This window comes from Hominimerdicola alba 8 (assembly GCF_000178155.2).
Taxonomy (GTDB): Bacteria; Bacillota; Clostridia; order Oscillospirales; family Ruminococcaceae; genus Hominimerdicola; species Hominimerdicola alba_C.
The window spans coordinates 1-43,414 of sequence record NZ_ADKM02000118.1 but is presented as its reverse complement, the minus strand read 5'-3'; the positions used below and the strand labels follow the sequence as shown (position 1 = coordinate 43,414).

Genomic DNA, 43,414 nt, shown 5'->3' with positions numbered 1-43,414 from the left:
TTTTTCTGCAAGCGATGGGTCTTTTGCGGCGAGAAGTCCGTAGAATGACGGCTTTGCCTTGAAACTCAGCGAGAAGAACAGCGGCATCTCATTCTGTTTCCAGCTGACCGCATCGGTCAGTCCCCATACAGTGAAACTGCCAAAGGGTATCCCCTCGTCTTTAAGTGCGATTATCTGCTCCATAAAACGGCGGGAGTATTCGCCCTGTTTCTCTTCCCAGTCATCTGTCGCGTCCTTGCTTATGTCAAGTTCGGTTATGGATATCTCCACACCCAGTTCCTTATTGTAGCGGCGGACTGCTTCTGCGTATGTCATGGGGTCGCACCATGTACCGATGTGTGACTGCATTCCCACACCGTCGATGTTGCCTGCCTCAGCCACAGGTTTCAGAAAGTCGATTATGACCATCTGCTTTGTGAAGTTGAATGCGTTGTAGTCGTTGTAGTACAGCTTCACACCCTCAGGCTGATATTTGCGCGCAAACTCGAATGCCTTTTCGATGTAGTCATCACCGATGGTCTGCAGCCACAGACAGTCGCGCTTCTCGCTCTTACCGTCAGCGGCGGCTTCATTCACCACGTCCCATGCGTAGAAAAGTCCGGGATACTCGGTGTCAGCCCACTCAAATACCGCCTTGATATAGTTTTCCATACGTTTTAGCATAAGTTCGCGGTCGGCAAGTTCACCGTTTACATCGTAATCCTTGTAGAACAGCCATTCAGGTGTCTGCGAATACCATACCAGCGTATGACCGCGCATCTTGATGTCATGTGCTTTGGCAAATTCAAGCTGGTCGATGCACTTGTCGAACTTGACAGCAGGTGCTTCGCGGTACTTTTCAATATCCGACAGCGTGGTGTCCTTGTCCAGCAAAGCATCGGGCTTCATCTCGTTCTCACAGGTCATGCTGTTGAATTGTTCGGTGATGAGATTTATGTAGTCGGGGTCATATATCTGATAATCCGCCACAGCCGAGCCGATGGGGAAATCATCGGCATATACATCTTTCAGACGCGGCAGATCAGCGGTCTTTGACGGGAAAACAAATTCCTCTTTTGAAGCCGTTTCAGCTTTGCTTGCGGCACTTTCGGTCTTATCATCGGTCTTTGAAGAGCCGCAGCCTGTCAGCAAAAGCGCGGCACTGAGTATAAAAGCGAGTGTTTTTTTCATACTGTCACCTCACGTAAAGTTCGTCATATGGGGCATGTCCCCTTGCATATATAGTATATCACAGAACCCTTTTCATTGCAACAGATATTTGTCAGTTCGCAATAAACGGTCTTTTGAACAAATAAATTGTACTGCTTGCAAAATATTGTAATGACAAATATTTCGTCCATAAAATCACGGTAATACCGCAGATATCCACTTTTCGATAAGCAGAAGCGATATAACTTAAGTACGGACAGCTGTGCTGAAAATAAGAGTATAATTTATAAAATATGGTTATTTGTTTATACAATAAAAAAGTTGTCTGCTGATTATTGCGAATTAAAAATGCGAATATCCTGATATTGTATGTATAGCTGTCGGTCGATAATTGCGGCGATTTTCCAAATATTGCGCTTTTATATACGAGTTTGCCCGATTTTTGCGGATGACTGCTCGTTTATTGTTGATGTTCAAATCATCGCAATTATTATTTATAGTTAAGCAAAAAATGAATAGAAAAATTAAGTTTGCGGTTGTATAATAATATCAGAAAATACAACATGGATATGTAAAGCATGCAGGCTGACCACAATATGTTCGTACTGCTTTATGAACAGGTATGTACACTTAGCCTTGTGCTTGAAAGGACGGGTAAATTATGAAGCTGTTTGTTGATACCGCGAATGTCGATGACATCAGAGAAGCAGAATCGCTGGGCGTTATATGCGGCGTTACCACCAACCCCTCGCTGATCGCCAAAGAAGGCAGAGTATTCGAGGAGGTAGTAAAGGAGATAACCGAGATCGTTGACGGCCCTATCTCTGCTGAGGTCATCTCACTGGAAGCTGACAAGATGGTCGAAGAGGCTATCCCGCTTTCAAAGATACACAAGAATATAGTTATCAAGCTGCCGATGTGCGCTGAGGGTCTTAAAGCCTGTAAGAGGCTGACCGAAATGGGCATCAAGACCAATGTTACACTGATATTCTCAGCTGCACAGGCTATACTGGCTGCCAACGCAGGCGCGACTTATGTTTCGCCTTTCCTGGGCAGACTGGACGATATAGGCATGACAGGCATGGATCTGATCGAGGAGATCGCAGATATCTTCTCCGTTCAGGGCATCAAGACCCAGATCATCGCCGCATCTATCAGAAATCCGATACACGTTGTTGATGCTGCAAGGGCAGGCTGCGATATCGCAACTGTTCCGATGGGCGTTATCAGACAGATGATAAAGCACCCGCTGACCGACAACGGCATCGAGCGCTTCCTAAAAGATTGGGAGAGCGTACCTAACAAGTAAGATCTCAGAGAGTATCAAATACTCCGAATTTCCACCTTATTTTCCAATCGGGATCTCCGAAACACCCTGACAAGACGGCAGTATACCCCTCTGCTGTCTTGTCTGCGGGACCCCATCGGAAATCGCGGGGCAGTCCCTGAAATGCCCCGCTTTAGAATGCTATCCATTCTCCTTTTATTTCATATTATATATTCCTTCTGACAGACAGCTGAGAGTTATTTCAGCTGTTTGTTTCTTTATACGGACTTTTTGGGGATTTTGGTACAATAAAAGGGACTGCATTGAAATAATATCAAAATCGCTATTGTAATTCGTACATATTTATGTTATAATCAAGACATAGTTGAACAGCGCTTCACGAATAGGTCGAGCGTTCGGTATTTTATTCAGGAGGAAGGACAAATGGAACAAAATTACATAAAACCACCCGTTGAGGTCAGGTATGCAGACCAGCTTGCAGCGCTGGAAGCATCTGACACAGGCAAAAAGCCCGAAAACTGGCGGCTGTCACCGAAAGCAGTGCGCACTTTCATACTGGGCGGTGAAGCGGGCGGCGTTAAGATACCCCGCAAATTCTACGGCAACGATGCACTGGTAGAACGCTGCATAATCACGCTGGCAGGCAGCAGAGGTCTTATGCTGGTGGGCGAACCGGGTACTGCCAAGACCATGCTTTCGGAACTTCTCAGTGCGGCGTGCTGCGGTGTCAGCACAAATACCGTACAGGGTACTGCCGGCACCACCGAAGATATGATAAAGTACAGCTGGAACTACGCGCTGCTGCTGTCAAAAGGTCCATGCAGAGAAGCGCTGGTGCCGTCACCTCTGCTGGTCGGCATGGAAAATGGCATCTTCGCCAGATTTGAAGAGATAACCCGTACCCCCGCCGAGATACAGGACAGCCTTATCTCGGTCATGAGTGACCAGATACTCAATATCCCCGAACTGGGTGATGAAGGTCTTGTGCTGGCTAAGCCCGGCTTCAATATAATCGGTACTGCCAACACCCGCGACAAGGGCGTAAATGAGATGTCGGGCGCGCTGAAAAGGCGTTTCAACTTTGAAACTGTCATGCCCATCGCAGATGTCCGCCTTGAAAAGGAAATAATAATCCGCGAAGCTGAGGATATGGCTAAGGCGGGTCATATCGACTGCCCCATAGATACCGATGTGGCAGAACTGCTGGCAGTCACCTACCATGAACTGCGTGAGGGCAGGACTGCTGAGGGCACTGTGGTCGAAAAGCCTGCCGCTGTAATGAGTACTGCTGAAGCTGTTTCGGTCTATTACCAGACCATCAGCCACAGCTGGTATTTCGGTGACGGCAAGACTGATATGGGTCTGCTGACCGAAAATCTGCTGGGTGCGGTCTGCAAGGAGAACAAGGACGATCTCGAAAAGCTGAAAGCCTATTTCAGGACAGCTGTTACAGCAAAAGCTAAAAAGGTTGGTGGCGCATGGAAGGCATATTCGGAAACGGCAGGCTTGCTGAGATAGCAGGCGCGGCGGGGGAACTGCTGAGATATGACCCCGATGGAAAGCTGCTGCTTTTCCCCGTGCGTCATCACAGCCCCGTCTGCGCATTTCAGCTGAGAAGGGCGATAGAGGAGTTTTCGCCTACTGTCATACTGATAGAGGGTCCTGAAAATGCCAACGACCTGATACCTGTGCTGACCGATGAACTTACCCGACTCCCTGCGGCGATATACTATTTCTATAAAGACAAGAAAAAGCTGGTCAGCCCCGATGCTGAGGACTACAAGTGCTACTATCCTTTTCTGGAGTCTTCGCCTGAATACAACGCACTGGCTGAGGGCAAAGCGCGGGGGATACCTGCGCGTTTCATCGACCTGCCTTACTGCGAGATACTCATAAACACCGTCAGCAGTAAAGGTCTGCGCACAGATGCCGAAAAACACAGCTATACCGATGACACAAGGTTGGCGCGGTCGCAGTTTTACAAGCGGCTGTGCGAAAAGACAGGCATACGCAGTTTTGATGAGTTCTGGGAGAAGTACTTCGAGATAGAGGGACTTAAGCTGTCGGCTGAGGACTTCTGCAAGATGATGCACACCTACTGCGTGCTGACCAGAAATGACGAAAGCAAGACAGAATTGGAGGCAGACGGCACTCTCGCAAGAGAACGGCACATGGCTTACCGCATTCAGGAAGCGCTTGACAGCGGCGAAAAGGTGCTTGCAGTGACGGGCGGTCTGCACAGTCTTGGACTGGCGCAGGTGCTTAAAGCGGGCAAAATAAAGCCTTTCAAACTGCACAAGATGACCGCTGACATTCAGGGCGCTTTCCCGACAGCATATTCCTATCAGGCGGCAGACGCGCTTCACGGCTACGCATCGGGCATGAACTGTCCCGCGTTTTACGACGGCATAACCGCGCGGCTGAAAAATGGCGATGACGAGGCAGAAGTCTACAACAACGCCACCCTTGAACTGCTGATAGCAACAGCAAAGGAAAGTTCAAAGCGTGACATTCCCGTGTCGATAGCAGATGTGACTTCTGCCAAAAGCGTTATGACAGGTCTTGCGGCGCTCAGGAATGTGAGCCAGTGCGGTCTGGCAGAACTTTCCGACGGCATAACTTCGGCGTTCATAAAGGGCGAAAAGACCATGTCAAGCGCCATGCCGCTGACGATAATGCGCACCCTCGCCACAGGTGACGGTGTGGGGCATATCGGTGACAAGAGCCATGTCCCACCGCTGGTGGCAGACTTTGAAAAGATATGCGAACAGTACAAATTAAAGTACACCAGCGTTATCCCGCAGGATATCGACCTGCCGCTGTTCACAGGCGAAAAGGGTATCGCTGTCAGCCGTTTTTTCCACAGGCTGAACTACCTGCATACAGGCTTTGCCAAGCTGGTGAAAGGTCCCGACCTGCATCACGGGCGCGACAGGAGCAGGGTACACGAACAGTGGAATTACCGCAGGACTCCGCAGGTCGACGCATCTCTTATCGACCACACCACAGACGGCTTCACCATTGAGGAAGCCTGCGCAAATGTGGCGGCAAGGTCTTTCGCTGAGAGCGGCAGGTGCGATGATGCGGCGCAGACTGCCATAAGCTGTTTTGAGATGGGCATACCGCTGACCGAGAGCCAGACTGCCGAACTGGACAGCATAGTGGCAAATGACGGCGACTTTTTCTCGATAGGTGAGGGTCTGCGGTGCTTCGGCAGACTGTACGACCTGCGCAAACTGTACAATTTCGAGGACGAAAGTTCTCTCGCATACATGAACAGCTGTATGGGCAAGCTGATATCTGCCCTGCCTATGATGACAAATTCGCCCGATGATGTCGCTGACGATGTGGTGGATATAATGCGGCTGATGTTCAGTCTGACAGGCGGCGTGCTGGCTGACTGGCGCGACACCCTTGAAGATGCACTGCTGACAATGTCAGTAACAGACGAGAAACACCCCGCTGTTTACGGTGCGGTGATGGGTCTGCTTTATGCCATAGAAGCTGACCGCAGGGGCGATGCCGAAAATGCCATGCGCGGCTATCTCAGCGGTTCAGCAGAGGTGCGCAAAAAGGGCGCTGACTATCTGCGCGGGCTTTTCAGGACGGCGGGCGACATCGTGCTTGCTGATGATTCTTTCCTGAAAATGACCGACGAACTTATGACAGGCTTTGAAACTGCTGATTTCATGGAGATACTGCCCTCGATGAGGCTGGCGTTCTCCTACTTCACACCGTCCGAGATACATGATATCGCAAGGGCGGCGGCAGACATACACGGCGGCAAGGCTGATGACCTGCTTTCGGGCGATGTCATAGATGAGGGGCTTTACGGCTTCGGAAAAATGCTGGACAGCCTTATCACGGCACAGCTGAGCGGAGGTGAGCAGAAATGACGGAAGCAGAAGAAAAAGCGCTTTCGATGAACAGGTGGCGGCTGGTGCTGGGCAGTCAGTCGGACAGAGAACTGGATTTTTCGGGCGATGAGCGCGAATTGCAGAGTTTCATGGACATGGAAGAACTGCTCGACTACCTTTACAGCAGGGCAGACGGCGACGATGTAAGACAGGGAAGCGGCGAGAGCGCACAGCGGACGGCAGGTCAGGGCAAGTCAAAGCTGACAGCCGCCAAGTGGATAAACAAGGTGCGCGAACTTTTCCCGAAACAAACAGCAGAGGTGCTCGAAAAGCACGCGCTTGACGAGTTCGGTCTTACAGAACTGCTGACCGACAAGAAAGTCCTCGAAAAGATGACCCCGAACATGGATCTGCTGAAGACCATCTTACAGCTAAGGCACCTGATGCGCGGCGAGGTGGTGGAAACCGCCAAGAAGATAGCCGCGCAGGTGGCAGATGAACTGCGTCAGAAGCTGGAGAACAGCGTGCGCCGTTCGATACTGGGGCGCATAGACCGCAATTCTTCAAGCCCCGTACATTCGGCGCGAAACTTAGATATTAAAAAGACCATACGCCGAAACCTGAAAAACTACGACAGCGAAAGCGGTCAGCTGATGCTGAAAGAGATATACTTCTCCAACCGCGTCAAGCGTTTCAGCAACAAGCGGGTGATAATCGCCATCGACGAAAGCGGCTCGATGGCAGGTTCGGTGATATACAGCGCTGTGATGGCGCAGATAATCTCGAAACTGCCTTTTGCTGAGGTGAAACTGGTGATATTCGACACAGCGGTGGTAGACCTGAGCGAACATGCGGAAGACCCCGCTGAGGTGCTTATGAGCGTACAGTTGGGCGGCGGTACCTACATCGACAAGGCGATGACCTACTGCGAACAGCTTATATCCACCCCTTCGCAGACGGTCGTCATATGCGTTACAGACCTGTTCGAGGGCGGAAATGTTGACCGACTGCTGAATGTCAGCAATAATATCATCACAAGCGGCGCGAAACTCAGCTACCTGACAGCGCTGGACGAAAATGCGAATGCGGCGTTCAACCGTCCGCTGGGGCAAAAGCTGGCAGATATGGGCGCTTTTGTCGGTGCGATGACCCCCGACCAGCTGGGCGGCTACATCGGCAGAGTGTTCGGATAGGGGGCGGCGTATGACTGAAAAAGTACAGAAATTAAGACAGCTGATAGCCGCCGCCGATGAAGATGCGCTGATAGGTCTTGCAAATAAAGGCACTTACAAACGCGCCTGCAAGGACGCAGAGGGTCTGACAGCCGAGTTTGAAGAGGGCGATGACTGCATTACCCTCAACTTCGGCGGCGAAACGGTGACACTTAGATCACCTCTTGAAAACAGCACATGCAGCTGTCCGTCAAGGGCGGTGTGCAGGCACATAATAGGTGCGCTGGTGCTTATGAAAGGCGTTATACCCGCAGATGAAGCACCTGCCCCCGCAGAAAAGCCCGCCCCCGAAGAAAAAACTGAGAAGCCCCGACCCGCCGAAACTCCCGCAGTAAAACAGGTGCAGGCAGAACCTAACGCGCCGCAGGTGAAGTACCTCTCCGATAAGGACGAAGCGCGTGTGCATGACTGCGCATCTCTTTGCAGGGGTCTGCTGGGCGAGATACTGACAGACGGTCTGGTGCGCATGCCCGATGACATGCCCGCCCGCATCGAAGCGGCGGCGGTGCGCTGTCACGGTCTTAAAGCGGCAGATGCCGAGCGCGTCATGCGCAAGGTGGGCGGTCTGCTTACGGCACACCTGCAAAGGCGTGCATCGTTCAGTGACCACGAATTTGCAAGAAAACTCTGTGAAGCTGACACCTTGCTGGCGGCTCTTGAAAAAGGTCGGCTGACAGAAGAAGCGCTGGGCGAATTTCGGCGCAGTTACGAACCTCTGGCGGGTGAACTGAGCCTTCTGCCGATAGGTGCGCGTGATGTTTCGGGCAGTGAGTACAAGGGTGAGATATATTATTTCCTTGACGAGAACAGGACATCGGGCGGGGATTTCCTGACAATATCGGATATGCGCCCGACTTATTACGAGGACAGCACCCGTTCACGCCGAGTGCCGCCGCTGTCCCCGTGGGACTTAGGTGCAACGTTAAGTTCGGTGATGAAGAGCAAACTTGTGCTGGTGGGCGCGAAAGTCAGCGGTGAAAAGCTGTCATCATCGGCAGAAACAAAGGTCGCAAGCCAGACTAAAGCAAGCCTTAACTGCCCTGCGGTGCATAAGCTGATAATTGACGATTTCAGGCAGATAGCCGCAGAACTTGACGAAGCGGGCGAGTATGAAACTGACAGAATGTTTTTCATACACCCGACAAAGTGCTGTTACCACCGCTTTGACAAGTACAGCCAGAATTTCATAATGGAGATAGAGGACTGGCGGGGCTGCCGCATAAAGGTAAAGGCAAAGTTCCGCGCAGAAACCAGATCGTTCATCGAACTGCTTGAAAAGATAGCGCGGCGCATGGTCGGGAATACAGATGCAAATTACACCATTCTCGGCACTGCGAGCGTGCAGAACGGCGAACTGACGATCTTCCCCATAGAGATCTACGATTTTATCGACTATTTTGATGACAAGCAGTATTTCCTTCCCGAAAAGTATGACGGTACTGAGGCTTTCGGTGACTATGCAGAGCGTCTGCTGAGTCTGTTCACTCGGCTGAGGAATACGCTGGCATTCATCGTACACTGCGGACTGAGGTCTGAGATACGCGACGAAGACAAGCTGACAAAGCGTGCCGAAAACTGCGGCATGGCACATCTTGCCGAACTGACCTCTGCACTGCTTGACGGCGCATCTGCCTACAGGCACAGTCTGTTGGGCGATGCGGGAAGTATCCTGCAAAAGATGTCAGCGCTGTACGAATATATCGAACTGGGCGAAAAACGCTTGCAGACCATCAGTGCGCTGGCAAAGATGCAGCCCGAAAAGCTGACGGAAGAGCAGTCACCATTCTGATAACGGTACAAATTTGAGGACAACATATCAAACGGCATACAGCCGACATTGAAAGGAGTAATTGAAATGATATTTGCAAACCACGCGGAAGGGGAGTCAAAACTGGCAAAACTGCTGGTGAAACAGGGACTTCCCGAAGAGAATGTTAAGGTATTTGAGGCTTTTATGGACATGGAAAAGCCTGCCGACTACACACTGCTTGACAAAATGGAAGCAGTTTCGGTATCTGTCATAGATCTCAATGTGATGAGCAAGTTCCACCAGGCGGCAAAAGTCGAGATAGTCAAGCAGAAAAACGAAGAACTGACAAACAGATTTCTCTGCTTTTTGTGGGCGGCATTCAGGACGCGCAGTGTTGACTTTATGGACAGCTTCCTGACAAAATGGGAAGCCGACTTCTGCGCGGAACTTTTCGTGAAAGCGCTGACCGCATGGAAAGGTGCTGAACAGGCAAAACTCTGCGGAAAGGCTGTGCGCATTGTCTGCGGCGAGAGCAAGACATGGGAGAGCAAAATCATAAATGAAATCACCGATGCCGAAAACGCCGCCGACATAGCCGATATAGTATATGAGAACAACGCTTGGGTGAGCATGATACTCTATGCGCGGGTTCTGGAATTCTCGGAGAAAGAGAGTGATGTGGTAAAGCATATTATCAAGGTTCTCGATGCCTATTATCCCAAAGGCGCATCATCTTCTTCGAGGTATGATGATAAAGTCACATATCATGTGGCACTTGGCGAAGCGGCACGCTTTGACAAAAATATGCTGGCAAAGTTCAACGAACTGGCGGCAAACCACACAAAGGAAATAGCTGAAACGGCAGTGCGCCGCGAATGCTACAAGGTGCTTGATATGATAGACAAGTCGGACAAGCTGTGCGACAAGGAATATATAGGTTTTCTTGCGGCAAACGGCAGGTACAATAATGCTGATATCCCATCGCATCTGGCATATATCGCGAAAAACCGCACCGCGCTCTTCACCGACACACTGAAAGGTCTGACAGATGTTGCGGCAGTCAGGGTCATGGCTGAAACACTGCAAAAACTGGGTCTGACCTGTCCCGATATCAACACTGCGGTCAGCGAAAAAATTGAAGAATTTTTAAGAGAGTGCCTGCCGCAGGATGCTGACAAGGTCATCGAATATCTTAACGGCAATATCGACACCGCCGAGATACTGGAAGTCCTTAAAAATGCACAGTGGAACACATGCAACAGAACGGATATAGACTACTACGGAAATCTTGGTATAGATGACTATTTCAGCAGATACTACACAGTGCTGATACAGGCTGATGTCGGCTATTCAAAGAACTGGTTCATCAAGGACGTGACGGGCTTTGATCTGGTCAAGCGTGAGGACAAGTGCTTTGATATGCTGTTCAGGGCAGGTCTGCCTGTAAATACTGCGGTGGAATGCGTGGCTGATTGTATCGAAAAACTCTATTCCGATAAAGAATCAACGATAAAAAGAGCGGCTGATGCGCTGGCAGAACATGCCGAAGAACTGGAAAAACTGGAAACGGCAGACCTTTCCGCAATCGCCAGACAGATGGCGGTAATGGCGTTCGACCACGACCCCAAGCGCTATAAAGAGAAGATAATGGCGATGGTGGAAGACAGCAGTAAGGCGGTCAAGACCGAACTGATATCTCTGCTGGGTCATCAGACAGGCTGGCACGATGAGATCGCAGAACTGCTGACCCGAAAGAAATCCGCCGCCCGTGAGATGGCTGTTTCCGTAATAGAAAAGCAGGGCGCTGAGATGTACAAAGATGCGCTGAATGCTGCGCTTGAAAAAGAGAAGTCCGCCAAGATAAAGGACAGGATAGCACTGCTGATAGGCGCGGCAGTTTCACAGAAGCCTGAGGAGGAAAGTTCGGGCGCACCTGTTGACATAGTTGCCGAACTGACAAAAGGCGGCAAGGCTAAGAAAGTCGCGTGGTGCTTTGAGGGCGCACACAAAGAGGTAACTAATGCAGACGGTACGGAAGCGCCCAAGAATTATCTCGAAGCACTGCTGATGTGCTATGCGGCTATGACGAATTTTGGTGTCAGCCCCACAGCGAACAGTCTGGCTGAAAAGCTGGACAAGCGCAGTCTTGAAGGATTTGCCGCAGAGGTGTTCGGCAAGTGGCTGGATAACGGCGCACAGGCAAAGACCAAGTGGGTGCTTTATTTTGCGGCTATACACGGCGGCAACGCTATGGTAGATGACTTTATGCACTACATCAAGTACTGGGGCGAAAATTCGAGAGGTGCCATAGCTTCCGAAGCTGTAAGAGCGATGGCACTCAGCGGCAGTACCACAGCGCTTATGAATGTTGACGGCATGTCGCGCAAGTTCAAGAATAAGATGGTGCGCGGCGCGGCGGCAGAAGCCCTGAGAAATGCGGCAGAAGAACTGGGTCTGACCACCGAAGAACTTGCAGATAAGATAGTCCCCGACCTCGGATTTGACGAGAACATGTGCAGGGAGTTCGATTTCGGACCGCGTCAGTTCAAGGTGTATCTGGCGGCAGGCAACGAATTGCAGATATTCAGCGGCGACAAACAGGTTAAGAACCTGCCGAAGCCCGGCGTAAATGATGATGCCGAAAAAGCTGCGGCAGCATCGGCAGACTTCAAGGAGATGAAGAAGCAGTTGAAGACTGTTGCCGCCAACCAGAAAGCGCGTCTTGAAAGCGTGCTGATGAATGACAGAAAGTGGTCGCAGGAGGGCTGGAACGCCCTGTTCGTGAAAAATGCGGTGATGCACAGTTTTGCCATCGGGCTGATATGGGGTCTGTATGACGAGAACGGCAGGCTGACAGAAACTTTCCGATACACCGAAGAGGGCAGTTTCAACAGTATCGAGGACGATGAGATCGAACTTGCGCCAAACGGCAGTATCGGTCTTGTACACCCGCTGGAACTGACCGAAGAACAGATATCTCAGTGGAAAGAACAGCTTGAAGATTACGAGATAGTCCAGCCCTTCCCGCAGCTTGAAAGAAAGGTCTACAGAATGACCGATGAAGAGAGAAAGTCGCATGCGATAATGCGCTTTGACGGTATCGAACTGAACAGCCTTTCGCTGATAGGCAAGATGACAAAAGCGGGCTGGTACAAGGGTCAGGCTGAGGACGCAGGCTTCTTCTACTATTTCTGGCGCGAAGATGTCAGCAGCCGCGCAAAGCAGTCTGACGGCAGTTATCTGGCTGAGGGCGTGCTGGCTGATCTGGAATTTTCAGGTGCAAGTATAGTCAACTACGACTTTGAGGGCGAAGATGTCACCATAAACAAGCTGGAACTCTATAAGCCGGGTGCAGACCTTTACCGCGCACAGCCCGTGGCGGTGGGCGAGGTAAGCGACAGGTATTTCAGCGAACTGATAATGCAGCTGACTTCTGTTTTGGGCAAGCCCGAAGAAGAATAATTCTTGAATATCGTGCGCAGCCGTGAGTGACTGCGCACTTTTTTATTGTGTGGTCATCACGCTGACACGTCATAAAAAACGGTGGTTTTACATAACTTAAGGTGGTCGGCGTATTTATTTTCCCCCCTTGCCGCAGGCGGTCATGCAGCACTTAAAGACAGGTCAGCATGTGGAAAATGGCGTTTGCTAATTAACAATGCGTTCATGATATGCGCTGTGCAAATTCATAAATAAGTTATATAATAATATGGTGTGTACGACCACACATATATGGATATTATTGTCAATGGTAGAAAAAGGGAGTGAACTATGCTTAGCTTAAAGGAGATAACCAAAAACTATGTGGTGGGTGACACCACTGTCAAGGCGCTCAAAGGTGTCAGCATCGATTTCCGCGAGAACGAGTTCGTGTCCATTCTGGGACAGTCGGGCTGCGGTAAGACCACACTGCTGAACATAATCGGCGGACTTGACCGCTACACAGACGGCGACCTGAACATCAACGGCAAATCCACAAAGGATTTCAAGGACGCTGACTGGGACAGCTACAGAAATCATTCGATAGGCTTTGTTTTCCAAAGCTATAACCTGATACCTCACCAGACGGTGCTTGCAAATGTCGAACTGGCGCTGACACTTTCGGGCGTTCCGAAAGCTGAGAGAAGAAAACGCGCCATAGATGCGCTGACACAGGTGGGTCTGGGTGACCAGCTCAGCAAAAAGCCGAACCAGATGTCGGGCGGACAGATGCAGCGTGTAGCCATAGCGCGTGCGCTGGTCAATGACCCCGATATACTGCTGGCTGATGAGCCTACAGGTGCGCTTGATACCGAAACTAGCGTGCAGATAATGGAGATACTGAAAAACATCTCCAAAGACAAACTGATAATCATGGTAACGCACAACCCCGAACTGGCAGAAAAGTATTCTTCAAGAATAATCAGACTGCTGGACGGTAAGGTGACTGACGACTCCGACCCATACAATGCCAACGCGGTAAATGAAGAGAAGTCGGCGGCAGAGAAGAAGAAAGAGCGCAAGAAGCTGAAAACTTCCATGAACTTCCTGACTGCGCTGAGCCTCAGCCGAAACAACCTGATGACCAAAAAGGCGCGCACACTGCTCACCTCCTTCGCGGGTTCGATAGGTATTATCGGCATCGCGCTGATACTTTCGATATCCAACGGCGTGCAGGTATATATCGACCAGGTGCAGTCTGATACCCTCTCAACTTACCCGCTTACCATCGAACAGACCACTGCCAGTGTCGGTGAGATAATGAGCATGATGGCGGAGGACAGAGAGGCTTCCCGCGATCACGATATGGATAAGGTCTACTCGCAGAACCAGATGGCGCGTATGATAAACACGCTGATGCAGGAAACCAAAGTCAACAATCTTGAGAAGTTCAAGACTTTCCTTGATGAGAACAAGGAGATAAAGACACTCACCAGCGATATCAAGTACGGCTACGCCACCACCCTCAACGTGTTCAAGGCTGATACCTCTGAGGGCGCATATCAGGTAAACCCCTCGCAGGTGTTGATGGATATGGGCTACCTCAGCGAAACACAGATGATGGGCATGTCTATGGGCGGCGCAAAGGGAAGTCCGATGCGCGGCATGGATGTGTGGAATGAAATGATAGACAACGATGACCTGATCAAGTCGCAGTATGACATCATCGCAGGACGCATGCCCGAAAAGTACAGCGAAACAGTGCTGATAGTCGATAAGTACAATGAGATAAACGACTATATCCTCTACTCGCTGGGTATCCTGGATTCTTCTGAGATAAACGGCATCGTGAGAAAAGCCATCACAGGCGAAGAGGTCAAACTCAATAACGAACAGCACAGCTACACCTACGATGAACTGCTCGACCTGAAATTCAAGGTCGTTCCCACCACAGATTTCTACCGCAAGAAAGACGGCGTGTGGGAGGATATGAAGGACGACTACGATTACATGGTCGATGTTGTCGATAAGGGTCTGGAAGTCAGCGTTGTTGGTATCTTAAGACCCAATGACGATGCGGCGGCAACTTCCATCAACGGCGGCATCGCCTACAAGCACGAACTTATGGAGTACCTTGTAAATGAGGTCAAGGACAGTGAGATAGTCAAGGAACAGCAGGAAAATCCCGATATCGATGTGTTCAGCGGTCTTAAGTTCAAGGGCGAAAATGACGAAGAGAACGAACAGCCGAAAGACACGGAAACTGAAGAACCTCAGAAAGAGGAAGAACCTACTGCTGAGGAAACTGTCACACAGTCTGCACCCGCTGCGGGTATGCCCGAACTTTCCGATGAACAGCTTGCAGCACTGATGGCGGGCGAAAAGCCTGAGGGCATGAGCGATGAAGAATTTACGGCGATGATGGCACAGATGTCCGCTGAGGCACCTGCTGCGGAAATGCCCGAACTTTCTGACGAACAGCTGGCGGCACTTATGGCAGGTCAGCTGCCTGAGGGCATGACTGAGGAGGAAGCTGCGGCTTACATGGCTCAGGGCGGCAATAAAGAACAGATGCAGGAACTCACCGACATGGGCATGAATGCTATGGGCGGTCTTGACATGGGTTCGCTTATGAGCGGAAGCGGTGATTTCATGGGCGGTCTGACTGATGCACAGAAGGAGTTCCTCGCAAGCCTGTCTGACGAACAGCTGGCTATGATGCAGGGCATGATAACCGAGACTACTCAGCAGAACCTCGACCAGCTGGCGAACAGCGGCAAGTTCTCAAACACCACATATGACGCTAACATGGTGGTGCTCGGCTATGCAACACTTGAAAACCCCAGCAGCATAAATATCTATCCGAAAGATTTTGCCTCGAAAGAACGCATCATCGAACTGATAGACGAGTACAACGATAATGCCGAAGAAGCTGACGAGATAGAGTACACCGATATAGTGGGCGTTATGATGTCTTCCGTGACCTCGATAATAAACGCCATAAGCTATGTGCTGATAGCATTTGTTGCTATCTCGCTGGTGGTATCTTCGATAATGATAGGCATAATCACATATATCTCGGTACTGGAGAGAACAAAGGAGATCGGTATACTCCGTTCTATCGGTGCTTCAAAGAGAGATATCTCCCGCGTATTCAATGCGGAAACTGTCATCGTGGGCGCGGTGGCAGGCATACTGGGCGTAGGACTCAGCTATCTGCTGACGATACCGATAAATGCGATAATCGCACACCTGACGACAGTGCCCATGCGTGCGGCTATACCTTACGCGGCGGCAGGCATACTGGTGCTGATAAGCATTCTGCTGACACTGGTGGCAGGCTTGTTCCCGTCAAGGATAGCGGCAAAGAAAGACCCTGTTATCGCACTGAGAACAGAATAAAGGCGGCTTCGGCTGCTGATATCTTCCCCCTTTTGCATGCAAAAGGGGGAATTTTTTATAATTATGAATTATATTAATAAAATGTGAAAAACAAAGTTCTATATTGAAAAGGTTTGTGCATGTCTACAATTTCCGCATTCTGATGAAGTTTAAAATGCTCAAATTGTTGAAATGAATTTAAATTTATGATATAATGTTGACGGATATTTATATCCGTTGGGTTAAAAGTATTTTATAAAGGAGAGATGATCTATGATCAAGAAAAGGATCGCGGCAGGGCTTGCAGCACTTCTGATGACTTTTGGTGCGGCACCTGTTCCCGAAATAGCACAGGTATTGCCTTTTGCAAATCCCATAGTAGTTCAGGCAGCAAGTTTCAAGGCGGTGTCAGCCGATAAAATGATGGCGGCAAGTGTCGATACAGCGAAGATGACCATTACGTTCACCCCGACCATGCTGTTCTTTGATGATGTGAAGCTGTCTAAGGAGATACATTTCGATATCACAGGCTACAAGAGCGAGATGTTCTCAAAACTTCAGGCTGAGATGGATAAAAGCCAGAAAGAAGAAGACCACGTAGAACTTAACGAGTGTAAGATAGTTCTCGCAAAGCCGTCTGACGGCAGTTTAAGTTCGTTAGTTAACCTTTCACAGGTATATTTTGAGGACGGCTTTATAAACGAGGTAGGTGCAAGCCTGTTCTCAGGCTGTAAGAACCTCCAGTACGCAGTGTTCGGTGACAGCATAACCAGCATCGGCAACAGCGCATTTTCAAGCTGCGCAAACTTCGTCGGCAGCAACCGTGACAATACATTACAGCTGAACAATGTCACTGCCATCGGCAGCGGTTCATTTTCAAGCTGCCCGTTCATCGAGCATATAAACTTCAACGGTGTTATAAAGACCATCGGCACATCTGCATTTGCAAACTGCAAAGCGCTGAAAGAACTTGATTTCCCGAAAACGCTGGATATTATCGATGCAAACGCCTTCACGGGCTGCGCTCAGCTGGCAAGGGTAGATTTTGCTGACGGCACTTATGTGGATAATATCGGTGCAAACGCATTTGCTTCGGATGTTATGCTGAAAACTGTTGACTTCGGCAGCGGTACTATCGTCAGAAGCATTTATTCAAGCGCTTTCTCAAAGGATACCATGCTTCAGGAACTTATAGTTGACGGCGATGAAGAACACAATACTCTGCCTAACGGACTGGAGTATATGGGTCCAAGTGTGTTCAGCGGCGACACTGCATTGCAGAGTTTCATCGTGCCTGACAGCCTGCCTGCACTGCCAAACCAGACTTTCAGCGGTTGTACTGCCCTTAAGACAGTATGGTTCGGCAACGAGCTTGGTACAAATTCTCAGTGCGAACTGATAGGTGCCGGCGCATTTACAGGCTGTACTGTGCTAAACTCCATAATTCTGCCCGATTCTGTTACCAGTATAGGCGGCAGCGCTTTCCAGAACTGCAAGTCGCTGGAGAAACTGGTGGTATCTGACAGTCTGAATTATATTGACGGCAGCACTTCTTTCAATGACAAAGATGAAGAATATAAATATGAACATCCGATAGACAGTTCTACTCCTGACCCCGATGATACTTCCAACGGCGGAACATTTTCGGGCTGCCCGCTGATAGCGATATATCCCAGAGCAGATATGGCTAATGCCGAGAATGACTGGCTCAGCTATAAGGACAAGGTAAAGCTGCCCGAAACTGTGGTGACAGTCCCCTCGCAGTGCTTTATGAACGACACAGGTCTGACAGAGATATATCTGGCAGATGTTATCTCGGTGGGACAGAGTGCGATGCAGGGCTGTACCTCGCTTAAATTCATAAACTTCCCCACAAGGGTCATTTATATGAACAAGAGCGTGCTTCAGGGCTGTACTTCTCTTAAGGATATAAAGGTGTCACCGAAGCTGGGCGCTATCATGGATAACGCATGCAGCGGCTGTACATCGCTGGAAACACTGACACCCGATGACGGTACATCGGTATACGACTATACTTTGCAGTTCCCCGCGACATGCGGCGGCGTTCAGTCGAATGCTTTCAACGGCTGCAAGAGTTTCAGGTACATAAATATCCTCACTGACAATAAGGGCTATACCAACTTCGGTGTTATAGGTGAGGCTGCGTTCAAGGGCTGTGAGTCGATAATAGGTTCAAACTACAACAATGTGGCGAACGATACAGTTTCGCTGCCCGACCAGCTGGTGGTCGTACAGAAGAGTGCTTTCGAGAACTGCCTGAACATGGGTCACATAGTTCTGAACGGTGATGTTTCTACCATTGCCGATAGCGCATTTGCAGGCTGTGCCGCACTGGAGAGCATTCAGGTCAGCGACAGCGTGCGTCAGGTGGGCGCATCTGCATTCAAGAACTGCACGAGCCTTACAGAAATGCCCCGTACTGTTGACGGCATGCCCGCGCTGAGCAATCTTTCGGTAATAAACGTATCAACGTTTGAGAACTGCGCAGCGCTGAAAGAAGCCTATATCCCCGCAAATATCACTATGATAGAAAGCAGCGCATTCAAGGGCTGCTCACTGATGGAGAGCGTGCAGTGGGAGGAAGGTTCAAAGCTGGAACAGATAGGCGACAGCGCATTCAGCGGCTGCATAAAGCTGATGCGTTTCTCCTCTGACTATGACGGCAACAAGACCAATTTCCCGAATTCGCTGATAACAATAAAGAAGAACGCTTTCGAGAAGTGTGCTCTGGAGGATATCACCATAGTAAGACCTGCGAAGTCGGGCAGTTCAAACATAATCGAGGGAAGTGCTTTCTCGAACAATACTTCGCTGGTAAGGGCTGACCTTTCGGGTTCTAACATGCCCAGCATCGCACAAAATCTGTTCAGCGGCTGCACCGGTCTGGAAACTGTGCTTATACCCGATGACACCATTACTGTCATAGATGCAAATGCTTTCAACAACTGCTACAGGCTGCATACTTTCGGTACTGTCAGCGACCCTGAGGGCGTTTATGTGATACCCGAAAAGGTAGTTACCATCGGCAGCGGAGCATTCACTAACAACTACTGCATGCAGCGTATCAGCTTCCCATCGACTGCAAGCGTGATACAGCTGAACATGTTCAACTTAACCGTTAAGGAAGAAGACATAGTAAATAACGGCTATACGCCCATAGAGTACATCGAAGTTGCTGATGCGAACTCGAATTACTCTTCAAAGGACGGTGTGCTTTACAACAAGGACGGCAGTGTGCTGTACGTTTACCCGCTGATGAAGCAGGACGAGATATTCACCATACCGGATGATGTAAAGACCATCAACACCAACGCGATGATGTCGGCTTATTATCTGAAAGGCGTTGAACTGAACAAGGATCTCGCTGAGATAAAGGATAAGGCGCTCTATAATTGCAGACTGCTGGAATTTGTTGACTTCGGCAAGAACTATAATGTGAAGATAGGTTCTTCCGCTTTCACTGCGACAAAGACCGCAACCAAAAAAGTACTGCTGTACGGTGCTTCACCCTGCACTGCAAAGAACTATGCTAATGCCAACAGCAGTGCAGTGATATTCGTTGATGCGGCGGCTGAACTGAATATTCTTGACAAGAACGGCAGAGATTTCGATGTTAGAAGAGTTTCCACAGGTGATAATACCTATCAGCTGAAAATATCACAGACCAATGCACAGGGCAATGCGGCTGACGATAAGCTGAACTGGTCATCTGACAACACTGATGTGGCAGAAGTTGACGAACTTGGCAAGGTGACAGTCAAGAAGGCAGGAAATGTCAATATCACAGTGACCAACGGCAGGGGAACTGTCAGCGACACCGTAACACTGAGCGTATTTGAACAGCTGAAGGTCGAACTTGACCCGGAAGAATTTTACTATGACGGCGAGGCTAAGATACCTGATGTAATAGTCAGCAGCGGCAGCACTGTTCTTACTGAGGGCAAGGACTACACAGTGACAGTAAAGGACAATGTAAAGGTCGGCAACGGCAAGGTAACAGTTGTCGGTTCTGAAAACTACCCTGAAACTGTCGAAACTGTCTTCAAGATCAACAGGGCTGACATAAACAACTGTGATGTCGTGCTTTCGCCTGAGAGTTTCAGCTATGACGGCACAGATAAAGAACCTGAGGTAAAGGTGTACAATAACGGCGTACTGCTGAGAGAGAACACCGACTACACTGTAAAGTTCGAGAATAACGTAAATGCAGGTGTTGCAAGTGTTGTCATCGCGGGCAAGAACAGCTATGGCAATACCAAGACTGTTGATTTCGAGATAGAAAAGACACCTGTCAGCGCACTGGAGGTAACTCTCAATCCTGACAGCTTCAACTATGACGGTAACGCTAAGGAACCTGCTGTGGCAGTGACCAACAACGGCAAACGCCTGACAGAGGGTACTGACTACAGAATGACCGTGACTGACAACATCAACGCGGGCAAGGGCATAGTGACCATCGAAGGTTTGGGCGGCTATGAGGGCTCGCGCGAGATAAAGTTCGATATCTCGAAGACAGATATCTCGAAATTCAGCGCAAGCGTACAGTATTCGCAGGTGGTATATGACGGCACCGAGAAGACACCTACCGTAAAGGTAAGGAGCGCGGGCGGTTACCTGACACAGGATAAGGACTACACCCTGACATTCAACAACAACCTGAACTGCGGTACAGCTGAGGTCATCATTGACGGTATAGGCGGCTATGAGGGTCAGATAATCAAGACTTTCAAGATAAACAAGGCTGAGATCTCAAGTGCAAAGATAACCGTTGACAGCGGCAGGTATGTGTATGACGGTACAGCTTTTGAACCTAAGGTGACTGTAGCAGGCGTAAAGAGCAGTGACTACACTGTAAACTACTACAGGAACGTTGATGCAGGCACAGCTATCATTGAGATAGTTGGCGAGAACAACTTCGGCGGAAAGGTATCAAAGACTTTTGAGATACAGCCTGCCGATATCACCAAGCACACTGTTGAACTTTCGCAGAACAGCTTTGAGTATGACGGCACTGCCAAGACCCCGACTGTTACCATAAAGGGTCTGACAGAGGGCAAGGACTTCAATGTTAACTACAAGAACAATGTTCAGAGAGGTACTGCGACCATTGAGATAGAGGGTATCAAAAACTATACAGGCAGTATGACAGCAGAGTTCGACATAACCGAGCGCACTATGGACGGCTGTGTGCTGACACTTGATGCAGACGATGCTGAGTACACAGGCAGAGAGATAAAGCCTGCGGTCACTGTCATGGACGGCGACACAAAACTTGTTGAGGGCACAGATTACAAGGTGACCTACACAGGCAACATTGAACCGGGAACTGCTAAGGTGACCGTTGAGGGTATCGGCAGGTATAGCGGCACGCTGACCAAAGAGTTCACAATAAAGGCTGATGACTCATCAAAGCCCGATGATACTTCGTCTAAGCCTGATGATACTTCGTCTAAGCCCGATGATTCTTCATCAAAGCCTGATGATTCTTCGTCTAAGCCTGATGATACTTCATCAAAGCCCGATGATCCTTCCGATACCGATGATTCTTCGGAGGGAGATACACCTGACCAGCCGAAGGATATGGTCAAAGGTGATGTCAACGGAGATGGCGTTGTTAACGTTACCGATATCTCAAAGGTTGCGGCACATGTAAAGGGTGTCAAGAAACTGTCTGAAGAAATGCAGAAGTTGGCAGATGTCAACGGAGATGGCGTTGTTAACGTTACCGATATCTCAAAGATAGCGGCGCATGTAAAGGGCGTAAAAAAGCTGAAATGATGTAAATATACGGACAGATAAGTTCTGATACCGAAAAAGCCCGAAGTGCTTTGAAAGATAACGATATAAAAGTTTTGCCCCTGAGTGCTTTGATACACTCAGGGGCATTGTATTTTATTGATATTAAATCAGGTCGGAAGTTATATCGACAGTGTAGTGCATTATCTTCCGAGTCACACAGGCTGTCGTCAGCTTCAAGACTGAGTTCAGGGATATTTTTTATTAGAAAGTCATCTGCATCTGCCTCGATGCCGAGTTCTTTTTCGATATATGACTATCCCTTTAGCATACCAGCTGAAAATGCTGTAAACAAAAGGATAATTGAGCACCATACGCCAACCACCTTAAGTTCTGTAAAACCGCCGTTTTTGTGGTGTGTCAGCGGGATAATCACGTTTTGATATTCAATATACTGCATACGCAGGCGAAAAAGTGTAATTTTATCATTCTTTTTCCTCCGTGTACTGCGTTCAGATCATTTGATATTCTATTTCGGTGACATGCAGGGTGTTGTCCTCAACGCGGAAACGGACTTCCAGCCCCGCAAAACCGAAACCATATATGCGGGACGGGTCGTGCTGATAAGCGGGGCGGGGGTCCTGTGCAAGCAGTGCTTTGAGGGCGGCGTGCTTATCAGTCGGGACTTTTGCCAGCAGTTCGGCAGGAAAGTCAACTTTAAGGGAGTAGCCTGCTTTTTCAGCCGCAAAGCCGCCTGTTGCATCGGGCTTGCAGTCAGCCAGCGGGAGGTAAGGTTTTATATCAAAGATCGGAGTGCCGTCCATCAGATCGGCACCGCCGACACGCAGAACAGTGCCGTTATCGGGGGTCTTTTCAACGCCCAGAAGTTTAACGCAGGAAAGCCCGATGGGATTGGGGCGGAACGGCGACCGCGTGGCAAAAACGCCCATGCGCTTATTGCCGCCCAGTCTTGGGGGACGGACTGTGGGTGACCATGTGGTGCGCTTTGCCTCTGAAAATTCCCATATCAGCCAGAGGTGAGAAAAGCCCTCGATGCCGCGCAGTGCTTCGGGGTCGCGGTAGGCAGGCTCAAAGACTATCAGCCCTTCCAGTTCTTCCACCAGACCGCTTTGGCGCGGCAGACCGAATTTTGTGGGAAGATCGGTATGTATCTTTGCAATCATCTTCATATATTGACCTCCGTGAGTAAACTAAATTTTGTTATGGGATAAGAATATTTAAATGCGCTGTGATGATTTCTTCCGCCTGCGCAGGCGTGGTAAAAAACACTTTTGAGTGTTATTGTGATATGAAGCGCCGTTCATGTCAGATGTCGGAACGGTCGGGAAGTGCCCGTACAGGGTCTTGCGCTTTTAAACTTCGTCATTACACCGCGTTTCGGCGTCTGCCCCTCTTATGCGCTGTGGCGTGGGCAGAGGCGGTGGGGTGCGAGAGTTCTTCGTCTAACATGTCGGGTGCGTTTTCAAGCTGCTGCGGGGAATACAGGAGTGTTCCTGCCGATAGTCGTACCGTAGTTCCGATAGGGGCGGCGAACAGCGTTCATACTCTCCTGCTAACAGCGAAAAACAGTCAAAAGTTGTACGTTTTTGTACAACTTTTAATAAAATATGTCTTAAATAAATCAAAAATCATATTGCTGCACAAGCCGATGTTTGCATTTTTGTTCTTTCTGCACATGAAATGGAAGTGGGATCATGAATTGCGGCTGTAAAGCTGACAGATCACATCGAGCGGCTTTTATACTGCGGGTGAAAGATGGTGTAAACACGTTTTTTCTTTGATATACAGGCGTTTTTGGGGGAGAACGTAATAAATTACGTGGTTATACGGCTGACACAACATAAAAACAGCGGTTTTACGAAAACTAAATTGGTTGGCGTATATCTTTTTTTACCGTATTTTCAGCCGTTGTGCTAAAGGGATGGTCATAAAATTATAACACATCGGCAGATCACAAAATCATTTTTATGCACAAGCCGATGTCTGCATTTTTGTTCTTTCTGCACATGAAGTGGAAGTGGGATCATGAATTGCGACTGTAAAGTTAACAGATCACATCGAGCGGCTTTTAAACTGCGGGCGAAAGATGGTGTCAACACGTTTTTTTCTTTGATATACAGGCGTTTTTGGGGGAGAACGTAATAAATTACGTGGTTATCCGCTGACACACCGTAAAAACAGCGGTTTTACGAAAACTAAATTGGTTGGCGTATATCTTTTTTACCGTATTTTCAGCCGTTGTGCTAAAGGGATAGTCATAAAATTATAGCACATCGGCAAATTCCAAAAATCATTTTTATGCACAAGCCGATGTCTGCATTTTTGTTCTTTCTGCACATGAAATGGAAGTGGGTTCATGAATTGCGGCTGTAAAGTTAACAGATTACATCGAGCGGCTTTTATACTGCGGGCGAAAGATGGTGTAAACACGTTTTTTCTTTGATATACAGGCGTTTTTGGGGGAGAAAGACAGTCTCGACCATTGTTGATTTACGCTGAAAGGCTGTTTAGTACAGTGTACAAGCGTAATGACCATAGTAGATTATAACACATAACATCTCAAAAGTAAAGCGGGGAGAATTAAGAATTCCCAATTTTGATGTGTATTGCTGATGATACAAAATGGCTGTTCTTGTGTATTGTTCCCCCGCCTTCGGCGGGGGAACAATACACAACCAAATTGGGATATTAAGAAAAAAGTGATGAAAGCGGGGGCGGCGTGTGGTATAATAGGCAGAAAGAAAGGTGATGTGAGGTATGGAAACTATCAACGGCGAATGGATAATGCGCGGGTTGAGATGGGACGACCCGAAGAGGATATGCTCCTGTGGTGAACTGACCGCATTGATAAAGGAGATCGGTTTTCTGCCGCTGTTTTCGGGGGAAGTGGAGGGCTTTTCGGCTGAGGAGCATGTTTCTCCGAAATACTGGTGGTCGGGCAGTCGTGAACATGACCCGTGGAAATGGCGTGAGATGATCGCGGGGGAACATGAAGTGGCTTACGGCAAATTTTTCGGGGGAAGAGCGGGATTCATCAGTGCGGAATGGCTTCCGTATTTTGCCAATTACAGGCGCGGCGGCTACGACTTTGATGCGCGGTATGAAGATGGTCTGGCAAATCACCGTGAAAAGCTGATAATGGACAGGCTGGTTGACCGCGATGAGGACGGCGAAGCTGTCTTTGATAACAAGGATATACTTTCCACCGAGCTGAAAAAGCTGTGCGGCTTCGGCAAGGGCGGCGAGAAGAATTTTCCCGGCATAACTGCGGGGCTGATGATGCAGACTTATCTTGTCACGGCAGAGTTTCGCAGACGCAGAAACAAGAAAGGCGGCGAGTACGGCATGGCGGTGTCGGTACTGACTCCGCCCGAAGCGATATGGGGATATGAGCATGTGACTTCGGCTTACGGTGAAAGCCCCGAAACTTCGTGGGAGAGGATATTTGAGCGGGTGCGCAGTTTGTTCCCGCAGGCGGGTGACAGTGAGATCATATCGGTGATAGGGAAGAAACCGTGAACTGATGGACGCGGGGAAAAGTCTGCCGAAAGCAGTTGTAAACGGACGAAAAGGCACTTCCGCAAAATTTCATGCAGTTATCACAATGTAAGTGAAATGTAATTATTTCGGCGTTTTGTAACCGCGAAAAATCGGGGAAAACAGGGTGTTCAGAAAATATTAACTTGACAAACGGCGGCATTTTCGGTATAATTAGTTAAAAGGGTTACAGCAAGGTTACAGTGCCCTTTTGCAATAAACGATGACATCTAGGATACAGATAATAGGCAGGCGGCTTGGAGCATGTCGTTAACGCCTGCGGAAAGGAAGTTCCGAAAATGATACATGGAAAATCGACCGTCAAGAGGGCTGCGGCTCTGTGCCTGACACTGGCGCTGACCGTAGGCATACTGGGCGGCATGGGCGGCGCAGATGCAGCGTTCAGCGGTGCGGCTGACCGTCAGCCCGATACATATGAGAGCGAACTGGAAAGCCTTAAGGCACAGCAGAAAGCGCTCGACAAGAAGATAGAAGAGGCTCAGGCTGAGATAGACAAGCAGAAAGACGATATTGAAGCACAGAAAGCTAAATATACGGCAGTAAAGGCTAAGATAGACAACGTTGAAGACCAGCTGATGAAAAATGAGGACGCGATGGTCGAGCTGGACAGCCGTCTGCGTGAGGCGAGGGCTGAACTTGAAGTCAAGAATGAGGAGATAGAGCAGCTGCGCGATGAGTTCATGGGCAGACTTAAGTCTATGTATCTGGCTGGCGGCACAACTTCTTATGAGAATGTGCTGATAAATTCGGCAGATTTTTATGATGTGCTGATGCGTCTTGAACTGGTCAAGCGTGTGGCTGAACATGATAATGATGCTCTGGACGAGTTGATGGAGAAAAAACGTGCCATCGAAGCTGTTCAGGCGGAGATAGAGGAAAGTGCGGCAAAGCTGAAAGAGCAGACTTCGCAGTATTCGGCAATGAGGGACGAACTTAATGCTGAGAAGCAGGAACTCGCCAAAATAATCGAGGACGCTGACGGCAAGCTGGATACGCTGGCGCTGGACAAGGCGGCGCTGGAACTGAGGGCTTCACAGCTGGAGGAACAGCAGAAGACCACTACTACTTCACGGACAACAGCGGAAGACGGGAAAGCGCCCGAAAGCGGTTCGGAAGAGAAGAAGAACGTCACTGAGAGGGCTAAGACCACCACAGCAGTTTCGGAGGTTCCTGCAAAGACTGAGTCGGGCAAGAAGACGACCACCACAACTGAAAAGCCTGCGGAAACAAGAAAGACTGCTACGACCACCGAACAGGTCACTGAACCTGTTACCGAAACGACCACTGAGAGGGTCACGGAAACTGAGGCACCTATAGTGACTGAGCCGCCTGTTACCGAAACAGAGCCGCCTGTCAGCATGACAGAACCTTATGTTGAACCTGAGCCTGAGCCTACACCTGTTGATGATTCGCGGCAGGCTAAGATAGACATTGTCATGGATTATGCAAGGAGCAACGTGGGCGGTGCTTACGTATGGGCAGGTTCAAGTTTCAGGGCTACCGACTGTTCAGGTCTGGTAATGCTGAGTTATGCGCAGATAGGCATAAATTTGCCGCATCTGGCATCTTCACAGGCAGGTTACGGCACTGCTGTAAGCTATGATGAATTGCAGGAGGGCGATCTGGTATTTTTCGGGTCGGGGTATGATATCTATCATGTTGCTATCTACAACGGCAACGGAAGGATAGTTCATGCTGCGAACAGCAATGACGGCATCATCTTCTCGGATCTGGCAAGTTTTGCGCAGTACAATCCGATATACTGCATGAGAAGGATAATATAGTACAAAAAACGGCTCTTTGAGAGAGGATATAAAAGTTCTGCCCCCGAGTGTTTACGGCACTTGGGGGCTGTTTTGTTTTTTGGGGAGAATGCGGGGAAGGAGTATGGTGGTATGAATTTCTCGGATATACTGCATGAGAAGGATAATATAGTACAAAAAAACGGCTCTTTTTGAGAAGATATAAAAGTTTAGCCCCTGAGTGTTTACGGCACTTGGGGGCTGTTTTGTTTTTGGGGGAGATTGCGGGGAAGGAGTATGGTGGTATGAATTTCTCGGATATACTGCATGAGAAGGATAATATAGTACAAAAAAACGGCTCCTTTAGAGAAGATATAAAAGTTTAGCCCCTGAGTGTTTACGGCACTTGGGGGCTGTTTTGTTTTTTGGGGAGATTGCGGGGAAGGAGTATGGTGGTATGAATTTCTCGGATATACTGCATGAAAAGGATAATATAGTACAAAAAAACGGCTCTTTTAGAGAATATATAAAAGTTTAGCCCCTGAGTGTTTACGGCACTTGGGGGCTATTTGGGTATGAGCTGATATAGGGCATACAGTGCTGCACCTGAAAGGAGCGGGAGAAACTGACAGAGCAAAGTATCTTTCATGCGGAACTTACAGATAAATTTGAAAATAAGATTTGGAATAAGCAAAAATAAAACACACATAGTAAATATAAATAAGCCAAATCCGCAGCTGCGTTCGGGATCCTCTTTATCAAAAATAAGCGCCAGGCTCAGTGTTAAGAAGGAAACTGAGAAAGCACCCTCGATAATATCGAATAAAATGACCGATCTGCGCATAACTTCTTTTGATACAAACTTATCAGTTTTCATATTGACTCCTTTGGTGGAAGATAGTGTCGTGTTACTGATAATTATAGCACAGTATATCTTTGCTGTCAATTTAAAATATGACTATCCCTTTAGCACACCATCCAAAAATACCTTTATAACAAGGAAATACTGAGTTGATGTTATCTTTCCCCCGCCGCAGGCGGGGGAAAGATAAACGCCAACTATATTCAGTTCCCAATATAACATCGTTTATTTTGGTGTGTCAGCGGGATAACCATAATTTAAAAAGCCATAGTACTTTCTGAACTGTATCGGAAATACTATGGCTTATGTATCAGCACTGCTTTTTGATTTATGACTATCCCTTTAGTACACCAACTAAAAATGCGGTAAACAAAAGGATAATTGAGCGCCATACGCCAAGAACCTTAAGTTCTGTATAGCCGCTGTTTTTGTGGTGTGTCAGCGGGATAACCACATTTTGATTTATTGCAGAGTGGTGGTTTTCAGCTTGCAGCCTTTGAAATAGTGGGAGAGAATCTCGCGGTAGCTGCTGCCTGTTTCTGCCATTGAGTTTGCACCGTACTGGCTGAGTCCCACAAGATGACCGAAGCCGCGAGAGGTGAATGTGAACTTGCTGTCGGACATCTCAAAGGTGAAGCAGGGTGATGCTATGCCCAGAGCGGCAGTGAATTGTCGGACATTAGTTTTGCTGCCGCAGAGGGTGACTTCGGTGACATAGCCGCGCTCGTTGGCGGCGGTTTCCAGCCAGCTTTCGGGCTGACCTGTGAGGGTAATGCCGAGCTGTTCGCTGACGGTGCTGCGAAGTTCATCGGCGGAGAGGGTCAGCTTAGTTTCGATGCCGTCAAGTTCGGCATCGGTGGCGCTTTCGACCGCTTGCAGGTAAGGGATATCAACGCCCCATGCGGTAAAGGCGCTCTCGGTGCTGCCCGATGATGCCGAGTGGTAAGCCGCTGTTACGGGTTCGTCCTTGTAGGTGAGTATCTCCGGGGCGGCGCGGACTGCTTTTTCAACGCGGGTGCGGGCTGTGTCATAGCTGTCACTGTAGAAGTCTTCTGCCTGCTGTGGGGTGTAAAAACTCTGGTAGATACGGTCGTCGTCGCTTATCAGCGCACCGTGAAGTGACGGCGTGGGGGAGTCAAGTTCGTCGGCATAGCGGCGCATTATGTAGGTGCGGGCGAGGACTGCCTGTGCTTTCAGTGCTTCTTCGTCGAAGTCTGCGGGGATCTGGGCAAGGACTGCACCTGTCACGTAGTCTGCCAGCGGGTATTCTTCGACTTTGCCTTCTGCCGTAAGGTAAACGCCAACGGTGAAGTCGGCGGGCGCGGCGCGGGCTTTTTTTACAAAGGCAAGGCAGGGTATCAGTGCAAGACACACTGCCAGCACTACCGCACACTGAATGTTTTCTTTCATAGTACAAGCCCCCTTTGATATAATTATATGCACATGTTCGGTGCATTATACCTGTGAAATAATCGTTAAAAACGCCGAAAAGGTAGTGACAAACGGGGCGGAGTGTGTTATAATATAAAATATGAATATCCCTTTAGCACACCAGCTGAAAATGCTGTAAACAAAAGGATAATTGAGCGCCCCATATCTTTCCCCCGCCTGTGGCGGGGGAAAGATATACGCCAACCACCTTAAGTTCGTAAAAACGCCGTTTTTGTGGTGTGTCAGCGGGATAACCACAATATAAAATATATAGGCAGAAATTGCTTTTAAAAAATGTTACGGATATCCCGATAACATATCGCTGATGGGGCGGGGGATAGCAGTAAAAACAATCGGAGGTGAACCGATGTCGTCAAAAAAAGATAAGGAATTTGTGCGCAATGTCGCGAGAGAGCGCACATATCAGAACCAGAACGAGGAGTATGAAGAAGCATACTTCAAGTGGAGAAGTGATGAGAGCAATCAGTATTCGTTCAACTATGTACATGATTCACGCGAACATTCGTACATGGCGGGGCGCGGCTACATAAAGCGCGGTGCTGACACAGCAGAATCCGCAACACTGCACAACTGTCTGAGGCTGTTGGGGGCTGTAATGCTGGTCATGCTGATGTTTGATGTGATAAATTTTCTGATGGCTGTGTACTTTGACCTTGATGTGCCTGCAAATGTGATATACTTTTCTGAGCGCAGCACGCTGGGAGATATGCCGTTTTCGGTCTGCGTGCTGTTCATGGGCGTGAGTGTGGTAAAGTATATCACGGCGATAGTTGTTTACCACATGCGGACTAAACTGCCGCTGAAAGTGGCTCTGCCAAAGGGCAACGCCACTGCAACGGGTTCTTTCAAGTTCAATGCAGTTATCATAATGCTTATGATAATCGTCGTCGGGCGGCTGTCGAACACGCTGCTTTCTCACATTCTGGGGGTCGTCAAGGTAGACAGCATATACATCTACATGTTCAACAGCCGTGATGCAAAGGCGGTACTGCTGTCGCTGGTGTACAACTGCATTTTGCTGCCTGTGCTGTGTGAGATATTCTTTCGCGGACTGGTCTTGCAGAGTTTCAGGCAGTTTGGTGATTCCTTTGCGGTGGTGGTGGCTGCGGTGGCATGCGGGCTGAGTTTTTACGACCTTTCTTATATGGGCTATGCGATGCTCTGCTCGGTGGTCATCGGCATGTTCACGGTGCGTTCCGGTTCGATAGTAACTGCGATACTGATGCACTCGGTTTCAACTACGGTGAACTATCTGCTGGTATTTGTGGGCATAATTAGTTCTGCAACGGGGCGGATACTGACGATAGCTGTGTATATGGTCATATGCGCGGGTGCGCTGGTGGTTTATTCAAGGCTGAACAGCAGAAAGGGCTGGAGTTTCAATATTGAGCGCAACGAATCGGAACTGCCTTTTGCCAAAAAGGTTGAGTTGATGCTGTCATCGAACACGGTGGCGATGTGGTTCGTATGCGCGGTCGTAATGACTATAGTTTCCATGAGGTTCCTGACATGACGCGGGACGAGATGTACATGCGCAAGGCGCTTGAACTGGCGGCACTTGCCGCTGAGGAGGACGAAGTCCCTGTGGGGGCGGTGGTGGTCAAAAAAAGTACGGGCGAGATAGTCGGCAGGGGGTTCAACCGCCGCGAATACGGTCGTTCGCCGCTGACCCACGCGGAGATAGTCGCCATTGAGCAGGCGAGCAGGAAGCTGGGCGGCTGGCGGCTGATAGACTGCGAACTTTTTGTGACCTTAGAGCCATGTCCCATGTGTGCGGGGGCGGTGATAAACTCGCGGGTCGAGAGGGTGGTCTTTGGTGCATATGACAAGAAGGCGGGTTCCTGCGGGTCGGTGGTAGACCTGTTTGGTCTGCCGTACAATCACAAGCCCGAATGTGTGGGCGGCGTACTTGAAGAGGAATGTGCGGCGGCGCTGTCGGTTTTTTTCAGGGGGCTGAGAGTGAGGAAGAAGAATGGATAAAGTGCTTTTATGCGTTTACGGTGCAGTGAACCTTGCGGTATTCATAATGTACGGCATCGACAAGGGCAAGGCGAAGGGCGGCAGGTGGCGCATATCCGAAAGGACGCTTGTGCTGTCGGCGGTATTGGGCATAGTCGGCGGGCTGATGGGTATGGTGGTATTTCATCACAAGACCCGAAAGCCAAAGTTTTCGGTGGGGCTGCCTATTATCTTTTTTGCTGAGGCTGCGGCATTTGTTTATTTGAAATTCTTCTTATAGCAAAAAGAAACTCCGTGAGAATGACTCACGGAGTTTTGTTATATTTCGTTTCTGTTTTCAAGCGCTTTGTACAGCGTTATCTCATCGGCATATTCCAGCTGACCGCCTATCGGCAGACCAAAGGCGAGCCTTGTGACCTTAACGCCCAGCGGTTTGAGCAGCTTTGAGATGTAATAAGCTGTAGCATCACCGTCAACTGTGGGGTTTGTCGCCATGATTATCTCATCGATGCCGCCTGCATTTATACGTGCAAGCAGTTCCTTTATCTTCAAATCATCGGGCGAAATGCCGTTAAGCGGTGATATAAGACCATGCAGCACATGGTAAACTCCCTTATATTCATTGGTGCGCTCGATGGCGGTGATATCCTGCGGGCTTTGCACCACGCACACAAGGCTGTGGTCGCGCCTGTTGTCATCACATATCGGACAGACGTGTCTGTCGGTATAATTCTGACAATATTTGCACAAGTGTACAGTCTTATGGACATTCATCACAGCATCAGCGAGAGCCTTTGCTTCATCGGCGTTCATCTCCATCACATGATAGGCGATGCGCTGAGCCGATTTCATGCCTATACCGGGAAGTTTCGCGAACTGCTCGGTAAGCAGCACCAGCGGGAGAGGGTTGCTTTCAGCCATAGATCAGAACAGACCGGGGAAGGAAACGCCGCCTGTCAGCTTCTGCATCTCAGCATCGCTGACCTCATCAAGATTATCAACAGCAGCGTTGAATGCAGCCTTGATAAGATCCTGCAGATCCTCGATCTCTTCGGGGTTAACTATCTCGGGAGCCAGCTTCAGGTCGAGAACGTTTCTCTTGCCGTTGATGGTAACTTCAACGACACCGCCGCCTGCTGTACCATTGAACTCTCTCTGCTCCAGATCAGCCTGAAGTGCAGTGATCTGGTCCTGCATCTTCTGAGCCTGCTTGAGCATCTGATTCATATTGTTTGAGGGACCTTTGCCCATACCGTTAGGAACTCTTGCTTTCATTTTAATAACTCCTTAATTTTTATTTTTTATATCGACTTCTATATCAAGTTCTTTTGCTTTTGCCAACAGCTTGTTGATAGGATTTTCCGTATCTTCAGGCGAAACATTCTTGGCAGATTTAGCCTTGATATTGAAGCTCTGTCCGTAATTTTCACGCAGAACATCAGCTATCAGCGCCGAAACGTTCAGCTTTTTGAACTGCTGGAAGAAAAAGTCATTATCGACTATGATGAACACTGTACTGCCGCACATGAAAGCCTTTGACTTTTTCAGAAAACCGCTTATCGCAGGATTTCTGCGGCTTATCTCAGTCACAAGCCCTTCCCAGTTCTGTATAGGTGTGATCTGCGAGGGATCCATCTTCTTGAAATCGGGGTCGGGTTCCGGCTTGGGCGGTGGAGCATCTGCGGGTCTGTCAGCCTGCACAGTGACGCCATTTCTGACAGCATCTTCAAGTCTTGCAAGCCGCTTGACCAATTCCTGATCGGGCATACCGCCTGACTGTTTCGGGACAGCCTGTACAGCGTTTGTGCCGTAGCTGCCTGTACACAGTCTAATGATGCACATTTCAAGTTCTATCCTTTTTGAGGTGCTTCTTGCGAACCTCTCAGAACTTTCCTGCAAAAGGGAGATGCAGCCCAGTATCTCTTCCAGCGACATCTTTTTTGCTATGCCCTCTATCCTCACCATTTCTTCGGGAAGGCATGTGATAAGGTCTTTGCCGTTGTCGATCGTGGCTGCCAGCATGACGTTGCGCATCTGTTCCAGCAATTCGCCCGCAAGCACTTTAAGGTCTTTGGACATGGCGTGAAGTTCGCTTATTTTTTTCAGTGCTTCGACCGCATTTTTATCTGCGATGCTTTCGAGTATATCGAACAGGTAATCGCGCCCTGCGATGCCTGAGGCGTTTGACACAGTATCCAGTGTAATATCATCTGAGAAAGCCACGCACTGGTCGAGCAATGACAGGGCATCACGCATGCCGCCGTCAGACAGCCTTGCGATAAGCTCAGCAGCGTCCTCATGCAGTGTGAAACCCTCCTGCCCTGCGATATAGCTGAGCCTTGCCACGATATCTTCTGTTTTTATACGGTTGAAGTCAAAGTGCTGGCACCTTGAAACGATAGTCGCGGGGACTTTCTGTATCTCGGTGGTCGCAAGAATGAATTTTACATGCGGCGGGGGTTCTTCCATAGTTTTCAGCAGAGCGTTGAATGCGCCTACCGAAAGCATATGCACCTCGTCGATGATATATATTTTATATTTGCACATCTCAGGCGTGAACATCACGCCTTCGCGCAGTTCTCTGATATCGTTGACACTGGCGTTTGAAGCCGCGTCTATCTCGATGATATCGCCCAGCGAGCCGTTGTCAGCCGCTTTGCATATCTCACATTCACAGCACGGCATACCGTCTTTGCCGTGTTCACAGTTGACTGCTTTGGCGAATATCCTGGCACATGTGGTCTTACCTGTGCCGCGCGAACCTGTGAATAGATAGGCGTGAGCAGTTTTACCTCCGATTATCTGGTTTTTCAGCGTGGTGGTGATGTGAGGCTGAGATACGACGTCGTCAAAGGTCTTGGGACGCCATTTTCTGTATAAAGCCTGATACACCTAACTCACTCCTCAAAAAAAATCGATCCGACATATAGGCATGCAGGCGAAACTGTAACACACGAAACAGACCGCTTAATGCTGCTCGGTTCCCCGCCTGACATGGTTCACAGCGTTTCATTGTACAGGACCCGCACACCCATATCTCGGATCGAACTACCCGGAAATATGATCTCTGATCTCACTTGACCTATCGTCAAGGTACTTTAGTATTATAGCACACTTTTTTCAAAATTGCAAGTGTTTTCACAAATTTTTCTGAAAAAAATATTTATTTTATATGTTGGTACGATAATTTGTACACAAAACAGCACCGCGCTCAAGGGAGGAGAGCGCGGTGCCTAAGGTGAAATATGGTGTATCTTATAGCGATCTGCCTTAAAATTCAGACAAGATCCGGTCACAAAATCCATAGATCCGAGCTTTTGCGACCGGATTTTGTGAATTTAAATAGTTGGATCGCTATAGATGGTGATCTGTCGATTAACGCATGCCGAAGAACTCGAACGGGTCGATGCCCTCAAAGCCCTGACCGCCGCGATAGCTGTACTGCTGTTCGTCCTGTTCGGGCTGTTCTTCCTCTTCTTCTTTTTTGGCAGTGTCCTGCTTTGTCTCGTCAACAGTCAGTTCGATGGTTTTTTCCTCGCCCTGTCTGTAAACTGTCAGTGTGATCTTGTCACCCTTTGATGCCTTTTTGATCTTAGACACAAGGTCGTTTGAAGAAGTTATATCCTCATCGTCTGCTTTGGTGATTATGTCGTTTTCTTTAAGACCCGCTTTTTCGGCAGGGGAGTCCTCGTTGACGACTCTTACGACTGCGCCTTCGGGTATGCCGTAGCTCTTCATATCGGAGCTTACAGTCTCAACGGAAACGCCGATGTAAGGCTTTACCACATAGCCGTTCTCTATAATGCTGGTGACAATATCCTTTACGTTGTTTATCGGGATAGCAAAGCCGATGTTGTCTATTGAAGCCTCAGTGGAGGAATTGCTGGAGTACTTTGCGTTGGTCACGCCGACAACTTCGCCGTACATGTTGAACAGTGCGCCGCCCGAATTGCCTGAGTTTATCGCGCAGTCGGTCTGGATAAGGTTCATCATTACCGAATTTGAGGTGGTTATGGACCTGTCTTTTGCGCTGACAACGCCTGATGTCAGTGTGAAAGTAAGCTCGCCGAGAGGGTTGCCTATGGCAACTACATTATCGCCGACGCTGAGTGCTTCGCTGTCGCCCAGAGTTACGGGAGTAAGACCGCTCGCGTCGATCTTCAGCACTGCGATGTCGTTGCTCTCATCACTGCCTACTATCTCGGCATCATACTGAGTGTTGTCATACAAGGTGACTTTTACGGAGTTTGCGCCTTCGATAACGTGATGGTTGGTGACTATGTAGCCGTCATCGGTGATTATGAAGCCTGAGCCGCTTGCCGCCGCAGTGGTCTTATAGCCGAAGTAGTTGGTGGTTATCTCGGTGGTGATGCCGACTGTGGAGTTGACGTTATTCTGATAGACCTGTGAGGCTGTCAGCTGAGTGCCGTTCGTTTTGACCGTCTGCATCGCAACAGCTTTTCCGCTGTCATCAGCTGTTTTTATGACTGCTGTGCCATTGGTCTTGGTGGCTGATGCAGTGCCGCTGTTATTGCCGAAAGCTCTCAGTGCCGCGAATGTTCCGCCTGTACCCAGTGCGCCGCCCAGCAGGCTGAAGCTGATGGCGAGTGCGGCAAGTCTGAGCTTGGAACTTTTTGCTTTGACGGGTTGTGCAGGCTGTGCGTTCAGTGCATTGTTTACGGGGTACGGGGTCTGCTCAAATCCATTATTTCTGTTATCCTGATCGAAGTTATTGTAATTCATGGTGTTCATAAGACATTCTCCTTTATTATATAGTTATCAGCGGTTCGCACCGCTCTTTGTTTTCTATGCTTCTAATTATATTGGCTAAACTTTAAAACTAATTTAAGCTGTAATGAAAACAAGATGAAAGACTTTGAAAGATATTTTCACATAACTGTCAATTTCTTTCTTACTGTGAAAGTCTTGTGAAAGAAGTGTCAATCAACGATGAAAAAAGGCGTTTTCAGGTGTATCTGCGGGCGCTGTCGATGCGCAGGCACCTTAATTGTGTGAAAGAATAATCACTTAGTTTTGCGCCGAATACGTTGCGCGAATGGGCGGCGACAAGCACTTCGCCCGACTGCCTGCCGATGACAAGAAGTGTGTGGTAAAAGCGCTGAGAGTTCCCAAGCTGTACCACATCGCCTGTGCGGAGTTCACGACTGCTGATAAGTCTGCCAAAAGGACCTGCGCCCGTGTTAGTGAGGATGAAGCGGGCGAAGTATTCAACACCTGTCCATGCGGCGGCGCGGTCGTTCAGTGAAATGTAGTACCAGCCAATGTCGGGGGTGAAATTCATCACCGCGCCTGCGGCAAAGATGCACTGTGAGATGAAGTTGGTGCAGTCGCCGCCGATGGGGTCGAAATCGTAGTAGGCGGGGTTTCTGCCGAAAGCCCAGCGGCGGGCGTAGCTGACAGCTGAGGTCGGGTCGAGAGGGTATTCGGTAAGCATGGAGTCCTCCTTATATATGACTGTACCTTTAGCACACCAACTAAAAATGCGGTAAAAATGGTATACGCCAACAACCTTATAGCAATCCAACTTTTTAAATTCACAAAATCCAGTCGCAAAAGCTGGGATTTATGGGTTTTGTGACTGGATTTTGTCTGAATTTTAAGGCGGATTGCTATAGGTTCTTTAAAACCGCTGTTTTTGGCGGTGTGTCAGCGGGATGACCTATTATATTCGCGGCAGAAAAAAACTGTGCAAAGCAATACCCCGCGCCGTAAAAACAGACGCGGGGCTTTGCCTTTTAAGGAAGTTTAGAAAAAATATATGAAGAAAAAATATGAAGTCTTGCTTAACTGAATATATTGTAACTGTGCAATGTGACAGATGCGTGATGAAAAGAGAAAGATTTAGAAAAATTGCTTTTTGTCAAATATCGACATCAGTCAACCTTGACAAGAACATCTGTATGCACGCTTACGGCGGCGAGAAGGGTATCTGTATTATCGGCGTTTTTTAGCCATAATTCGGGGAATTTATGCTTTATGAGTTGGCTGATGCCGAAGATATCTTCGCCGCGTGACAGCATTTCGGTTTGAAGTCGGTCGCATTCATTTCTAAATCGGGCGGAGATGGCTTGTGCGAGAGCATCGCTTTCACGGCTGTCCAGCTGACGGTCGGGGCGGGCGGTGAGAGTGATGCGGTTTGTCAGGAGAAGTCTGCCGTTATTCAGGTCGATAGTGCGGTGGGCGGAGATATCTTCAAGCGACGAAGTTACGCTGAAATTGCCGATCTTGCTGACAACACAGGCTTTATCAGCCTTGCCGCAAAGCATTGCTGCGGCGGTCGCCTGCTGACGGTCGAGCACATCGCTGCTTTCTGTGACGGCAGTGCCTTTCAGCTTTATCGATCGGCTGACCTCTGTTCCGCTGTCGCCGCTGTCTTCTTTTTGTTTACTGCTGTTTTGTTTTTCTTCGCTCAATGCTGTCAGCATGGGCATGGCGGCGTGACCATCGGAGGTCAGCAGTGTTATGAGGTCGCAGCTGACAGTTTCAGTGTACTCGCCGCTTAGTTTAAGCACGCCGCTGAGTGCTTCGGAAGAGATCTCCTCCTCGCTGAGGCGTATCTCCATCAGTTCTGAGGCGGTATTTTCAGCCATGCAGAGTTCGGCGGCGGGGGATATGTTCTTGTCGCCCAGCGCAAAAGCGAAAAGTGCGTATGGGTCGGCAAGGCTGACATCTCTGCCGATGCAGATAAGCTGTAAATGTCCAAAAAACAACTCTTTGCCTGTGCTGCTGCGGGCAGCGGAAATGGCTTCACCGACTGTTCTGCCCTCGCTGACCGCCACTGTAATGTTTGGTTTGGTGCTGTCAACTGCGGTGTCAGCGCCGCCGCCTGTGGGCTGGAATATCTGCATGGTGACTTTATAGCCGTGTTCGGCGGTGTCGATGCCGATGGCGTGTACAAGTCCGCGCCTGTCGATGCTGATGCTCCTGCCGAATGAAGAGCACATTATGCAGGCGAGGACGGCTGTCGGTATCAATAAAATGTGTTTTCCGCTCTGCATCATATCACCTCTTTATTATACGGAATTTTGTACAGATGGGTCGGACGGGGCATCGGCTGAACGAGTATCAGTTCTCAATAATATCAGCGGGAGTATAAAGGTCAGTACAATTATCGGGACTATACTGCGTTCGCTGCAAATGATTGACTCCCATTTATATATAAGGAGCAGTGGGAGCGCGGCTGCGGCGGGAAGGATACCTGCCGACATGACGGAAGCAAAATGGGTCGATTTCGGGAAAAGCCGTCTGATGCAGATGGCTGCACAGTGCAGAAGATTTGCCAGTTTGACAAGTCCTGTAAAGATCCATGCCAGCAGGAATAATGCGTCACAGCGTTCGGTGATGAGATTTTCGGAAGTCGCGGCGAGGGTGAAGACGGGCAGCGGGGTATTGAGAGAAAGGCTGCCGAGTACAGCGGTCACAAGAGCAAATATAGTACAAATTATCGTACCTTTTGCTATCAGGAAGCGCCTTGCCGTCACTGCTGCATCGCCGTTTGTATGGGCGGCATAGAAGGAAAAGATCACAAGGCATTCGCATCTGCCCGTATCGGCAAGGGCGGCGTGGAAGATAGCTTTTCCGACATGGGGAATGGCAAGGTCAAAGCGGGTGACATCAATGCGTTCTGCCGAACCTGCGGCGACTGTCAGCAGCATAAGACAGGTCAGAATAATGGACAGCTGGGCAAGTCTGCCGATGACGGGGGAGTCGAGTCGGGCGGCGTATAGCGCGGTGAGCAGGCAGCAGGCGACTGTCAGTGCGCGGGGCATGTTCACAGAGAAAAAGTAGTCGGTAAAATATGCCATGCTGCCGATATCGAGGAAAGCGTCATAGAGAAAAAACAGCAGAAAAGCCGCTGTTACAGCTTTTTCAAGGGGGCTGCTGATATTATGTGACGCTGAGAGCGGGTCAGTATGGGTCTTCTTCACAAGGCGCACAACGGGGAAGATCAGTAAACCCTGAACAGCGGTCGAGAGGAGTATGCCGATGATGCTTGCAAAGCCGCTTTCTGTTGAGCGCGGGAAAAAAGTGAGCACCGCAAAGATCCTTGCAGACAGCAGCATGCAGATAAGCGCGGCGGAGGAAAGTCGGGATTGGTTATTCATATTTTGAGTCCGTAAAAAAGTACATGAGGTCGAAACACGGGTCAGTCGTCTGAGATCGTGGTGTGGGTGTATTGAAGGTCGTGAAAGTCGGCGCGGGTGAAAAGATCCCGCAAAGCATGGGCTTTCAGCGGTGAAATGGGAGATGTGTAGGGCGTGCCGCAGAGGTCTGCCGAAGCGATGTTTACAGCCAGAAGACAAGTGGCAAGTGCCAGCCCGTAGATCCCGCCAAGACCGCCCGCAAGTATAAAAATTATGCGAAGCACCGAAATTGCAGGGTAAAGCGACGGCAGTACGAATGATGCTGTGGCGGTGATGCCCACGACTATCAGCAGAGGTTGGGAAACTATGCCGCTTTTGACAGCCGCATCTCCGATTATCAGTCCGCCTACGATGGACACTGCACCGCCAACTGCTTTTGGCAGGCGGACACCTGCTTCTCGCATGATCTCAAAAAGCACCATAAGAAGCGCCATTTCGACCACAAGCGGGTAGGGGGTGGCTTCTTCGGAAGCGGCAAGATTCAGCAGCAATTTGAGCGGGAAGACCTCAGGGTGAAAGGTCACAAGGGCTGCGTAAAGTCCGGGAAGCATCACTGCCAGCAGAAATGCGAGGTATTTGATAAGGCGAGAAAATGCTGTAAAATAGGGCTTTTCACAGTAGTCGTCCATTGTGCGGAAGTTATCAGCGAAAACAGTCGGAAGTATCATGCAGCCGGGTGAACCATCGGTCATGACCAGAATTTTACCCTCGTTCAGCGCGGCACATGCGACATCGGGGCGTTCGGTGACCATGACGGCTGAGAATATCGATGAAGAGTAGCTGTGATCCAAAAAGGTCATCAGATAGCCTGAATTAAGAATAGTGTCCAGTTTGATGGACCTCAATTTTTGCGATGTGATATCAACTGATTCGGGCTTGCATCTGCCCTCGATATAGGCGAGGGAAACATCGGTCCGCGATAGTTTGCCGACCTGCATCAGCTGAAATCTCAGTGCGGGAGTCTTGAGTCTGCGGCGAACGAGCGACATATTCACGCGAAGGGCTTCGTTGAAACTGTCGCGCGAACCGCCGACCGTCTGTTCGGTTTCGGGCAGTGATACGGAACGTTTTTCAAATCCCTGAATTCCGAAGCAAACGGCATCGCTGCAGCCATCGGTCAGAATGACTGCAAAACCCGAATAAAGCAATTCCAGAACGGTCTTGGCATCGGAAGTGAGCTGCCTGTCTGCTGACATTATACTGCCTTTGGTGAGAAAATTTTTGACCTCTTCGGAGGTGCGCGGAACGGCGGCGAACTCGTTGAGCGGCTGGAAAATAAGTTCAGCCATAAGCTGTATCGAAGCCATGCCTTCTACTGACAGGACAGTACAGGAGGTCTTGCCGAAAGACAGGCTAATATTGTTGAGATCTGCGGTGTTTCCCGATGCGGCGGTCAATAATCGGACTGCATCTGAAAGGCGCGTCGGTATGGTCAGATTGCTGATGTTATCAAAATAAGGTGCGTTCATATTACGTGATTCCTTTCGTGATATCAGTATGTGCATCGCAGTCGGGAATATTCAAAAAAGCACAAAAAAAGAGGACAGCGAACTGTCCTCTTAAAAGTACTTCTTGTTAATCCTCAAACTCGCTTACCAGCTGAGTGACTGTTTGTTTAGCGTCACCGTAGATCATGACGGTGTTGTCGTTGGTGAACAGCGGGTTCTCGACACCTGAGAAACCTGTGCCCTTGCCGCGCTTAAGCACGAAGACTGTGCGGGCTTCAAATGCGTTGATTATGGGCATTCCGTAGAGTGGGCTGGACTCGTCGTTTATTGCTGACGGGTTAACGACATCGTTTGCGCCGATGACGATTGCGACATCGGTGTTGGACATCTGCGGGTTCATTTCGTCAGCGGTTTTCAGCTGTTCGTAGGGAACGTTCGCTTCAGCGAGAAGCACGTTCATGTGACCGGGCATACGACCTGCAACAGGGTGTATCGCGAAGCTGACTTCCGCGCCGTTGGCTTCCAGCTTATCGCAGAGTTCCTTGACTGCGTGCTGTGCCTGCGCGACAGCCATGCCGTAGCCGGGTATGAAAACAACGCTGCTTGCGGCTTCCAGAATGAGATATGCGTCCTCAACAGACATGGATTTGGGCTCTTTCTGCTCACCTGCTGTACCCTTTTTGGTACTGCCGAAGCTGCCGAAAAGCAGGTTGTAGAGTGTGCGGTTCATCGCCTTACACATTATTAACGTGAGTATCAGACCCGAAGTTCCGACCAGACAACCCGAAACGACCAGCACGCTGTTGCTGATGGAAAGTCCTGCAAACGCCGCTGCTAAGCCTGAAAATGCGTTCAGCAGGGAGATGATAACGGGCATATCGCCGCCGCCAATGGCAACTACCATAGTCAGGCCGAGTACAAGATATGCGCATGTAACGATGATAACGCCGATCTTTCCGATGTCAGCGCCCACAACTCCCGCGATGCTGAGAGCGTAGATGACAACGCCGACAAGTCCCACAAAAGCCAGCAGACCATTTATTGCGTTTTTCGCGGGGATAGTCACGTTTTTCTTGAACATTTTGCCGCTGAGCTTGCCCCATGCAACTATTGAACCTGTGAAAGCTATCGCGCCGATAGCGATGGTCAGACCGAGCGCGATTGACGAGAATATATTTATATTCTTGTCGGTCATGTACTGGGTCAGAGCGACCAGCAGGCTGGAAAGTCCGCCGAAGCCGTTGAACAGTGCGACCAGCTGGGGCATGCCCGTCATCTCGACTTTCTTTGACCACACAGCACCGATAATGCCGCCGAGCGCTATCGCCGCTATCGTCCAGATATAGGCATTCTGCGCGGGTCCAAAGCTGATGGTGGAGGTGACTTCCTTCTCGAAAAGCACCGTCACAACTGCTATCAGCATACCGACAGATGACAGCAGATTTCCCTTTCTCGCGGTGTCAGCCTTGCCCAGCAGCTTGATGCCCCTGATGAAAAGCACCGACGAGATCATGTATAATATTGTTGTACAGATCGTGCGAATATTGTCGAAGGTCACTTCTTGTCATCTCCCTTCTTCTTGAACATGCCCAGCATTCTGTCGGTGACCATATAACCTCCGATAACGTTTATGGTCGCAAGAACGATGGCTGCGAAACCGCAAATATTGCTTAACATTCCATCGGTGTGGAGCGCCACAGCGGTCGCTGAGATAGCGCCGACTATGGTTATGCCCGATATAGCGTTTGTGCCCGACATAAGGGGCGTATGAAGCTGCGAGGGGACTTTCGAGATAAGCTCGACACCCAGAAAACCAGCGATGACAAACACGAAAACGAGCAGCAGAATTTCTCCTATCGCCATTTTACTTTACCTCCTCTATGATTTTGCGAAAACGTTTAAGATATAACACATCGCAATAATTATTGATCCTTGAAGCGTTCGTGGATTATCTTTCCGCCCTGTGTGAGAAGGCAGCCGCGCATTATTTCGTCGTTAAGGTCAACTAACAGCTCCTTGCTCTCCTTGTCATAAAAATGGGTCAGAAAGGCTGTGAAATTTCCCGAAAGCATTTTCGATGCGTCATATGGGACTTGTCTTTCGAGCATGTCACCGCACATGATGGTCACGCCGTTTTCGGTGACAACGTCCTCGAAAAGTTTGCTGCCTTCAACGTTTCCGCCCGTAGATACTGCCATATCGACCACTACCGCGCCTTTTTTCATACGGTCAAGGACGTCCTTGCCGATGAGGCGGGGAGCCTTTCTTCCGAAAACCTTTGCGGTGGTGATAACGATGTCGGAACGCTCGCAGACTTTCGCCTGAGCCTCCTGCTGTTTGGCGATCTGTTCGGGGGTAAGTTCTTTTGCGTAT

27 protein-coding genes, 1 other RNA gene and 1 pseudogene are annotated in these 43,414 nt (G+C 49.3%); 13 read left to right on the top strand and 16 right to left on the bottom strand.

Features of this window, described 5'->3' with window-relative positions; all coding sequences use genetic code 11:
• Positions 1 to 1,170, bottom strand: a 1,170-nt coding sequence (locus CUS_RS14055) for an endo-1,4-beta-xylanase (RefSeq protein ID WP_002851881.1), incomplete at its 3' end; no start/stop codon positions are given.
• A gap of 640 nt (positions 1,171 to 1,810) precedes the next feature.
• Between CUS_RS14055 and fsa the strand changes: the two genes are divergently transcribed.
• The 8 genes from fsa to CUS_RS14015 all read left to right on the top strand — a co-directional run bounded on the left by fsa (position 1,811) and on the right by CUS_RS14015 (position 21,876).
• Positions 1,811 to 2,458, top strand: a complete 648-nt coding sequence (gene fsa, locus CUS_RS14050) for a fructose-6-phosphate aldolase (RefSeq protein WP_002851857.1) — start codon at positions 1,811 to 1,813, stop codon at positions 2,456 to 2,458.
• A 402-nt stretch (positions 2,459 to 2,860) separates the two neighbouring features.
• Complete coding sequence (locus CUS_RS14045) at positions 2,861 to 3,955, top strand: ATP-binding protein (protein WP_002851875.1); 1,095 nt, start codon at positions 2,861 to 2,863, stop codon at positions 3,953 to 3,955.
• The gene (locus CUS_RS14040) at positions 3,916 to 6,333 is read left to right on the top strand and encodes a DUF5682 family protein (protein WP_002851859.1); all 2,418 of its coding nucleotides are present in this window, start codon (positions 3,916 to 3,918) and stop codon (positions 6,331 to 6,333) included. The genes CUS_RS14045 and CUS_RS14040 overlap by 40 nt, the downstream gene beginning before the upstream one ends.
• Complete coding sequence (locus CUS_RS14035) at positions 6,330 to 7,487, top strand: VWA domain-containing protein (protein ID WP_002851828.1); 1,158 nt, start codon at positions 6,330 to 6,332, stop codon at positions 7,485 to 7,487. The genes CUS_RS14040 and CUS_RS14035 overlap by 4 nt, the downstream gene beginning before the upstream one ends.
• A 10-nt stretch (positions 7,488 to 7,497) precedes the next feature.
• On the top strand, positions 7,498 to 9,315 hold the full coding sequence (locus CUS_RS14030) for an SWIM zinc finger family protein (protein ID WP_002851879.1): 1,818 nt from the start codon (positions 7,498 to 7,500) through the stop codon (positions 9,313 to 9,315).
• A gap of 66 nt (positions 9,316 to 9,381) precedes the next feature.
• Entirely contained in the window at positions 9,382 to 12,738 is a 3,357-nt protein-coding gene (locus tag CUS_RS14025; RefSeq protein ID WP_002851844.1) for a DUF4132 domain-containing protein, read from the top strand.
• A 309-nt stretch (positions 12,739 to 13,047) separates the two neighbouring features.
• Positions 13,048 to 16,098: an ABC transporter ATP-binding protein/permease gene (locus CUS_RS14020; RefSeq protein ID WP_002851871.1), complete on the top strand. Its 3,051-nt coding sequence runs from the start codon at positions 13,048 to 13,050 to the stop codon at positions 16,096 to 16,098.
• 252 nt (positions 16,099 to 16,350) lie between these two features.
• Positions 16,351 to 21,876 (top strand): leucine-rich repeat protein, encoded by a 5,526-nt coding sequence (locus CUS_RS14015; RefSeq protein ID WP_002851839.1) that lies wholly within the window; start codon positions 16,351 to 16,353, stop codon positions 21,874 to 21,876.
• A 470-nt stretch (positions 21,877 to 22,346) separates the two neighbouring features.
• On the opposite strand, the gene tsaA is transcribed toward CUS_RS14015, so the two are convergent.
• Complete coding sequence (tsaA, locus tag CUS_RS14010) at positions 22,347 to 23,024, bottom strand: tRNA (N6-threonylcarbamoyladenosine(37)-N6)-methyltransferase TrmO (RefSeq protein WP_002851865.1); 678 nt, start codon at positions 23,022 to 23,024, stop codon at positions 22,347 to 22,349.
• Between the two features lie 1,588 nt (positions 23,025 to 24,612).
• Between tsaA and CUS_RS14000 the strand changes: the two genes are divergently transcribed.
• Both CUS_RS14000 and CUS_RS13995 read left to right on the top strand, forming a co-directional pair.
• Positions 24,613 to 25,374, top strand: coding sequence for an AlkZ-related protein (locus CUS_RS14000; protein WP_002851878.1), 762 nt, complete (start codon positions 24,613 to 24,615; stop codon positions 25,372 to 25,374).
• Positions 25,375 to 25,691: 317 nt separating this feature from the next.
• Positions 25,692 to 27,197, top strand: a complete 1,506-nt coding sequence (locus CUS_RS13995; RefSeq protein ID WP_002851884.1) for a C40 family peptidase — start codon at positions 25,692 to 25,694, stop codon at positions 27,195 to 27,197.
• 523 nt (positions 27,198 to 27,720) lie between these two features.
• On the opposite strand, the gene CUS_RS13990 is transcribed toward CUS_RS13995, so the two are convergent.
• Positions 27,721 to 28,032, bottom strand: coding sequence for a hypothetical protein (locus CUS_RS13990; protein ID WP_002851853.1), 312 nt, complete (start codon positions 28,030 to 28,032; stop codon positions 27,721 to 27,723).
• A gap of 447 nt (positions 28,033 to 28,479) precedes the next feature.
• Positions 28,480 to 29,427, bottom strand: a complete 948-nt coding sequence (locus CUS_RS13985) for a SpoIID/LytB domain-containing protein (protein ID WP_002851841.1) — start codon at positions 29,425 to 29,427, stop codon at positions 28,480 to 28,482.
• Between the two features lie 388 nt (positions 29,428 to 29,815).
• On the opposite strand from CUS_RS13985, the gene CUS_RS13980 reads away from it, so the two are divergent.
• From CUS_RS13980 to CUS_RS13970, 3 genes are read left to right on the top strand one after another with little or no spacing between them, the layout of a single operon-like run.
• Positions 29,816 to 30,982 (top strand): CPBP family intramembrane glutamic endopeptidase, encoded by a 1,167-nt coding sequence (locus CUS_RS13980; RefSeq protein ID WP_002851845.1) that lies wholly within the window; start codon positions 29,816 to 29,818, stop codon positions 30,980 to 30,982.
• Positions 30,979 to 31,449 carry a tRNA adenosine(34) deaminase TadA gene (gene tadA, locus CUS_RS13975; RefSeq protein WP_002851862.1) on the top strand — a complete coding sequence of 157 codons (471 nt, stop codon included), beginning with the start codon at positions 30,979 to 30,981 and terminating at the stop codon, positions 31,447 to 31,449. The genes CUS_RS13980 and tadA overlap by 4 nt, the downstream gene beginning before the upstream one ends.
• A complete protein-coding gene (locus tag CUS_RS13970; protein WP_002851886.1) occupies positions 31,442 to 31,708 on the top strand; it encodes a DUF1294 domain-containing protein in 267 nt (88 codons plus the stop codon). The genes tadA and CUS_RS13970 overlap by 8 nt, the downstream gene beginning before the upstream one ends.
• 38 nt (positions 31,709 to 31,746) lie before the next feature.
• Here the strand turns inward: CUS_RS13970 and recR are convergent, their stop codons facing one another.
• From recR to CUS_RS13920, 12 genes and pseudogenes are all read right to left on the bottom strand, one after another.
• A complete protein-coding gene (gene recR, locus CUS_RS13965) occupies positions 31,747 to 32,349 on the bottom strand; it encodes a recombination mediator RecR (protein ID WP_002851864.1) in 603 nt (200 codons plus the stop codon).
• A gap of 3 nt (positions 32,350 to 32,352) precedes the next feature.
• Positions 32,353 to 32,703: a YbaB/EbfC family nucleoid-associated protein gene (locus CUS_RS13960; RefSeq protein WP_002851846.1), complete on the bottom strand. Its 351-nt coding sequence runs from the start codon at positions 32,701 to 32,703 to the stop codon at positions 32,353 to 32,355.
• A 12-nt stretch (positions 32,704 to 32,715) separates the two neighbouring features.
• Positions 32,716 to 34,320 carry a DNA polymerase III subunit gamma/tau gene (dnaX, locus tag CUS_RS13955; RefSeq protein ID WP_002851873.1) on the bottom strand — a complete coding sequence of 535 codons (1,605 nt, stop codon included), beginning with the start codon at positions 34,318 to 34,320 and terminating at the stop codon, positions 32,716 to 32,718.
• Positions 34,321 to 34,357: 37 nt separating this feature from the next.
• Positions 34,358 to 34,457: signal recognition particle sRNA small type (gene ffs, locus CUS_RS19340), an RNA gene on the bottom strand.
• Between the two features lie 346 nt (positions 34,458 to 34,803).
• A complete protein-coding gene (locus CUS_RS13950) occupies positions 34,804 to 36,180 on the bottom strand; it encodes a S1C family serine protease (protein WP_002851830.1) in 1,377 nt (458 codons plus the stop codon).
• A gap of 214 nt (positions 36,181 to 36,394) precedes the next feature.
• The gene (locus CUS_RS13945) at positions 36,395 to 36,883 is read right to left on the bottom strand and encodes an amidase domain-containing protein (RefSeq protein WP_002851855.1); all 489 of its coding nucleotides are present in this window, start codon (positions 36,881 to 36,883) and stop codon (positions 36,395 to 36,397) included.
• A 439-nt stretch (positions 36,884 to 37,322) separates the two neighbouring features.
• Positions 37,323 to 38,447, bottom strand: a complete 1,125-nt coding sequence (locus CUS_RS13940; RefSeq protein ID WP_002851851.1) for a germination protein GerC — start codon at positions 38,445 to 38,447, stop codon at positions 37,323 to 37,325.
• Between the two features lie 15 nt (positions 38,448 to 38,462).
• Positions 38,463 to 39,554, bottom strand: a complete 1,092-nt coding sequence (locus CUS_RS18800) for a GerAB/ArcD/ProY family transporter (RefSeq protein WP_050792243.1) — start codon at positions 39,552 to 39,554, stop codon at positions 38,463 to 38,465.
• 41 nt (positions 39,555 to 39,595) lie between these two features.
• Positions 39,596 to 41,062, bottom strand: a complete 1,467-nt coding sequence (locus tag CUS_RS13935; protein ID WP_002851850.1) for a spore germination protein — start codon at positions 41,060 to 41,062, stop codon at positions 39,596 to 39,598.
• Between the two features lie 106 nt (positions 41,063 to 41,168).
• Positions 41,169 to 42,599, bottom strand: coding sequence for an NAD(P)(+) transhydrogenase (Re/Si-specific) subunit beta (locus CUS_RS13930; protein WP_002851882.1), 1,431 nt, complete (start codon positions 42,597 to 42,599; stop codon positions 41,169 to 41,171).
• Positions 42,596 to 42,904: an NAD(P) transhydrogenase subunit alpha gene (locus CUS_RS13925; RefSeq protein ID WP_002851833.1), complete on the bottom strand. Its 309-nt coding sequence runs from the start codon at positions 42,902 to 42,904 to the stop codon at positions 42,596 to 42,598. Before CUS_RS13925 ends, CUS_RS13930 begins: the two co-directional genes overlap by 4 nt.
• A 59-nt stretch (positions 42,905 to 42,963) precedes the next feature.
• Positions 42,964 to 43,414, bottom strand: a pseudogene (locus CUS_RS13920) (NAD(P)(+) transhydrogenase (Re/Si-specific) subunit alpha); the annotation flags it as partial.

Bases quoted from the DNA above. Each gene is read 5' to 3' on its own strand.
- fsa (WP_002851857.1), top strand. From the start codon at position 1,811: ATGAAGCTGTTTGTTGATACCGCGAATGTCGATGACATCAGAGAAGCA.
- CUS_RS14045 (WP_002851875.1), top strand. From the start codon at position 2,861: ATGGAACAAAATTACATAAAACCACCCGTTGAGGTCAGGTATGCAGAC.
- CUS_RS14040 (WP_002851859.1), top strand. From the start codon at position 3,916: ATGGAAGGCATATTCGGAAACGGCAGGCTTGCTGAGATAGCAGGCGCG.
- CUS_RS14035 (WP_002851828.1), top strand. From the start codon at position 6,330: ATGACGGAAGCAGAAGAAAAAGCGCTTTCGATGAACAGGTGGCGGCTG.
- CUS_RS14030 (WP_002851879.1), top strand. From the start codon at position 7,498: ATGACTGAAAAAGTACAGAAATTAAGACAGCTGATAGCCGCCGCCGAT.
- CUS_RS14025 (WP_002851844.1), top strand. From the start codon at position 9,382: ATGATATTTGCAAACCACGCGGAAGGGGAGTCAAAACTGGCAAAACTG.
- CUS_RS14020 (WP_002851871.1), top strand. From the start codon at position 13,048: ATGCTTAGCTTAAAGGAGATAACCAAAAACTATGTGGTGGGTGACACC.
- CUS_RS14015 (WP_002851839.1), top strand. From the start codon at position 16,351: ATGATCAAGAAAAGGATCGCGGCAGGGCTTGCAGCACTTCTGATGACT.
- tsaA (WP_002851865.1), bottom strand. From the start codon at position 23,024: ATGAAGATGATTGCAAAGATACATACCGATCTTCCCACAAAATTCGGT.
- CUS_RS14000 (WP_002851878.1), top strand. From the start codon at position 24,613: ATGGAAACTATCAACGGCGAATGGATAATGCGCGGGTTGAGATGGGAC.
- CUS_RS13995 (WP_002851884.1), top strand. From the start codon at position 25,692: ATGATACATGGAAAATCGACCGTCAAGAGGGCTGCGGCTCTGTGCCTG.
- CUS_RS13990 (WP_002851853.1), bottom strand. From the start codon at position 28,032: ATGAAAACTGATAAGTTTGTATCAAAAGAAGTTATGCGCAGATCGGTC.
- CUS_RS13985 (WP_002851841.1), bottom strand. From the start codon at position 29,427: ATGAAAGAAAACATTCAGTGTGCGGTAGTGCTGGCAGTGTGTCTTGCA.
- CUS_RS13980 (WP_002851845.1), top strand. From the start codon at position 29,816: ATGTCGTCAAAAAAAGATAAGGAATTTGTGCGCAATGTCGCGAGAGAG.
- tadA (WP_002851862.1), top strand. From the start codon at position 30,979: ATGACGCGGGACGAGATGTACATGCGCAAGGCGCTTGAACTGGCGGCA.
- CUS_RS13970 (WP_002851886.1), top strand. From the start codon at position 31,442: ATGGATAAAGTGCTTTTATGCGTTTACGGTGCAGTGAACCTTGCGGTA.
- recR (WP_002851864.1), bottom strand. From the start codon at position 32,349: ATGGCTGAAAGCAACCCTCTCCCGCTGGTGCTGCTTACCGAGCAGTTC.
- CUS_RS13960 (WP_002851846.1), bottom strand. From the start codon at position 32,703: ATGAAAGCAAGAGTTCCTAACGGTATGGGCAAAGGTCCCTCAAACAAT.
- CUS_RS13950 (WP_002851830.1), bottom strand. From the start codon at position 36,180: ATGAACACCATGAATTACAATAACTTCGATCAGGATAACAGAAATAAT.
- CUS_RS13945 (WP_002851855.1), bottom strand. From the start codon at position 36,883: ATGCTTACCGAATACCCTCTCGACCCGACCTCAGCTGTCAGCTACGCC.
- CUS_RS13940 (WP_002851851.1), bottom strand. From the start codon at position 38,447: ATGCAGAGCGGAAAACACATTTTATTGATACCGACAGCCGTCCTCGCC.
- CUS_RS18800 (WP_050792243.1), bottom strand. From the start codon at position 39,554: ATGAATAACCAATCCCGACTTTCCTCCGCCGCGCTTATCTGCATGCTG.
- CUS_RS13935 (WP_002851850.1), bottom strand. From the start codon at position 41,062: ATGAACGCACCTTATTTTGATAACATCAGCAATCTGACCATACCGACG.
- CUS_RS13925 (WP_002851833.1), bottom strand. From the start codon at position 42,904: ATGGCGATAGGAGAAATTCTGCTGCTCGTTTTCGTGTTTGTCATCGCT.